The organism is Flavobacterium sp. B330r (assembly GCF_056824325.1).
The window spans coordinates 2,249,189-2,306,859 of the sequence record NZ_CP124860.1 but is presented as its reverse complement, the minus strand read 5'-3'; the positions used below and the strand labels follow the sequence as shown (position 1 = coordinate 2,306,859).

Annotated in this window: 53 protein-coding genes and 1 tRNA gene (1 of these 54 cut by a window edge); 36 read left to right on the top strand and 18 right to left on the bottom strand. The window is 33.7% G+C overall.

The features are described 5' to 3' along the window. Positions 1 to 1,907: the 5' portion of a S9 family peptidase gene (locus QLQ95_RS10470; RefSeq protein ID WP_482503731.1), read on the bottom strand. The gene continues 265 nt to the left of window position 1, outside the view; the window shows 1,907 of its 2,172 coding nt (coding positions 1-1,907); its start codon is at positions 1,905 to 1,907; the stop codon falls past the left edge of the window. A 180-nt stretch (positions 1,908 to 2,087) separates the two neighbouring features. On the opposite strand from QLQ95_RS10470, the gene QLQ95_RS10465 reads away from it, so the two are divergent. Then, complete coding sequence (locus QLQ95_RS10465; protein ID WP_482504059.1) at positions 2,088 to 3,401, top strand: hydroxymethylglutaryl-CoA reductase, degradative; 1,314 nt, start codon at positions 2,088 to 2,090, stop codon at positions 3,399 to 3,401. A gap of 102 nt (positions 3,402 to 3,503) precedes the next feature. After that, positions 3,504 to 4,412: a GYDIA family GHMP kinase gene (locus tag QLQ95_RS10460; protein WP_320493444.1), complete on the top strand. Its 909-nt coding sequence runs from the start codon at positions 3,504 to 3,506 to the stop codon at positions 4,410 to 4,412. 22 nt (positions 4,413 to 4,434) lie between these two features. Here QLQ95_RS10460 and QLQ95_RS10455 read toward each other — a convergent pair whose 3' ends face one another. From QLQ95_RS10455 to QLQ95_RS10425, 7 genes are all read right to left on the bottom strand, one after another. Next, positions 4,435 to 4,878, bottom strand: coding sequence for a hypothetical protein (locus tag QLQ95_RS10455; protein ID WP_095928139.1), 444 nt, complete (start codon positions 4,876 to 4,878; stop codon positions 4,435 to 4,437). 347 nt (positions 4,879 to 5,225) lie between these two features. Further along, positions 5,226 to 7,325: a peptidylprolyl isomerase gene (locus QLQ95_RS10450; RefSeq protein ID WP_482503729.1), complete on the bottom strand. Its 2,100-nt coding sequence runs from the start codon at positions 7,323 to 7,325 to the stop codon at positions 5,226 to 5,228. Positions 7,326 to 7,432: 107 nt separating this feature from the next. Further along, positions 7,433 to 8,689, bottom strand: coding sequence for a hemolysin family protein (locus QLQ95_RS10445; RefSeq protein ID WP_320493446.1), 1,257 nt, complete (start codon positions 8,687 to 8,689; stop codon positions 7,433 to 7,435). Positions 8,690 to 8,691: 2 nt separating this feature from the next. Then, positions 8,692 to 8,886, bottom strand: a complete 195-nt coding sequence (locus QLQ95_RS10440; protein WP_095928142.1) for a hypothetical protein — start codon at positions 8,884 to 8,886, stop codon at positions 8,692 to 8,694. 4 nt (positions 8,887 to 8,890) lie between these two features. Next, on the bottom strand, positions 8,891 to 9,448 hold the full coding sequence (gene lptC / locus QLQ95_RS10435) for an LPS export ABC transporter periplasmic protein LptC (protein WP_482503727.1): 558 nt from the start codon (positions 9,446 to 9,448) through the stop codon (positions 8,891 to 8,893). A 51-nt stretch (positions 9,449 to 9,499) separates the two neighbouring features. After that, positions 9,500 to 10,729, bottom strand: a complete 1,230-nt coding sequence (gene bamG, locus QLQ95_RS10430) for a BamG family beta-barrel-assembly machinery protein (RefSeq protein ID WP_482503726.1) — start codon at positions 10,727 to 10,729, stop codon at positions 9,500 to 9,502. After that, on the bottom strand, positions 10,722 to 11,456 hold the full coding sequence (locus QLQ95_RS10425; RefSeq protein ID WP_482503724.1) for a type III pantothenate kinase: 735 nt from the start codon (positions 11,454 to 11,456) through the stop codon (positions 10,722 to 10,724). The genes bamG and QLQ95_RS10425 overlap by 8 nt, the downstream gene beginning before the upstream one ends. A gap of 99 nt (positions 11,457 to 11,555) precedes the next feature. Here QLQ95_RS10425 and QLQ95_RS10420 point away from each other — a divergent pair. The 3 genes from QLQ95_RS10420 (at position 11,556) to QLQ95_RS10410 (ending at position 13,738) form a co-directional block, all read left to right on the top strand. Continuing rightward, positions 11,556 to 11,628: transfer RNA gene (locus tag QLQ95_RS10420), tRNA-Phe, on the top strand. A 362-nt stretch (positions 11,629 to 11,990) separates the two neighbouring features. Further along, complete coding sequence (locus QLQ95_RS10415; RefSeq protein ID WP_320493449.1) at positions 11,991 to 13,484, top strand: MFS transporter; 1,494 nt, start codon at positions 11,991 to 11,993, stop codon at positions 13,482 to 13,484. A 14-nt stretch (positions 13,485 to 13,498) separates the two neighbouring features. Then, positions 13,499 to 13,738: a DUF6814 family protein gene (locus QLQ95_RS10410; protein WP_095928146.1), complete on the top strand. Its 240-nt coding sequence runs from the start codon at positions 13,499 to 13,501 to the stop codon at positions 13,736 to 13,738. Between the two features lie 149 nt (positions 13,739 to 13,887). Here QLQ95_RS10410 and QLQ95_RS10405 read toward each other — a convergent pair whose 3' ends face one another. The 4 genes from QLQ95_RS10405 to QLQ95_RS10390 form a co-directional block, all read right to left on the bottom strand. Further along, positions 13,888 to 16,758, bottom strand: coding sequence for an alpha-amylase family glycosyl hydrolase (locus QLQ95_RS10405; RefSeq protein ID WP_482503721.1), 2,871 nt, complete (start codon positions 16,756 to 16,758; stop codon positions 13,888 to 13,890). An 83-nt stretch (positions 16,759 to 16,841) separates the two neighbouring features. After that, complete coding sequence (locus tag QLQ95_RS10400) at positions 16,842 to 17,939, bottom strand: SusE domain-containing protein (protein ID WP_482503719.1); 1,098 nt, start codon at positions 17,937 to 17,939, stop codon at positions 16,842 to 16,844. A gap of 19 nt (positions 17,940 to 17,958) precedes the next feature. Continuing rightward, positions 17,959 to 19,563 carry a RagB/SusD family nutrient uptake outer membrane protein gene (locus QLQ95_RS10395; RefSeq protein WP_320493452.1) on the bottom strand — a complete coding sequence of 535 codons (1,605 nt, stop codon included), beginning with the start codon at positions 19,561 to 19,563 and terminating at the stop codon, positions 17,959 to 17,961. A 36-nt stretch (positions 19,564 to 19,599) separates the two neighbouring features. Further along, positions 19,600 to 22,581, bottom strand: a complete 2,982-nt coding sequence (locus tag QLQ95_RS10390) for a SusC/RagA family TonB-linked outer membrane protein (RefSeq protein WP_320493453.1) — start codon at positions 22,579 to 22,581, stop codon at positions 19,600 to 19,602. Positions 22,582 to 22,817: 236 nt separating this feature from the next. Between QLQ95_RS10390 and QLQ95_RS10385 the strand changes: the two genes are divergently transcribed. From QLQ95_RS10385 to QLQ95_RS10315, 15 genes are all read left to right on the top strand, one after another. After that, the gene (locus QLQ95_RS10385) at positions 22,818 to 23,849 is read left to right on the top strand and encodes a LacI family DNA-binding transcriptional regulator (protein ID WP_482503717.1); all 1,032 of its coding nucleotides are present in this window, start codon (positions 22,818 to 22,820) and stop codon (positions 23,847 to 23,849) included. Between the two features lie 174 nt (positions 23,850 to 24,023). After that, positions 24,024 to 25,541: an MFS transporter gene (locus tag QLQ95_RS10380; protein ID WP_482503715.1), complete on the top strand. Its 1,518-nt coding sequence runs from the start codon at positions 24,024 to 24,026 to the stop codon at positions 25,539 to 25,541. Then, the gene (gene pgmB / locus QLQ95_RS10375) at positions 25,534 to 26,193 is read left to right on the top strand and encodes a beta-phosphoglucomutase (protein WP_482503713.1); all 660 of its coding nucleotides are present in this window, start codon (positions 25,534 to 25,536) and stop codon (positions 26,191 to 26,193) included. Before QLQ95_RS10380 ends, pgmB begins: the two co-directional genes overlap by 8 nt. A 193-nt stretch (positions 26,194 to 26,386) precedes the next feature. Next, positions 26,387 to 28,690, top strand: coding sequence for a glycoside hydrolase family 65 protein (locus QLQ95_RS10370; protein WP_482503711.1), 2,304 nt, complete (start codon positions 26,387 to 26,389; stop codon positions 28,688 to 28,690). Positions 28,691 to 28,718: 28 nt separating this feature from the next. Further along, complete coding sequence (locus QLQ95_RS10365) at positions 28,719 to 30,833, top strand: glycoside hydrolase family 97 protein (RefSeq protein WP_482503709.1); 2,115 nt, start codon at positions 28,719 to 28,721, stop codon at positions 30,831 to 30,833. A gap of 123 nt (positions 30,834 to 30,956) precedes the next feature. Next, positions 30,957 to 31,652: a carboxylesterase family protein gene (locus QLQ95_RS10360; protein ID WP_320493458.1), complete on the top strand. Its 696-nt coding sequence runs from the start codon at positions 30,957 to 30,959 to the stop codon at positions 31,650 to 31,652. 12 nt (positions 31,653 to 31,664) lie between these two features. Continuing rightward, the gene (locus QLQ95_RS10355) at positions 31,665 to 33,527 is read left to right on the top strand and encodes a glycoside hydrolase family 13 protein (protein WP_482503707.1); all 1,863 of its coding nucleotides are present in this window, start codon (positions 31,665 to 31,667) and stop codon (positions 33,525 to 33,527) included. A gap of 215 nt (positions 33,528 to 33,742) precedes the next feature. Next, positions 33,743 to 35,410 (top strand): alpha-amylase family glycosyl hydrolase, encoded by a 1,668-nt coding sequence (locus QLQ95_RS10350; protein ID WP_320493460.1) that lies wholly within the window; start codon positions 33,743 to 33,745, stop codon positions 35,408 to 35,410. A 229-nt stretch (positions 35,411 to 35,639) separates the two neighbouring features. Continuing rightward, positions 35,640 to 36,317 (top strand): glycerophosphodiester phosphodiesterase, encoded by a 678-nt coding sequence (locus tag QLQ95_RS10345; protein WP_482503705.1) that lies wholly within the window; start codon positions 35,640 to 35,642, stop codon positions 36,315 to 36,317. Positions 36,318 to 36,430: 113 nt separating this feature from the next. Further along, a complete protein-coding gene (locus QLQ95_RS10340) occupies positions 36,431 to 37,639 on the top strand; it encodes a BaiN/RdsA family NAD(P)/FAD-dependent oxidoreductase (protein WP_482503703.1) in 1,209 nt (402 codons plus the stop codon). Positions 37,640 to 37,645: 6 nt separating this feature from the next. Further along, positions 37,646 to 38,293 carry an HAD family hydrolase gene (locus tag QLQ95_RS10335; RefSeq protein WP_482503701.1) on the top strand — a complete coding sequence of 216 codons (648 nt, stop codon included), beginning with the start codon at positions 37,646 to 37,648 and terminating at the stop codon, positions 38,291 to 38,293. 3 nt (positions 38,294 to 38,296) lie between these two features. Then, positions 38,297 to 38,869 carry a Crp/Fnr family transcriptional regulator gene (locus QLQ95_RS10330; RefSeq protein ID WP_482503699.1) on the top strand — a complete coding sequence of 191 codons (573 nt, stop codon included), beginning with the start codon at positions 38,297 to 38,299 and terminating at the stop codon, positions 38,867 to 38,869. A 61-nt stretch (positions 38,870 to 38,930) separates the two neighbouring features. After that, positions 38,931 to 39,599, top strand: coding sequence for an MBL fold metallo-hydrolase (locus QLQ95_RS10325; protein ID WP_482503697.1), 669 nt, complete (start codon positions 38,931 to 38,933; stop codon positions 39,597 to 39,599). Between the two features lie 82 nt (positions 39,600 to 39,681). Beyond that, positions 39,682 to 40,437 (top strand): hypothetical protein, encoded by a 756-nt coding sequence (locus QLQ95_RS10320; RefSeq protein WP_482503695.1) that lies wholly within the window; start codon positions 39,682 to 39,684, stop codon positions 40,435 to 40,437. An 11-nt stretch (positions 40,438 to 40,448) separates the two neighbouring features. Continuing rightward, positions 40,449 to 41,171, top strand: coding sequence for a hypothetical protein (locus QLQ95_RS10315; protein ID WP_482503693.1), 723 nt, complete (start codon positions 40,449 to 40,451; stop codon positions 41,169 to 41,171). Here the strand turns inward: QLQ95_RS10315 and QLQ95_RS10310 are convergent. Both QLQ95_RS10310 and QLQ95_RS10305 read right to left on the bottom strand, forming a co-directional pair. After that, entirely contained in the window at positions 41,155 to 42,135 is a 981-nt protein-coding gene (locus QLQ95_RS10310) for a tetratricopeptide repeat protein (protein WP_482503692.1), read from the bottom strand. The two genes, QLQ95_RS10315 and QLQ95_RS10310, sit on opposite strands and share 17 nt — an antisense overlap. A 53-nt stretch (positions 42,136 to 42,188) precedes the next feature. Then, positions 42,189 to 42,665 (bottom strand): TspO/MBR family protein, encoded by a 477-nt coding sequence (locus tag QLQ95_RS10305; protein ID WP_482503690.1) that lies wholly within the window; start codon positions 42,663 to 42,665, stop codon positions 42,189 to 42,191. 109 nt (positions 42,666 to 42,774) lie between these two features. Here QLQ95_RS10305 and QLQ95_RS10300 point away from each other — a divergent pair, with 109 nt between their 5' ends. From QLQ95_RS10300 to QLQ95_RS10270, 7 genes are all read left to right on the top strand, one after another. Next, a complete protein-coding gene (locus QLQ95_RS10300; protein ID WP_482503688.1) occupies positions 42,775 to 43,875 on the top strand; it encodes a diphosphomevalonate decarboxylase in 1,101 nt (366 codons plus the stop codon). Between the two features lie 30 nt (positions 43,876 to 43,905). Then, a complete protein-coding gene (locus QLQ95_RS10295) occupies positions 43,906 to 44,124 on the top strand; it encodes a hypothetical protein (protein ID WP_320493471.1) in 219 nt (72 codons plus the stop codon). Positions 44,125 to 44,127: 3 nt separating this feature from the next. Then, positions 44,128 to 44,433 (top strand): type II toxin-antitoxin system RelE/ParE family toxin, encoded by a 306-nt coding sequence (locus QLQ95_RS10290; RefSeq protein WP_341850033.1) that lies wholly within the window; start codon positions 44,128 to 44,130, stop codon positions 44,431 to 44,433. A 3-nt stretch (positions 44,434 to 44,436) separates the two neighbouring features. Then, positions 44,437 to 45,375 carry a mevalonate kinase family protein gene (locus QLQ95_RS10285; RefSeq protein ID WP_250834341.1) on the top strand — a complete coding sequence of 313 codons (939 nt, stop codon included), beginning with the start codon at positions 44,437 to 44,439 and terminating at the stop codon, positions 45,373 to 45,375. Positions 45,376 to 45,452: 77 nt separating this feature from the next. Further along, on the top strand, positions 45,453 to 46,043 hold the full coding sequence (locus QLQ95_RS10280; protein WP_482503685.1) for a DUF502 domain-containing protein: 591 nt from the start codon (positions 45,453 to 45,455) through the stop codon (positions 46,041 to 46,043). Between the two features lie 62 nt (positions 46,044 to 46,105). Beyond that, entirely contained in the window at positions 46,106 to 47,062 is a 957-nt protein-coding gene (locus QLQ95_RS10275) for a geranylgeranylglycerol-phosphate geranylgeranyltransferase (RefSeq protein ID WP_320493472.1), read from the top strand. 323 nt (positions 47,063 to 47,385) lie between these two features. Next, the gene (locus QLQ95_RS10270; RefSeq protein ID WP_095928172.1) at positions 47,386 to 48,294 is read left to right on the top strand and encodes a pseudouridine synthase; all 909 of its coding nucleotides are present in this window, start codon (positions 47,386 to 47,388) and stop codon (positions 48,292 to 48,294) included. A 64-nt stretch (positions 48,295 to 48,358) separates the two neighbouring features. Here QLQ95_RS10270 and QLQ95_RS10265 read toward each other — a convergent pair whose 3' ends face one another. Then, a complete protein-coding gene (locus QLQ95_RS10265; protein WP_095928173.1) occupies positions 48,359 to 48,961 on the bottom strand; it encodes a DUF937 domain-containing protein in 603 nt (200 codons plus the stop codon). Positions 48,962 to 49,235: 274 nt separating this feature from the next. Next, positions 49,236 to 49,736: a DUF456 domain-containing protein gene (locus QLQ95_RS10260; RefSeq protein WP_482503682.1), complete on the bottom strand. Its 501-nt coding sequence runs from the start codon at positions 49,734 to 49,736 to the stop codon at positions 49,236 to 49,238. A 45-nt stretch (positions 49,737 to 49,781) separates the two neighbouring features. On the opposite strand from QLQ95_RS10260, the gene QLQ95_RS10255 reads away from it, so the two are divergent. Both QLQ95_RS10255 and QLQ95_RS10250 read left to right on the top strand, forming a co-directional pair. Then, on the top strand, positions 49,782 to 50,165 hold the full coding sequence (locus tag QLQ95_RS10255) for a hypothetical protein (protein WP_095928175.1): 384 nt from the start codon (positions 49,782 to 49,784) through the stop codon (positions 50,163 to 50,165). Positions 50,166 to 50,199: 34 nt separating this feature from the next. Then, complete coding sequence (locus QLQ95_RS10250) at positions 50,200 to 50,685, top strand: hypothetical protein (RefSeq protein ID WP_095928176.1); 486 nt, start codon at positions 50,200 to 50,202, stop codon at positions 50,683 to 50,685. Positions 50,686 to 50,793: 108 nt separating this feature from the next. On the opposite strand, the gene QLQ95_RS10245 is transcribed toward QLQ95_RS10250, so the two are convergent. Next, complete coding sequence (locus QLQ95_RS10245; RefSeq protein WP_482503680.1) at positions 50,794 to 51,897, bottom strand: glycosyltransferase family 2 protein; 1,104 nt, start codon at positions 51,895 to 51,897, stop codon at positions 50,794 to 50,796. Then, positions 51,894 to 52,838, bottom strand: a complete 945-nt coding sequence (locus QLQ95_RS10240) for a hypothetical protein (RefSeq protein WP_428237297.1) — start codon at positions 52,836 to 52,838, stop codon at positions 51,894 to 51,896. Before QLQ95_RS10240 ends, QLQ95_RS10245 begins: the two co-directional genes overlap by 4 nt. A 102-nt stretch (positions 52,839 to 52,940) precedes the next feature. Here QLQ95_RS10240 and ruvC point away from each other — a divergent pair, with 102 nt between their 5' ends. From ruvC to QLQ95_RS10205, 7 genes are all read left to right on the top strand, one after another. Next, positions 52,941 to 53,495 carry a crossover junction endodeoxyribonuclease RuvC gene (ruvC, locus tag QLQ95_RS10235; protein ID WP_095928179.1) on the top strand — a complete coding sequence of 185 codons (555 nt, stop codon included), beginning with the start codon at positions 52,941 to 52,943 and terminating at the stop codon, positions 53,493 to 53,495. 88 nt (positions 53,496 to 53,583) lie between these two features. Further along, entirely contained in the window at positions 53,584 to 54,738 is a 1,155-nt protein-coding gene (hemW, locus tag QLQ95_RS10230) for a radical SAM family heme chaperone HemW (RefSeq protein ID WP_482503677.1), read from the top strand. A gap of 79 nt (positions 54,739 to 54,817) precedes the next feature. Then, positions 54,818 to 55,618, top strand: coding sequence for a cyclase family protein (locus QLQ95_RS10225; RefSeq protein WP_095928181.1), 801 nt, complete (start codon positions 54,818 to 54,820; stop codon positions 55,616 to 55,618). A 57-nt stretch (positions 55,619 to 55,675) separates the two neighbouring features. After that, entirely contained in the window at positions 55,676 to 56,074 is a 399-nt protein-coding gene (locus QLQ95_RS10220; RefSeq protein WP_482503675.1) for a GNAT family N-acetyltransferase, read from the top strand. Then, a complete protein-coding gene (locus tag QLQ95_RS10215; RefSeq protein ID WP_320493479.1) occupies positions 56,074 to 56,424 on the top strand; it encodes a DUF4260 domain-containing protein in 351 nt (116 codons plus the stop codon). The genes QLQ95_RS10220 and QLQ95_RS10215 overlap by 1 nt, the downstream gene beginning before the upstream one ends. A gap of 6 nt (positions 56,425 to 56,430) precedes the next feature. Continuing rightward, positions 56,431 to 56,802, top strand: a complete 372-nt coding sequence (locus tag QLQ95_RS10210; RefSeq protein WP_482503673.1) for an MmcQ/YjbR family DNA-binding protein — start codon at positions 56,431 to 56,433, stop codon at positions 56,800 to 56,802. Between the two features lie 71 nt (positions 56,803 to 56,873). Next, complete coding sequence (locus QLQ95_RS10205; RefSeq protein ID WP_095928185.1) at positions 56,874 to 57,578, top strand: PH domain-containing protein; 705 nt, start codon at positions 56,874 to 56,876, stop codon at positions 57,576 to 57,578. Positions 57,579 to 57,671 lie beyond the last annotated feature (93 nt).

The window sequence follows — 57,671 nt, the reverse complement described above, 5'->3', positions numbered from 1 at the left end:
GTCTGCATGTATCTTTCTGTATAAACGCTGTCGTAAAATCTCCAGTTGGTAACTGGCGCAACAGCAATTGCCATTTTAAACACATCGTTTCCTTGGAAAATACAGTTAGAAGCCATAAAACCACCGTAGCTCCATCCGAAGATTCCAATTCTTGAAGCATCAACGTAAGAATAAGCACCAATTACTTTTGCAGCATCTATTTGGTCTTCAACCTCATATTTTCCTAATTCTTTTTGAGTCACTTTTTTGAAATCAGCCCCTTTATAACCTGTACCTCTTCCGTCAACACAAGCTACAATATAACCTTGCTGCGTTAATGAAAGAAACCAGTAATCATTAGAATTATTCCATTGATTTGCTACCTGCTGAGATCCTGGACCAGAATATTGGAACATGAAAACAGGATATTTTTTTGAAGGATCAAAATCTTTTGGTTTTAAAATCCAAGCATTCAATTCATTTCCTTTTGCTGTTTTTAGAACAATAAATTCTTTTGAAGGAAGGTCATACGCTTTCAATTTATCAGCAAGAGCCTGATTATTTTCGATAACCTGAATTTCTTTTCCAGCTTTTGCATCATTTAAAGTATAAACCGTTGGCTGTGTAGCGCTAGAATACGTATTGATAAAGTATTGGAAATTTGGACTGAATGTGGCTTTATTTGTTCCAGTTTTTGAAGATAAACGAACTTTATTTTTTCCATCTAAACTAATTCTGTAAAGATCTCTATTGATAGAACCATTTTCTGTAGATTGGTAGAAAATAGTTTTTGTTTTTTCGTCGAAACCGTAGTATGAAACTACTTCCCAGTTTCCTTTTGTAACTTGATTTTTAAGTTTTCCGTTTTTATCATATACATAAATATGATTGAAACCGTCTTTTTCGCTTGTCCAGATAAAACTGTTATCTTTTAAGAACGTCAAATTATCATTGATATCTACATATGCTTTATCTTTTTCATTCAAAACTACTTTTGCAGCAGCTGTGTTTCCATCAACAAACAACAAGTCTAAATTATCTTGGTGACGGTTCAAAACCTGTGCACAAAGTACATTTGCATCATTTGTCCATTGCATTCTTGCAATATAGAAATCATTATATTTTCCTAAATCTACTTTTTTAGTTGCTGCAGCAGCTACATCATAGATATGTAATGAAACTTCTGAATTTTTTTCTCCAGCTTTAGGATATTTAAAAGTCTCAATTTTTGGATATAAATCTTTATGGAAGATTGACATTGAAAACTCAGGAACTTGGCTTTCGTCAAAACGAATATAAGCTACTTTTTTACTGTCTTTACTCCAGTCGAAAGCGCGAACAAATGCAAACTCTTCTTCATAAACCCAGTCCGTAATACCATTTATAATAGCATTTTTCTTTCCGTCTGTTGTAATAGCCGTAGATTTTTTTGATGCTACGTCGTATACATATAAGTTATTTTCTTTTGCGTAAGCGATTTTTGTTCCGTCAGGTGAGAATGTTGGCTCTTGAATTTGAAAATCAACAAGTTTGATCAGAGATTTTGCTGCGATATCATAAAGGTAGTAATCGGCAGTAAAAGAGTGACGGAAGATTTTAGAAGAATGACAAGCAATTAAGATCTTTTTTTCAGAAGCATCAAAAGTATAGCTGTTAATTCCGTCGGCAAGTTCTTTATGGTTCTTAGTATCAATAAGATTCGATACTTTTTTCAGGGTAGCAAAATCGTATAAATCAATCTGCATACTTCTACTCGCCTGATCCACATTTAAAACAGTGTATTGATTTGTATTTTTCAGCGATTGTAGTTCATCCATTCCTTTTGCCCGGAAAGTACCGCCAAAAACATTTTCGACAGTTATTTTTTGCTGTCCAAAAACAACCGCAGTTAAGAATAAAAGTACTGCAGTAAATTTGCTTGTATTCATTAGAATTATTTTAAATATAAAAAGAGCCCAATTTTAGTAAAAAAAATAAACATAATACACATTTTAAGTGTTAAATGTTAAAAAAAATAACGATTGCGTACTTTCATGTCTGAAATAGATTGCAATCAAAACTCTTAAAATAGTATCTTTGTGCACACAATATTATTTAATACATTGAGAATGAACAACGCTGTTGCCGGATTTTCTAAATTATCCAAAAAAGAAAAAATTAACTGGATTGCAAATGAATATTTTTCAAATCCTGAAGAGGCACAAAATATTATAAGAAATTACTGGAATTCAGACGAAAAGCTTCAGCAGCTTCATGACGAATTTATAGAAAACACCATTACAAACCTTTATATACCACTTGGAGTTGCTCCTAACTTTTTGATTAACGGAAAATACAAAACAATTCCGATGGCAATTGAAGAAAGTTCTGTAGTTGCAGCAGCTTCAAAAGCCGCAAAATACTGGTCTACAAGAGGCGGATTTAAAGCTACTATTATCAATACTGAAAAAATTGGTCAGGTGCATTTTACTTATAGCGGAGATGCAGAAAAACTAACTCAGTTTTTTGACCAATTAAAACCAAAATTCTTTTCAGAAACGCAAAGCATTACCAAAAATATGCAGCAGCGTGGTGGAGGAATTTTAGATATTAAACTAAAAGACAAAAGAAGTTTACTTGAAAACTACTATCAGCTTCATGCTACTTTTGAAACAAAAGACAGCATGGGAGCCAATTTCATCAATTCTTGCTTAGAGCAATTTGCTACAACTTTAAAAGAAGAAGCTCAAAATTCTGACTTGTGCAAAAATGGTGAAAACCTAGAGGTCATAATGAGTATTCTCTCTAACTACGTGCCGCACTGCCTTGTTAGAGCTGAAGTTTCTTGCCCAATCGAAGAATTAGCAGAAAAACACATCACCAATCCTCAAGAATTTGCAGAACGTTTTGTTCAAGCCGTTCAAATCGCAGAAGTTGAACCTTTTAGAGCAGTTACCCATAACAAAGGCATCATGAATGGTGTCGATGCTGTAATTCTGGCAACAGGAAACGATTTTAGAGCCGTAGAAGCTGGCGTTCATGCTTATGCAGCTCGAAATGGTCAATACGCAAGTTTATCTCACGCCAAAATCGAAAACGGAATCTTTACTTTTTGGCTTGAAATTCCGCTTGCAGTTGGCACAGTTGGCGGCTTAACCTCTTTACATCCTTTAGTAAAATTGTGCTTAGAAATTTTAGAGAAACCATCCGCACAAGAATTAATGCAAATTGTAGCAGTTGCAGGTTTAGCACAAAATTTTGCTGCATTGCGCTCGCTAACCACCACTGGAATTCAGGAAGGACATATGAAAATGCACCTTAACAACATTATCAATCAATTTGAAGCTACCGATGAAGAGCGTCATTTAATTAAAACACACTTCAAAAAAACAGCTGTTTCTCATAGCGCTGTGGTAGAATTTATTGAAAACTTAAGAAAATAAAAAAGTCAAAAATTCCAATATTTTAAGTTCCAAATTTCCTACTTGGAATTTCACATTTGGAATTTGAAATTTAAGATTTAGAATTTATATAATAAAACAAGTATGTCAACAACCTTTTATAGTAACGGAAAACTTTTTATTGCTGGAGAATATCTGGTTTTGGATGGAGCAGATGCTTTTGCGTTGCCTACAAAATTTGGTCAGGATTTAGTGATTGAAGATTCAGAAGACAAACAAATTGAATGGAAAAGTTATGATTACGACAAACACTTATGGTTTGAAGAGACTATTTCATTTGACGAAGTTATAAAAGGTTTAAACTCTCAAATTGACACGGTAAAATCGACTTTAGTCAACATACTGCATGAAGCTTATATTTTAAATCCAAAGTTTATTGATAACGCTACTGGCTATAAAGTAAGCACGCATTTGAGTTTTCCAAAAAACTGGGGATTAGGAACCTCCTCGACTCTTATAAATAATATTGCACAGTGGACTGAAATTAATGCTTTTACGCTATTAAATAATAGTTTTGGCGGAAGCGGTTATGATATTGCGTGCGCACAAAACAACACCCCTGTTTTATACAGAATAAAAGATAATTTTGTACAGCAAGTTGAATTTAACCCAGACTTTAAGGAGCACATTTATTTTGTTTATTTGAATAAAAAACAAAATAGCAAATCTGCAATTTTCTCTTACAACAATCACAAAAACAATCATTTAGCAGACAGAGTTACAGAAAACAATAAAATCACAAATGCGATTCTTCATGCTCAAACATTAAAAGATTTTGCTTCTGCAGTTCAGAAACATGAAATTCATTTGAGCAAAGTCTTAGAAATGCAAACTATAAAAGAAGCTATTTTTCCTGATTTTAATGGTGTCATTAAAAGTCTAGGAGCTTGGGGCGGCGATTTTGTTATGGTAGTTTCTAAAGAAAATCCGAAAGACTATTTCTTTAATAAAGGATATGAGACGATTTTAACTTATGAAGAAATGATTTTATAAAATCAATTTTGAAAAAAAGACATTAATTAGCCTTTTTAGTGCTTTTAACGTGCTTTGTCTCCAAACGACGCACAGCTTTGCTTTCTTGCTCATTAGACTCTATAAGCCTATTGTGCAAGCGTTCAGCCATTTTTTCGATGCTGTTTGTAATAGAATCGTAAACCACTTCCATTCGGCGATGTTTCTCCTCTTTTACTGCTCTTAAAACATCTTCTACAAAAACTTTATCATATTTTTCGGCAACAGAATCATGTGTATTTGTCAATCTGATCACATAGTCGTTACTCAAAATAGTAACTTTAAAATGCTGCTCTTCATTACTCAAATAATACTTTCCACCCAATTCATCAACATTGATGTCGGTGCTGCCCACTTTTAAAAGCTCGATAATAATCCCATAAATATGACTTTCTATTTTGGTATATACTCTCGGCTTCTTTCTAAAAAAATTAAAAGTAAAAAACATTAAATGATTAATTATTAAGGATATTGCTTTTGGTTTTGGTTTGTTTCTTATTTTTTTTCAGCAAAAGCCAAAAATATGTTAAAATAAAAAATCGAGCAAATAAACTGTAATATTTTGAAAATCACAAGTTTTTCAAATTAAATTTCGATAATCCCTATATACTTTAGGAAAATTAATACAAAGTAAAATTATTTACTTCTGAAAAATAAATAAACTCTATTTAGATTTACAAAATTAAAACCGCTAATTACCAATAAACCATTTTTTTAGCAAAGTCACTAAAAACAAAAAAGCCCAAAACTAAATGTTTTGGGCTTTTATATATTAACCTTTTTAACTTAATAAAACTAGTAGTTAAATTGTAATCTGTTATCTTCAATTTTAGCATTGTTTTTCAATGCTGGTAATACTCTACTTGCATCATTAGCACTTTGAGCTTTTACTTTCTCTACATAAGCAGCGTGATTACCAATTGCAGGAGCTTTTACAGTTTTAATGTTTTTAACAACATAAACACCAGTATTTCCTTCAATTGGAGCAGAGATTTTGTTTGCTGTTAATGCAAATGCATTACCTACTACTCTTGGCTCTTGTCCAACTCCACCTGGCAATACAGGATTGTCTAGAGTTACATCTGTAGCTTGTTGAACTGCAACACCTGCAGCTTTAGCAATAGCTTCAATGCTAGAACCTTGCATTTTAGCTTTTAACAATTCAGCTTTTTTCTTGTTTTTCAAGATTGGCTCAACATAAGGTCTTGCCATATCAACAGAAACTAAACCTGATTTGTTTTCCCCTTTATATTGTGCGATAACGTGTCCGATGTTTGCGATTTCAAAACGCTTTACATCTCCTTTGTCAGTTTCTTTATCAAAAGCCCATCTTACAATGTTACGTTGGTTTCCTAATGGCCCAAACGCTTCATCCATAGCTTTTGCATTAACTGGCTGAGCCACTTTTAAACCTAATTCTTTCGCTGCAGCGTTGAAATCTTTATCAGCAGCATCCATTTCGAATTTAGTAGCTAATGTAAATACTTTATCAGAAGTAGCTTCAGAAGGCTCGATTTTTTGAGCTATTGTAGCTAAACGAATTCCGTCTTGTTTGTCTGTAACTTTGATAATGTGAAATCCGAAAGGAGTTTCTACTAAACCAACTTTACCAATTCCGTTGCTGAATACAAAATCATTGAAAGCTTTTACCATTTGGTTTGGCCCAAAATATCCTAAATCACCACCTTGCTGTGCAGATGAATCATCAGAACTTGTAAAAGCCAACATCATAAAACTATCTGGATTAGCTTGAACTTGAGCTAAAATTTCTTCCGCTTTAGCTTTAGCTTCTTCTTTAGTTCTTTTCTCTTTTGGATTTGGAGTTTGAGATCCTTCATAACCAATTAAGATATGACTTGCTTTTGCGTTAACACCCGCTTTAAACCCTAAAGATTTAGAGATCGCATAGTATCTTCCGTAAACGTATGGTCCGTAGATTGCTCCAGCTGGTAAGCTAAATAATTTATCAGCATCAACTGCTGGTAATGCATTTTTAGGAACATAAGTAGAATCGTAAGGCACATCAGAATTTGCATTTACAAATTCAGCAATGTTTGTTGCGCTTTTAAATCCTGGCAATGTATCGTTTTTACCTGTTTTTGCATTGTAAACAACACTTCCTGATAATAAAGCAGTTAATTTAGCTTTAATTTCAGCCTCATCTTCTTTAGAAGCTTTATCTTCAACTAAAACGTACTGAATTTCACGAGTTGCATCAGCTTTGAATTTTTTCTCGTTTTTCTTCATGTAAGCTACGATCTCATCATCAGAGATTTTTACTTCACTATCTTTAATAGAAGAATAAGGAGCTGCTGCATAAGCAAAACTCACTTTATTAGCTTCCATTTCGTACTTTAATTTTCCTTCACTAGCAGTTGTGTAAAGTCCTGATTTAATTAAAGTATTATAGATTTGAAACTTAGCGTTCAATTCAGCATCTTTCTCTTTCTCAGCGATGTATTGTGCAGCTTCTGGATTTGTTTTAAAATAATCTTTAAACTTAACAACATCAAAAATTCCTGCTGCGTTTAAGAACATTGGGTTTTTACCAATATTTGGATCTGATTTCAAAACCTCTAAAATGTGTTTTTCACCAACTCTCAATCCTAATTTATCAAATTGAGATGACAATAAAGCGATTGAAACTTCTTGATCCCAAACTCTGTTTGCAGCTTCAGTGGAAGTTATACCTTGCCCACTTTTTTCAACATTACTAACTTTAACTCTAAAGTCTTCAAATGAAATATCTTTTCCATCGATGCTTCCTACATCTTTTGAACTTTGACCAAATGTTCCTCTTGTAAATAGATCTTGTATTATAAATGCAAATAATGCAAGTGCAATAACTCCTATCAATAAAGCGGAACGCTGTCTAATTTTTGCTAAAACTGCCATTTTATTATCGTTAATTTTATATTCAGTTTGCGAAAATACAATTATCTAGTTAATAACAATACAACTAGCGTTTTATTTTCAACATTTTTTTTCATTAATTTAAAAAATCAGTCTTTAATTGTCATTTTGACTAGTTCTATTTTCTTATTTGATGCCTCTTCAATATAAAAATGAAACTTATCTATTACAATTTTATCTCCTTTTTGTGGGATTTCTTTTGTATGATTGACAATAAAACCTCCTAATGTGCCATAAGAATCTTCTTCTGGAATCATTAATTTATAGGTCTCATTCAAATACTCAACATCTAATCTGGTTGAAAACAAATACTTGCCTTCTCCAATTTGCTCTTCGATCAATTCTTCATCTAAATCGTGCTCGTCTTCAATTTCCCCAAAAAGCTCTTCTACAATATCTTCAATTGTGATAATTCCTGAAGTCCCTCCATATTCATCTAAAACTACTGCAACATTTTTTCGCTTTTTGATCAATAAATTCAGAACATCTTTAATTAAAATGGTTTCTGGAACAAATTCAACGGTCATTAGAACCGATTTTATTGTAGCTGGTTTTTTAAACAAATCGAAGGAATGAACATAACCTACAATATCATCTAATGAATTCTGGCTTATGATAATTTTAGAATATCCTGTTTCGATAAATAAGGCTCTAAGATCGTCTACAGTATCAAACAAATCTATGTCGACAATTTCTGTTCGAGGCGTCATAATATCTCGTGCCTTTACTCCGGAAAATTCTAATGCATTTTGAAAAATCTGAATTTCAGAATCTACCTCTTCATCTTCTTCAACCGTGCTCATTTGCTCTGTTATGTAATTTCCTAGCTCAATTCGACTAAATAAATGAATTTGGCTTCCTTCTGTTTTAAAAAATTTACTCAACACAAAATCTGCAATCCAAATAAAGAAAGTCGAGATATAATAAAACAATCGGTAAAATAAATAAGCCGGAAGTGCCAAAATCTTAATTAAAGAATTGGCATAAATTTGGAAAAATACCTTCGGGAAAAATTCTGAAGTCAACAGCACTACAAATGTAGCTAGAAGTGTCTGAATAAGGATATTCCACCAATCAGAAAAAACTAAACCAAAATAGGCCATCCAATCTAAAATTAGATCGCCCATAAAAAAACCGTAAATCACCAAAGCTACATTGTTGCCTATAAGCATGGCAGCGATAAACTTAGAAGGATTTTCGGTTAATTTTGTTAAGATTCGAGACAAGAAATCGTCTTGTTTCTTTTCTATTTCGAGATAAATTTTATTGGCGGATGTAAAAGCGATTTCCATCCCAGAAAAAAAGGCAGCTAGTATTAAACAGATTACTATAATACTAATTTCCATTTTTATTGTTTTTTGTTTCGATCATTATGCCTATTAAGAAATCTTCTCCTAAAGAAAAACATAAAAACAGCCATCCCTGCAATTACAAAATAGAAAGGATAACTTTCATCACCTTCATTCAGTTTTACAATACCATCATAAGTAAAGAAAACCGCAAAAAGGATGTAAACGTATTGTGTATATTTTAAATAACCCATAATATTATATTTCTTCGTCTGATTCTATTTCACCGCTTATTCGCTGCGAATTAATCACTTTAAAATCTTTACTAAAATCTATTCCCTGACCATAGGAAACCCCTTTTTTATCAGTCAATTTGAACTTTCGTTCTGTATAAAACCACTCGTTTTTCTGATCGAAATACAATTGTTCTGTTTCTAAAACCTGTCCTTCTTCAGAAGTAATCTTTACTTTACCGATCAAATCAATAATTCCCGTGTTTTTATAGGAAACCGCATAATTACCTCTAATAAAGGTACGTTTTTGCTTTTTATCATATAAAGTAACATCGATTCCTTTAGGGAATTCTGTAAAAGGAAAATCAAGATTGGAATAATCTAGCATTTTCGGACTGATCAAAACCCCTGTAATGCGTCCAGAATCTGTGTATTTAATATTTACAGTATCAGCATCACTGGCAGGAACAAATTCTGAGAAGTTAATTTTCTGAACTTCTTTAAAATTACTTTCGCATCCAAAAAACATTGTCACAGCAATAACTGTGACAACTAATAGACTATATCTTTTTGGTAAATTCATTTGCCAAATGTAGTAAATTGTAATGAGCTTCTAAAAGATAAAATATTTTGTTTATTGGAATTTGCTCTTCACAAACCATTTGTCGTTGAAAGAGAAACTCACACTAAAATTAACATAATTCTCTTGCACTAAATCTGATGCCGTTGTACCACGTTTACCAAATTCAATTCCGAAATTTAGATTTGAAAAAGATCCTGGAATAGGAACTCCAGCTCCTAAACTCATTCCGATATCTTTAATAGATTCATTATTTACAATAAGACCGATTTTTTCATATTTCAAACCAGCTCTATAGGTAATTCTGCTCAAATAACTAGTAAAAGAAGTATAATTTGGAAGGTAATATCCACCAAGAGCATATTTAGAATAGCTCTCATATCTTACATTACTTGCCTCATTATAATAATTTGCTAGCTGTCCGTCTCCTTGAAAAGTCATGTTAGCTCCCACAAGCCATTTTCTAGATTCACCAATACCAAAACCAACGCTCAATTTGTTCGGAAGTTTTAATTTTGTTGTTTCTGTTGGAGAAATATACGGGTCAGAATCTCCTTGAACCGAAATAACTCTTTTGTTATCTGAATTCAGATTGCTAGCGAAAGTATAGCTTAAACTAGAAAAAATGCTCGTTTTTTTATCGATTTTTTTCTGATACATTGTACCGAAACTAAATGCCATACCTGAAAGTTCAGACGTATTCACTTCTGCCGTTCCGCTTTCAACTCCAGTAATACCTTCAATAGTTGTAGTTGTAATTTTTCCGAAATTATATTGTGCATCTGCTCCAATATTCCAGTTTTTCATGATTTTATATGATAAACCAAAATATACTTTATTCACACCACCTTTTCCATCAAGCTGAGAATTTAATGCGCCTTCTGTAGCTGAATTGTCATTACGTATTTTGTATCCTACTGAACTTACAGGAATCAAACCAAATGAAGCACCAAATTTTCCCATCGGAATACCTAATGCTAAATAATCAAAAGTAGTTCTTTGTGCTTTTTCTGATTGAGAAGTCGTCTTTAAATTAGAAGTAGCAAATGTTCCTCCAACTGTAAAAGTTGTCTGAATTAAGCTGGCATAACTTGCCGGGTTTTCTATATTTAAGTGAATCGTATCTTGCTCTACTGCAACTCCTGCCATAGATCTGTTTTCAAGTGTTCCCTTGAATCTCACATCTCCTATTCCGAAAAAAGAATAAGGTGAAGCAGTACCTTGTTGAGCGAATGAAACGAACGATATAAGCAAACAAGCGCTTAGTATTACTTTTTTAATCATTGTCGATTTTATATTGATATGTTTGGCTCAAACTCTCCAGAAGGAAATTTGAATTGGCAAATATGGTATTTTTTAATCGTTTAGCCAAAAAATCTGCATCGCCTCCCGTTAAAATTATGATAAAATTTGAAAACTCTTTCCGATATTCATCGATAAAACCGTCAATCTCATAGACGAAACCGTTGACAACACCAGAATGTATAGCCTGTGCCGTTGAGTTTCCTATATAAGAGTCGGGCTCTTCTAAGGTTAGTAACGGCAGTCTGGCCGTAAAATTATGCAGCGATTCATATCTTAAACGAAGCCCTGGAGAAATGGCTCCTCCTAAATAATTATCATTTTCGTCGATGAAATCGTAGGTTATGCAAGTTCCGGCATCGATAACCAAACGGTTTTGTTTTGGAAATTGAAGTGTTGCTCCTGCAGCCAAAATCATTCGATCTATTCCTAAAGTTTTTGGAGTTGCATACTTATTTTGAAAAGGAAAAACATCTTCGTGGGTAAAAAAGTGAACTTTTAGTCTGTTTTCAAAAATCAAAAAGGACTGTTTTTCGATATTTCCTACCGAAGCAACAACCAAATCGGAGCATTTTGGATATTTTTCTAAAATTTTTTCAATTTTTTTTTCGATTTCATTTTTATCAAAAACAAAATTTTCTAGAGAAGTATTATCCTCAAATACAGACGCTTTAATTCTGGTATTGCCAACATCGATCGTTAAAATCATATTTCCATTTTTGCTTTTGCGAAGATACGAATAGATTTTTTCTAAAAAATGTTTTGCACAAACCAAAAATGATTATATATTTGCACCCGCAACAAGCACGGTACCTTAGCTCAGATGGTAGAGCAATGGACTGAAAATCCATGTGTCCCTGGTTCGATCCCTGGAGGTACCACGAAACCCGAATAGAAATATTCGGGTTTTTTGTTTTTATACTTTTCTGTTTTTTTAAACCGCAAGGAACGCTAGGGTTTACGCAAAGGTTCGCAAAGTTTTTAAAATTAAACTTTGCGAACCTTTGCGTTTTTTCTTTGCGCTCTTTGCGGTTAAACCCTCTTCAAATTTTCTTTTGTGAGCCAATTCAAAAAAACGTTGCGAACCTTTGCGCTTTTTCTTTGCGCCTTAGCGGTTAAATCCAAATGTCAACAAATAAATAGTTTTTGTTAAAAAAGTATTAAGTGAATAACGAAATATCTTCTATATTCGTAAAACTGTATTTTTAGAATTCATTCATTAACAAGATCTCAAAGCAGTTTTATGAGCAAAACTTCTACTAAGGGCATTTGGAAAGTAATTTCAGCCTCTTCTATGGGCACCATGATCGAATGGTACGATTTTTACATTTTTGGCAGTCTGGCTGTCGTTATTTCAACTAAATTTTTTCCAAACGACAATCCAACCGCAGCGTTTTTATCTACTTTGGCCACATTTGCCGCAGGATTTGTAGTTCGACCTTTTGGAGCTTTATTCTTTGGGAGACTTGGCGATATTATTGGGCGTAAATACACTTTCATGGCTACCTTACTATTAATGGGTGGTTCTACTTTTCTAATTGGCTGTATTCCGAGTTACGAAACGATTGGTTTTCTCGCTCCTTTATTAGTTCTGATTTTACGCCTACTGCAAGGGCTTGCTCTTGGAGGTGAATATGGCGGAGCCGCTACGTATGTAGCCGAACACGCACCTGCTGGAGAAAAAGGATATTGGACTTCTTGGATTCAGACTACAGCTACTGTTGGTTTATTTATTTCTCTAATGGTTATTCTAGCAACTAAAAGCGTGCTTTCTGCCGAAGCTTTTGATTTATGGGGATGGCGCGTTCCGTTTTGGGTTTCGATTGCGATGGTTGGAGTTTCGTATTTAATTCGAAAAAACATGGACGAATCTCCAGTTTTTGCGAAAGCTAAAAAAGAAGGAACCACAAGCACAAATCCGTTAAAGGAGAGTTTTGGAAACCGATATAATTTAAAATTTGTTCTTTTGGCTTTGTTCGGAGCGACAATGGGACAAGGTGTTGTTTGGTATACAGGTCAATTCTATGCAATGAGCTTTATGAAAACGGTAATGAATGTTGATTCTTCTCAAGTTGATGAATTATTAGGAATTGCTCTTTTAATTGGAACTCCATTTTTTATTGTTTTTGGATGGCTGAGCGACAAAATTGGACGCAAATACATTATGATGTTCGGGATGCTATTGGCAATTTTATCCTATAGACCTATTTATAAGGCAATGTACAACACAACAGACATTAGCAAAAAAATAGAAATCGTAGAAAATCCTAGAGAAACAACCGAAAAGAAAGCTGATGGAAGTTCTGTTACAACCATTCAAAAAAAATATACAGATGGTACAACCGTAATGGAGAAAAAAACGTACATGGAGAAAAAAGATGTGCAAACAAGTGTCTCCATTCAAATAACTCCAAATGATAAATGGGCTTTAATTTTTCTGGTTTTTATTCAAGTACTATTTGTGACCATGGTTTACGGTCCAATTGCGGCATTTTTGGTGGAGATGTTTCCAACTAAAATTAGATATACTTCTATGTCATTGCCTTATCATGTTGGAAATGGAATTTTTGGAGGATTGCTCCCTGCTATCTCTACTTACTTTGTATCACACGCCAAAACAGCAGGCAAAGCCGATTTTTATCTGGATGGATTATGGTATCCTATAATTATTGCTGGAATCTGCTTTGTTATTGGGATGATTTATATTGACAACAAAAACAAAATTACTCACCTTTAAAATTTACAAAAAAAATGAATGCGATTAAACAAGTTTTAGGGGCGTTATGGATTGCTTTGGCCGCAGCTGCTGCTTATTTTTGCGTGTTTGAATTTGGTTTGCCCAAACTTCTTTCAGACCAACAAGACGATTTAGTATTTGGTGTAATAATTTTATTTATACTTACTCCGCTAATCGTTATGGGATTAGGAACATTTGGATATTATTCTTTAATTGGAGAATATAACGACCCTAAAAGAAAAACAAATAAATAATTATAGCTAACACAAAAAATAATATCTGCTTATTCAATTACTTCAAAAGATATAAAAAACATTAAAATAAAACATTTGCATTAAAAAACTACTTAACAAAAAAAAAGGCTGTCCATTTCTAGACAGCCCTTTTTCATTACTAACCAAACCTAATTTTTAATAAACTTCACAACGCGAACCTTATTATATTCGTCAAACGTTTTTACTAGATATAATCCAGATGCTAAACTGCTTACAGAGAATTGATAATCTGTATTTCCGTTTGTATTAAATGTTTTTACTAATTGTCCTGTAACAGAATAGATCTCTACTTTTGAAGTTTTGAATCCTAAAGTAAAATAATCGGCAACAGGATTTGGATATAAATTAACTTGGCTTCCTTTTTCGAAATCTTCAATTGCCAAGTTTGCTGTTTTATTACCATAAATTCTATACTCTCCAGCTGGTAAATTAATTGGGGCGTTTACATCGATAACATTTATTGTCGTGTTATCCATCAAATTATACCAAATTCCTGTATATGGAAAACCAGTTGAAATATTTTGTGCCGAAGTATCGAAATTAGCTAGAATCAAGACATCTTTTAACTGTGCTGAAGTAAGATTTGCATTCGTAATCTTTACATTTAAAGTTAATGTATTGGCGTCTGGAATTATGGCTGTACCTAAAAAAACGGGCTCCGTTTTTTTAAGTGTAATCATTTTTGCCCAATCGTTATAAATCTTATTACGATTAGAATTTCCAAGCCAATTGTTTACCCATTGAGGCTGTGGCTTTGTATCTAATTTACAATCTCCGCCTACAGCATCAAAATCTGAATTTACAGAATCATCATTGCAGGTAAAAATAGACTTCTCCCAGCCTAGTTCACCAAAATGCCAAATCATTTTTGGTCCTGGAATTAATAAAGAAACGGCACCAATTGCCGACATTCTTGACAAAGCTGTATTTAATGTTTTTACATTATAACTTCCGTTTGAAGCTCCGTATTGTACATTTTTATACATTAAACGTTCTTCGTCATGGCTTTCTGCATACCCCATTAAACGGTTGGCAGCAAATCCGCGGTTTGCACTATTCATTCTAAAAATATTACTTTCAGAAGCATATCCCATTGACAATTGATTGTACTCTTTTGTCATTTTCCCCCACATCATCACTCCTTTACTTGGCGTTTCAGAAATTTTATAATCTGCCCATTGTTTTTCTTCGGCGTCACTTCCTAAATGCTCAAAAATGGTATAATGAGTTGGATCTAAACTCCAAGAATAATCGGCATATTTTTTTAAAACATCTACTCTATCTTGCTGATAACCATCAGTACATGCATTATCTGAAGCCGTACAAGCTTGAGTAAATCCTTTGGTTAAATCCCATCGAAATCCATCAATTTTATACTCTTCAATCCATTGTTTAATTACTCTTTCTACATAATATTGCGTTTTATCCGACTGATGATTAAAGTCCTCTCCTACACTATAAGTATGTTTTGCCACGGTATTAAAATATGGATTTTCTGCTGTTGGCGATCCAAAACCGTCTCCATCAGGATCATTCATCCACATTCTAACCATCGGATTTCTTCCAAAAGCATGATTTAAGGCAACATCCAAAATTACTGCGATCTCATTTTGATGACACAAATCGATAAACTCTTTTAGTTTATCCGAAGTTCCATAAAACTTATCTAAAGCCATATGAAATGAAGTATTGTAACCCCAGCTTTCATTGCCTTCAAACTCCATTACCGGCATTAGCTGAATAGCATTTATTTTAAGGTTTTTAAAATAATCTATCTTATCTATTAAACTTTGAAAATTGCGAGAAGCATCAAAATCACGAACCAAAACTTCGTAAACCACCAGTTTTTCTTTTTCTGATTTTACAAAGTTTGTAACCTGCCAGTTGTATGGAGTCTGTCCTGTTTTAAGAACGGTAACTTCAAATTGTTGGCCTGTTGGGTAAACTGGTAAATTTGGATAGGAAGATGCTGGAATCCAAGGATCATCATAAGGAGATAAAACCAAAGTTGAGTAAGGATCTGCTGTTTTTACTAAAGATGGAGAATTAGCCAGCGGCGAAGCATCTACAACCCAATATTGAAAAGTATTATTTACACCTGAAACCAATCCAGTCAATTCTAACCAAAACTTTCCCGAAGCAGGGTCTTTTTTCATGGCATACGCCGATGTAGGCTGCCAGTTATTGAAACTTCCGGCAACGTAAACAAAATCTTTTGATGGAGCATCAAGCACTAATGTTGCTTTTGAAACATCACTAGAATAATTAATTCCATCAACCAATCCTGTTGGCATTGCTTCAGAAACGGTATTCGGATTTACAACAACCGAAAACTTCTTTATAAGGGTAACTCCTGCTTGAGTGACACTCAATTCATACATCTGATTGCTTGTAACATTTGTATGAGAATAGGAATAGCTTGCTGTACTTGCATTCGCATTTATAACTACTCCATTTGCTTTTAAAGAATAACTTGCCGCTCCATTTGTATTTGTTGCAACGATATTAAAATTTGATCCAGAAGCTATAATTAAAGCACTATTCTCAACTGGCGAAGTGAGATTTACCTGAAAAGCTCCTACTTCAGCAACGGCATCTTGAGATTGTCTTGATCCAGATCCGTCTTTTGCTTTAACCAAAAAACCTATTCTGCCTATTCCGTTTCTGCCAAAATATACAGAGGGTATAAATGTTTTGGTATACGTATCGGCTCCTGCATTGTATGTAAATCTGCTGGCTTCGTTTGAAGCGGTCCAAGATCCGTTTGAAGGAGAATCTGCTTGATTTGTATCATTTATATCATAAGACCACGACCAAAGATATAAGGCATTGTCTGTAATTCCCCAAGTGCCTTCATTAACACTTGTTCCTGCAATTGAAATAGTTATGGAAGTGGTATCTTCAAAAGTGGGCGGATTTATTGAAAAACTAACCGTTTGCTGTTGGGCAAAAGCAGTTAGTCCCATCAATAAAAATATTGATAGTAAAGTTTTTTTCATAATCAGTGTGGTTATTTGATTAGTAAGTTTGATTAAAAAAGGGCTATCTGAGATAGCCCTTTTTCAGTTATTAACTGAAGTTTTTATTGATTTGGAATCATCAAATAACTTCCGTCTAAATCATTGAAATAAATTACATATTTAGATTTTGCAACCGGTATATTATCCCCAGTTCCTCCACCAGAAAAAGCAGTAGTTCCACCCCATGAAACATCCCATGCATTATTCGCTCTGAATTTTGCTTCTCCATCATTTAAGCTTGTTGATCCTAATGACCACGCATGTTTGTCAAAAGTCGATTTATCTAATGCAGTAGAAGCATCCCAGCCACCAGGAGTACTGCTTCCTATAACACCAACAGTATCATATAATTTTGCTATTGATGCAGCATCTGTGTAAGGTGTCAAAGTATATTTTAAAGTTTTGGTATTAAACTGGAAATTATAATATCCATCTGCTGGAATTGTAAATTCACCTGCATTATTTTTAATTTCAATCGAACTGTCATCTGCTTTCCCCAATTGAGAATCCCAGCTTCCTTTTACAGATATTAGTTTAAAGTTACCTGCTTTGAAATAACCAACAAATTTATATTTTGTATCATCTTTACCATCTCTGAACATTGGCTGATGTTTCGTATCAACATTATTATCCCATCCGCCAGCAACAGCCGCTCCTATTAGATACCAATCTGTGAAATCATAAGTAACTCTTCCTAAATAAGGAGTAACACTAATTGTAATTAAGTTTTTTCCAACTTGAACAAAACCTCCAGAAACATTAGCAGTAATTTTTACATCATACTGAGCCGCTTCTTCTGGTTTTCCTCCTAAATCAATTGCTGCTTGATTTAATTCTTTACCTAGTACAGAAACCTCAGTAATACTGTTTGTAGTACTTTGCAATGTTTTTGCAGCAGTAAAATCTCCGCCTTTCTTATCAATAAGCAAAGTATACTTTATTGCTACAGTTGAAGAATATTGCGCAGCCGACCAAGTAAATTTAGCTACTTCGTCTGATGCTTTATCAACATCAAGAACATAATTCTGACCTGTTGTTGGCGCTGTAATTTCTGGAGCTGCAACAACATTAAGCACTGGTCTTTCGTCTACAGAGTCCGCATTACACGACACCAATAGCACACCAATAAATGCGATTAAAATTTTATATATATTTTTCATTTTACAGTTCTATTAGATATTAGTACCCAGGATTTTGTTTCAATGTAGGGTTCGCCTGAATTGTCTTAGAAGGAATAGGCATTAAGTCTCTATATGAATCTGTTGCCATACCATTCATTACGCCACCTTTCCATTGCCAGATCTTGCTTCCTCCTGTAAATTTTCCAAAACGAATCAAATCTGTTCTTCTGTGGCACTCCCAGAATAACTCTCTACCTCTTTCTGCCAAAAGAAAATCAAGAGTTAAATTTGCACTTGATATTGTAGTTGCTCCTGCTCTTGTTCTAATTTGGTTTACATAATCTACAGCAGTTGCCAAATTACCTGTAGTTGCACCACGTACAACAGCTTCAGCATACATTAAATAAGCATCAGAAACTCTGAAAACTGGAAAATCAGTATCTGGAATATCAGTTCTTTGAGCTGGTGAACCATCCGATTTTTTATTAATATATTTAGTCACAGCATAACCATCTGTAAATGTTGAAATATTAGTAATATCTAAAGCTTGTCCATCAGTATGGAATGTTCCTCTTTTATCTCCAGTAGCAGTTGCATCAGGAAAAAGAGCCACGAATTCTTTACGAGTTCTAGTACCGAACCAACCTCCGTCCATTCCTCTTGAAGCAGCATCTATACTTCCTCCAATAGCAGCGTGAATAATAAAACTCATTCCTCCACCAGTTGCTCTAATTGCATTTCCATCACTTATGATCGGGAAAATAAATTCGTTTTGAGCACCATTTGTATTGTTATCTGCAGAGAATAAGTAAGAATAAGGAACGTTTGCAAATGTATATCCTGAATTAATGATTTCAGTACATAAAGTTGCTACGTCATTGTTTCTTTCTGTTCCTGTATATACTTTAGAGTTCAAATAAATTTGAGCTAATAAAAATTTAGCCGCTACCTTATCCACTCTACCGTATTCATTTGATTTTGCATTTGCTAAACTATTATCTAAATCTTTTAATTCAGACTCTACAAAAGCAAAAACTTCTGCTCTAGATTTTTGTACTGGATAAAAGAATCCAACAGGATCAGCTTCTGTTGTAATTGGCACATTACCAAATAAATCCATTAAATTTACATAAGAATAAGCTCTTAAGAAACGAGCTTCTGCTCTAAAAGTTGCAATTTCAGCTTTTAGACTTGCATCAACACCTCTTGCTTCTAATTTCTCATCTGTAGTTTGTCTTAAAAATTCATTTGCCAAACTGATATGGTAAGATGCTCTAGAATACGTTCCGTATAAAAACTCATTTACAGGAGACCATGTTTGTGTGTTTAATGTTGGCAAAGCACCATCGGCCCAAGCAATAACAGCCTCATCTGTAGGTAATTCTTGCGTTACAAAAAGCAAACGCAAGTAACTACTAAAATCCCCGCTAAGACCAGCAATATCTGCTTGTCCGTCACCATCATTTCCTCCTACATAAAGTCCAGCATATAATTTTGCTAAAACCTGCTTGTAAGATGCTGGATCTTCAAAAAAAGTTTCCGATAAAAATTCATCATCATCTTTTGGTGTCACGTTTAAATCGTCAGTACACGAAGTAAGCGTCATACTTATTCCTAAAATAAATAGGAAGAAATAAGATATATATTTAAATGATATTTTCATTTTGTATGTTTTAAAATTTTGTTTTTCAATGTACTATTAGAAACTTGCATTTACTCCAAACAAGAATGTTCTTGCTCTTGGATAAACGTTACCATCGATTCCGTTGAATTTCTCCGGATCTAATCCATCATATTTTGTAAGTACAAAAACATTTTGAACACCTGCTGAGAATCTTAAAGAAGCAGCTTTCAATAAAGCTTTATCCAAAGTATAACCAACTGTTACGTTATCTAATTTGATGAAAGAAGCATCTTTTACATAGTAATTAGATAAATAACGCTGAGTTCCATTATCTTCATAAGTAAATCCAGTATTTAAATAATCTGAACTTACGTTTGATAAGTCTGTTTGTCTTCTTAAACCTGCATCTGAATATCCTAAGTTAGAATTTACGTTATCAAAAATGTAATTTCCTAAACTTGCTCTCCAGTTCATTGTAAAATCAAACTTTTTGTAGTTTAAAGTTGAGAATAAACCGAAAGTATAATCTGCTGTTGGTTTTTTGTATCTGTAACGATCATTTCCATCAATTTTACCATCTCCATTTCTGTCAACATAAGCTCCAGCAATAGGTTTTTTGTTTGCATCATACAATTGCTCGTATACAAAGAATGAATTTGGAGCAGATCCAACTGTATTAATTAAAACTTTATTTCCGTTTCCACCTTTAATATTATCTCCTACTTCATAACCTTGGAAACCTTCAACAGTCTGACCTAAACTCTCAATTTTTTGGTCTAAATAAGTAGCATTAACCGCTACGTTCCAAGTTAAATTATCTTTTTTGATGATATCTGACTGAAGGCTGAATTCAACCCCTTTAGTTCTTAAATCACCAATATTATTAAATCCTTGGTTTCTCAAGTTAGCACCATCTGGCACTAATACATCAGCTAATAAGTCAGATGATTTTTTATCAAAATAGTTAACAGATCCAGTAATTCTATCTTTTAAGAATCCAAAATCAACTCCGATATTCATCTCAGCCAATTCTTCCCATTTGATATTTTGGTTATATCCTTCTGGTCTAGCTGTTCTGTAAACAACACCATTAAATACATATTGAGTATTAACCGTACCAAGTGTAACTCTTCTTAAATAGTCATACTGAGCAGAAATATCTTGCTGACCTGTAGTACCGTAACCAACTCTTAATTTCAAACTAGAAAGTGTTTCGTTATCTTTTAAGAAAGACTCTTCAGCAATATTCCATGCAAAAGCACCTCCCATAAAGTTACCCCATCTGTTTTCTTCAGAGAAACGAGAAGTTCCGTCTCTTCTGTAGTTTAAAGTCAATAAATATTTACTGTCCCAACCTAAATTCACACGTCCAAAATAAGATTGTAAATTAATATCTGGATCAGTAATAACATCTTCATTTCTACTAGCTGCAGGCTGTGTAAGCTCTCCAGATTGGTATTTTTCTTTTTGGAACAACTGATAGTTGTAACCAGCTGTAGCATCCAATTTAAGTTTTCCAAAAGTTTTGCTATACACAAAATACGCATTCAAGTTTTTGTTTTGAAGATCATCTGTGTACGTATTATCGTTTCCTAAATTTACCCAGTTTCCAGAACTGAATGGGTTTGGCTGATATCCTAAAGCACTTTCTGTACTTTGTCTGTTGTATCCGCTACTGTCGAATCTATCGATACCAGCTTCTGCAACAAATCTTAAATCTTCGAAGAAATGGAATTTATAATCAAGGCTGATGTTACCCCATTTTCTAGTAGATTTAGATCTTTTGTCTTCTTGATTTAATCTTGCAACTGGGTTTTTAGCAGGTAATAATGCTAAGTTTCCGTTTGGCTCCAACCATTCAAAATATCCTCCGTAACGAGAACCCGCTTCGTAAGGAGATTGTGTTGGATCAAAACTAATTGCAGAACCAATAACCGCATCTTCGTCTTGAAATTGATTTTTGCTGAAAGATAAGTTTCCGCTAATATCAATTTTTAAGTGATTATCAAACAATACTGGATTTAACGATATCGATGTCGTTGTTCTTTCAAAAGAAGTGTTTCTTAAGATTCCTGGATTATCAACATTACCAACAGATAAACGTACTGGTAATTTATTGAATAAAGCACCGCTTACAGAGATATTATTGTTTGTTGTTAAAGCTGTATGGAAAATTTCATCTTGCCAGTTTGTATTTGCAGTACCCATTAATGCTTTTTGAGCATCAGATCCTTTTGAGTTTACAAAACTTCTAAATTGATCTGCATTTAAAACATCAACTGTATTAGCCACTGTATTGATACCAACTTGAGAGCTGAAGTTCACTTTTACACCACCTTTAGTTCCTTTTTTAGTTGTAATTACGATTACACCATTTGCTGCACGTGAACCGTAAATAGCCGCTGCAGAAGCATCTTTAAGAACTGTAAATGACTCAATATCATTTGGGTCAATTGTCGACAATATACTTGTAGCACCACTTGGAACAGCGTTGCTTAAAGGAAGTCCATCTAAAATAATCAATGGGTCGTTTGAAGCACTTAATGAAGATCCTCCACGAATTCTAATATCTGCTTTTGCTCCTGGAGCACCTCCTCCAACAACATTTACACCAGCAATACGTCCACCAATCAAAGATTCTGGAGTAACGTTGATACCTTTATTAAATTCTTTGGCAGAAATTTGAGAAACAGATCCTGTTGCGTCTTTTTTCTTAACAGTTCCGTAACCAACCTGCACTACAACTTCTTGCAATTGATTGGTATCTTCTTCTAAAGATACTGGCAAGTTTTTCTGACCATTAAAGACAATAGTCGCTGTTTTGTATCCAATAAATGAAACTAAAATCTTGTCTCCATTTTTTAAATTTGGCAATTGGAATTTACCATCAAAATCTGTAGAGGTACCAGTTGCGGAACCTTGTACATTTACATTTACCCCTGGTATTGGCTGACCTGTGGCATGATCAGTTACTACTCCACTTAAAGTACTCTGAGCTAGTACTGTAAACGGAAGCAGAAGGAATAAAAATAACAACTTTTTGTAAATTGTTTTCATACTTTTTGTTTAAATTAGTTTTGAGTTTTTGACTGTTAGTTAAGTTTTTAATTTTACTTCGAATTCCAAAATTATGAATTTATTAACATGCTCAACCAGAGACAATTTTTATTGCTTTACGAAAACGTGGTAGTGTTGAAAACTTTCTATTTTTTGTAATCTTTTAGCGTTAAAATTGCAAATACCAAAAATATTGCACACCTTTATTATTAATTAGATTTTTTTCAATTAACTCCATGAAACGTAAAATAACCCTCAAACAGATTGCAAAGGAGCTTGACGTGTCTATCTCAACTGTCTCAAAATCACTTAGAAACAGTCTAGAAATTGGCGAAGAAACACGACTAAAAGTGCAGGCTTTTGCGAAGTTTTACAACTACAAGCCCAACAATATTGCCCTTAGTTTAAAGAACCGAAAAACCAAGAGTATCGGGATTATTATTCCAGAAATCGTACACTACTTTTTCTCTACTGTCATCAACGGAGTAGAGCAAGTGGCAAACGAATACGGATACAGCGTAGTTATCTGTGTATCAGACGATTCTTTTGATAAAGAAGTTCTAAATATGGAGATGTTAGCCAACGGAAGTATTGATGGTTTTATCATGTCTCTTTCTAAAGAAACACAATTTAAAGGCGACTTTCACCACATTACCGAAGTCATCAATCAAGGAATGCCTGTAGTAATGTTTGATCGCGTTACAAACGATATATTATGCGATAAAGTAATTATTGATGATAAATCTGCAGCCTATGAAGCAGTTCAAAGTTTAATTGACAATGGCCGCAAGAAGATCGCTCTTGTGACCACGGTCGATTATGTAAGTGTTGGAAAACTGAGAACCGACGGTTACGAAAAAGCATTATTAGACAATGGATTGCCTTTTAATGAAGATTTAATCATAAAAATTGAAGATGTAGAAACTTGCGAAATAACCATTAGTCAGCTTTTGCATGAAAGAGCTTTTGATGCCGTTTTTGCTGTAAATGAGCTTTTTGCTGTAACAATTATCAAAACAGCAAATAAAATGGGATTAAAAGTTCCTGAAGATTTAGCTGTAATTGCATTTACTGACGGAATCATTTCAAAATACTCAACTCCAACAATTACAACCGTTAGCCAAAGTGGAGAAAAAATGGGCAATAAAGCGGCAAAAATGCTTATTGAAAGACTTGAAACAGAAGAAGATGACGACGAAGAACATACTGAAAATTACACCACAGAAGTTATCGAAACTCATTTAATAAAAAGAGAATCTACTGACTAAAAAACTTAAAATCAACACTTTCTAAAGCCATAAAAAATATTTATGGCTTTTTTATTAGCATAAATAAAAAAATAATTTATAATTTTACGCCCGTCAAGGCTTTTAGTTTTACTTCGAAAAGAACAAAGTTTTGATAAGCAAGGCGCTTATCGTATAATTTTTCAAATTACGATAATGGAAAAGCGTAAATTAAGTTTCTGGGAAATTTGGAACATGAGTTTCGGTTTCTTAGGAATACAATTTGGTTTTGCACTGCAAAACGCAAATACTTCAAGAATTTTTGAAACCCTTGGTGCTAAAATAGATGAAATCCCAATTTTGTGGATTGCTGCGCCTGTTTCAGGTTTAATTATTCAGCCCGTTATTGGTTATTTCAGTGATAGAACTTGGACTCGTTTAGGGAGACGACGCCCCTATTTTTTAATTGGCGCTATTTTGTCATCGATGGCTTTGTTCGTAATGCCCAACTCTCCAACTTTATGGATTGCTGCAGGAACTTTATGGATAATGGATGCTTCGATCAACGTTTCAATGGAACCTTTCCGTGCTTTCGTAGGCGATAATTTACCCGACCATCAGCGTGCCTTGGGCTTTGTTATGCAGAGTTTCTTTATTGGTACCGGTGCCGTTGTTGGTTCTGTTCTGCCCTATCTTTTCACAAATGTTTTTGATGTCAGCAATGTTGCGCCAAAAGGAATTATTCCGGATGCCGTAAAATGGTCATTTTATATTGGCGGAATCGTTTTTCTGCTTTCCGTTTTATGGACCGTTTTTAAATCAACCGAATATACGCCTGAAGAACTTCATGCTTTTGAAGCTAACAGCAAAAAAGACTCCGAAGGCATATCAAATTCTGAAACAGAATCTGGCGTTTCTACAAAAAAACAATTGCTTTTAGGATTATTGTTTGCTGGTATCGGAGCATTAATTTCATTTTTAATTTTCGAAAACAGCCTGGCAAAAGAACTTTATATTCTATTTATTGGTCTAATTTTCATGGGTATTTTATTTGTAATTGCATCGCAACTACGAACAAAAAAAGTTCAGAATGGTTTTACCATAATCATGACCGATTTATTGAATATGCCAAAAACAATGCAAAAATTAGCTTGGGTTCAATTTTTCTCTTGGTTTGCGCTTTTCTCAATGTGGATTTATACAACTCAAGCAGTCACACAGCATATTTTTGGAACTACAGACACAACTTCGAAAACCTACAATGATGCCGCCGACTGGGTTTCGGTATTGTTTACAGTTTACAACGGAATTGCCGCTGCAGTTGCCTTTTTACTGCCAATTATTGCAAAAAAAGTAGGCGTTAGAGCAACACACTTATTGGCCTTATGCGCTGGAGGTGTTGGTTTAATTTCAATTTATTTTATTGGTGACAAACAAATGCTTATCCTTCCAATGCTAGGCGTTGGTATTGCATGGGCAAGTATTTTATCAATGCCTTATGCTATGTTGTCTGGTGCTTTGCCAGCTGCAAAAATGGGTTATTATATGGGAGTTTTTAACTTTTTCGTAGTAATTCCGCAAATCGTAGCCGCTACGATATTAGGATTCGTAATCAAACAATTCTTCCATAATGAACCTATTTACGCTCTAATAATTGGAGGTGTATCAATGATTTTCGCAGGATTATTGACTCTTAGAGTAAATAGTAAAACTAAAATTGAAATCCATGAATAATAAAAAAGCATTCATCTTCGATCTTGACGGCGTGATCGTTGATACCGCTAAATACCACTTTTTGGCTTGGCAAAAAATTGCTCAGTCGTTAAATATAAATTTTACACATGAAGACAACGAACTTCTTAAGGGCGTAAGCCGAGTTCGTTCGTTGGATATAATACTTGGATTAGGAAATGTTGAGGCTTCTCAGGAAGACAAAGACAAATGGCTAATTCAGAAAAACGAAGATTATTTATCTTATTTAGTTGACATGGACGAAAGTGAGGTTCTTCCAGGAGTTATTACAATTCTAAAACTATTAAAAGATAAAAATCAAGGAATTGCATTGGGCTCTGCCAGCAAAAATGCAAGACCCATTTTAGAAAAAACAGAGATTCTGTCTTACTTCGATGTTATTGTTGACGGAAACGATGTCAGCAATGCAAAACCAGATCCTGAAGTTTTCTTAAAAGCGGCTCACTTATTAAACATTGATCCAAAAAATTCAATTGTATTTGAAGACTCTGTTGCTGGAATTCAGGCAGCAAACATCGCAGAAATGGTAAGTGTTGGAATTGGTGAGGAAACAATTTTACATGAAGCTGATCATATTTTTAAAGATTTTACCCAAATGGAAACAAGCTTTATTAACGATTTAATTAGTCAATAAGAAAATTTGATAATTAGATAATTTCTAAAATGAGAATTATTTAATGATCAGATCGACAAATTATTTCACTTAAAAAAAACGTAGAACAACCAAGCAGTTCAAAAGGTAAAAAAAGCGTCAAAAAAATAATTATCTAATTATCAAATTGACACATTTTCTAATTCCTCAAATTGCCACATTATCTAATTTAAAAATGAATCAAGATTATATAAAACCAGACAATTGGTCCATAATAGAAGAAGGATTTGATGTCGAAAGAGTAAAATCGTCCGAAAGTCTTTTTAGTATCGGAAACGGTGCTATGGGGCAGCGTGCGAATTTTGAAGAAGCATATTCTGGCGAAACATTCCAAGGAAGTTATATCGCAGGGATTTATTATCCAGATAAAACAAAAGTGGGCTGGTGGAAAAACGGTTATCCGAAATATTTCGCCAAAGTACTAAATGCACCAAACTGGATTGGAATTGATATTGAAATCAACGAAGAAAACCTTGATTTACACAATTGTACCGAAGTTAAAAATTTCCGTAGAGAATTGAATATGAAAGAAGGATGGTACAATCGTTCTTTTGAAGCTGTTCTTAAAAACGGAACTGAGATTGCGGTAAACATTCGTCGTTTTCTTTCCTTAGATTTAGACGAAGCTGGAGTGATCAAATACGATATTACACCTTTAAATAAAGATGCAAAAATCGTTTATAAACCCTATATCGACGCTGGTGTAACCAATGAAGATGCCAACTGGGAAGAAAAATTCTGGGAACCTTTGGAAGTTAAAAAAGGTACAAATGAAGCTTTTGTAACGGCTCAAACTTTCAAAACGCATTTTAAAGTAACGACTTTTATGCACAATACGATTTTGGCAAATGGAGAAAACATCAATGTTTCGCCATCAACAATCGATTCAACTGTAGATAAAGTTCAATATACGTACGGTACTATTATCGCAAAAGGACAAACCTCAACAATCCAAAAAATTGGAGGTTATACGGTTTCTTTAAACCACGAAAATACTTTGGCTGGAGCCGAAAAAGTAATCAAATCTGCGGTTGCCTTAGGATATGATACTTTGCTTCAAAATCAAATTGAGGCTTGGGCAAAAGTTTGGGAAATGTCAGATATTACCATTGAAGGAGATGTAAAAGCACAACAGGGAATTCGTTTCAACATTTTCCAATTAAACCAAACGTATTCAGGAAAAGATTCTCGTTTAAATATTGGTCCAAAAGGATTTACAGGAGAAAAATACGGCGGATCTACTTATTGGGACACTGAGGCTTATTGTATTCCGTTTTATATGGCAACAAAAGACCAGCAGGTTGCAAGAAACTTATTGACGTATCGTTACAATCAATTAGACAAAGCGATTGAAAATGCTAAGGATAATTTAGGTTTCAAAAACGGCGCAGCGTTGTATCCAATGGTTACCATGAATGGTGAAGAATGCCACAACGAATGGGAAATCACACACGAAGAAATCCATAGAAATGGTGCGATTGCTTTTGCAATTTACAACTATAACCGTTACACGGGCGATTACTCTTATATTCCAGAAAAAGGTTTAGAAGTTTTAATTGGTATTGCACGTTTCTGGCACCAAAGAGCTTCTTTCTCAAAAGATAAAAATCAGTACGTAATTCTTGGAGTTACTGGTCCAAACGAATACGAAAACAACATCAACAATAATTTCTATACCAATTATATTGCCAAATGGTGTATTGATTTTGCTTCAGAACAAATCGAAAAAGTAGCTTCAGAATATCCAGCAGATCACAAAAGAGTGATGGAGAAAGTTAATCTTTCATCTGAAGAAATCAAAGAATGGAAAAAAGTGGCAGACGATATGTACTTCCCTATTTCTGAAGAACTTGGAATCTACTTACAGCAAGATGGTTTCTTAGACAAAGATTTAGTTCCGGTAAAAGATTTAGATCGTTCACAACGCCCGATTAACCAAAAATGGTCTTGGGATCGTGTGTTGCGTTCGCCATACATCAAACAGGCAGACGTTTTACAAGGTTTTTATTTCTTCGAAGATCATTTCTCAAAAGAAGAATTAAAACGCAATTTCGAATTTTATGAATCATTTACCGTACACGAAAGTTCGCTTTCGCCTTGCGTGCACTCGATTCAAGCTGCAGCTTTAGATAAAATGGACATGGCATATACATTTTATTTAAGAACTTCTCGTCTGGATTTGGATGATTATAATAAAGAAGTGGAAGAAGGTTGTCATATCACGTCAATGGCCGGTACATGGATGAGTATCGTGGAAGGCTTTGGAGGAATGCGTGTTAAAAATGACCAGCTTCATTTCTCACCAAAAATTCCAAAAGAATGGAAAGGGTATTCTTTTAAAATTAATTTCAGAAATCAAATTTTAAAAGTAGCTGTAAATCACAATGAAACAACATTTACTATAGATGGCGATAAAGATTTAACAATTATCGTTAACGGAAAACCTGAAATTGCAAGTAAATTTGTACAAATAAATTAAATTACAATACACTAAAAATCTAAAAAACATGAAAAACTTATTTTTCGCAAGTTTAATTTTGTTTGCGTTCAGCACTGTTGCAAAAGCGCAGCAATTAAAATCACCCGAAGGCAAGTTCGTAATGGAATTTTCTCTTCAAAACGACGGAACTCCAACTTACAATTTAAAATACAAAAACAAAGAAGTTGTAAAAACCAGTAAATTGGGTCTTGAACTTAAAGATGACAAAAAATCTTTATTAAACGACTTTACAATTGCTGATACTAAAACTTCCACTTTTGACGAAACTTGGAAACCGGTTTGGGGAGAAGTAGATCACATTAGAAATCATTATAATGAGTTAGCGGTTACTTTAAATCAAAAAGGAACAGACAGACAAATTATTATCCGTTTCCGTTTATTCGAAGATGGACTTGGATTTAGATATGAATTCCCAGCACAAAAGAATCTTACTTATTTTGTAATTAAAGAAGAAAGATCTCAATTTGCTATGACTGGAGATCATACTGCTTTCTGGATTCCAGGAGATTATGATACTCAAGAATATGATTACACAAAATCGAAATTATCTGAAATTAGAGGATTATCTGAAAAAGCATATACAGCAAACGTTTCACAAAAATCTTTTTCGCCAACAGGAGTTCAGACTTCTTTGATGTTAAAAACAAACGACGGAATCTATATCAACTTACACGAAGCGGCTTTAATTGACTATTCTTGTATGCACTTGAATTTAGATGATAAAAACATGACTTTCACCTCTTGGTTAACTCCAGATGCAAAAGGAGATAAAGGTCATATGCAAGCACCAAATCATTCACCTTGGAGAACGATTATTGTAAGCGATGATGCTAGAGAAATCTTAGCTTCAAAAATGACTTATAACTTAAATGATCCATCAAAAATTGAAAATACTTCTTGGATTAAACCAGTAAAATACGTTGGTGTTTGGTGGGAAATGATTACAGGAAAAAGCTCTTGGTCATACACTAATGATTACCCAACAGTACAATTGGGAGTTACTGATTTCGCGAAAGCAAAACCAAACGGAACACACGGAGCAAACAATGCTAATGTGAAAAAATACATTGATTTTGCTGCACAGCACGGTTTTGATGCTGTTTTGGTTGAAGGCTGGAACGAAGGCTGGGAAGACTGGTTTGGACATTCTAAAGATTATGTTTTTGATTTCTTGACTCCATACCCAGATTTCGATGTAAAAGGTCTGCATGAATATGCAAAATCTAAAGGTGTAAAAATCATCATGCACCACGAAACTTCAGGATCTGTTCGTAACTACGAGCGCCACATGGATGCTGCTTACAAATTCATGAATGATAATGGATATGATGCTGTAAAAAGCGGTTACGTAGGTGATATTTTGCCAAGAGGCGAAAACCACTACAGCCAATGGATTGTAAACCATTATCAATACGCTATCGAAAAAGCAGCTGATTATAAAATTATGGTGAACGCTCACGAAGCAGTTCGTCCAACAGGAATTGCTAGAACGTATCCTAACTTAATTGGAAACGAAGCTGCAAGAGGAACAGAATACCAAGCTTTTGGAGGTTCTAAACCAAATCACGTTACCGTTTTACCATTTACACGTTTAATTGGTGGTCCAATGGATTATACTCCTGGGATTTTCGAAATGGATATTAGCAAAATGAATCCTGATAACAAATCGCATGTAAACAGTACAATTGCAAACCAATTGGCATTATACGTTACTATGTACAGCCCGTTGCAAATGGCTGCTGATACTCCAGAAAACTACAACCGTTTTCTAGATGCATTCCAATTCATTAAAGATGTGGCTGTAGACTGGTCAGAAAGTAAATATATTGAAGCTGAGCCAGGAGATTTTATCACTGTTGCTCGTAAAGCAAAGGGAACAAATAACTGGTTTGTTGGAAACGTAAACGGAGAAACGCCACGTACTTCAAACATCGATTTCGGTTTCCTTGAAAAAGGTAAAAAATATACCGCAACAATTTATGCTGATGCAAAAGATGCGCATTACAAAACTAATCCGCAGGCTTATACTATCAAAAAAATTGCTGTAACAAACAAATCAAAATTATCTCAGTTTTCTGCTCCAGGTGGAGGTTATGCGATAAGCATTATTGAAAACAAATAATTTTTAAAGACAAGTAATTAACCCCAAGATTACTTGTCTTTTTTTTAAATTGCAAAAAGCTTATCCTAACAGGTTTCAAAATCTGTTAGGCATAAATCATAATCCTACTTAAATCCGATTTAAATGAATTACAAATCAAGCTTTTTAATTATTTTAATAACACTTTTGACTCTTAACAGCTACTCTCAACAGAAAGTTGCAGCGAAATATGATTATTTATTATACGTGCCAAAAGACTATTCAAAAGAAAATAAAAAATATCCACTTGTAATTTATCTTCATGGCGGAGGGCAGAAAGGAAATGATTTAAATAAGCTCAAAACATACGGTTTACCTTATTTAGTTGAAAAAGGACAAAATTTTGATTTTATAATTGCTTCGCCTCAATGTCCAGATAATAAATACTGGTCGACAGAAAATTGGTTTGAAACATTATTTGCCGATTTAGAAGCAAAATATAGAATTGATAAAAGCAGAATTTACATTACCGGAATTAGCATGGGCGGTTACGGAGCTTACATTACAGCTCTAGACTTTCCTGACCAATTTGCTGCAGTTGTTGCGCTTTGCGGCGGAATTAACGACAGCGATTTAACGAGAGTTTGCAATCTTAGTAAAATTCCAATTTGGGCTTTTCATGGCACAGCCGATGATAAAATCCCATTTAGTGAAACGGAAAGAATTGCAAAAGGTCTTGAATCGTGTGAAACTAAGAATAAATTCAAGTTTACTCGTTTAGAAAATGAAGGACATGAGATTCAATATCTCTATGAAACAAATCCTGAAATTTATAAATGGATGCTTGAACAAAAGAAATAAAAATTACAAACTATGAAAAATCAAAAAACATCTATTATCTATAAATTAGCCTTATTGGTATTGTTGTTTTCCGCTTCCGCGAAAGCGCAAATTCAAAAAGTAGAACCGCCTTTCTGGTACGCTGGAATGAAAAATTCAGAACTGCAGATTATGTTCTACGGAAAAAACATTGCACAGTATGAAGCTTCGGTTTCAAACAATGTTGTAATTAAAAATGTAGAAAAAACAGAAAACCCGAACTATCTTTTCGTGACAATCGATACAAAAGACGTAAAAACTTCTGAATTGGTTTTCTCTTTCAAAAACAATAATAAAGTTGCCTTTAAACAAAAATATACTCTAAAAGAAAGAAGAGCAAATTCGGCAGACAGAAAAAGTTACGACGCATCTGATTTGATGTACTTAATCATGCCAGATCGTTTTGCTAACGGAAATCCTAAAAATGACAGCGACGCTTCTTTAACTGAAAAAGGAAACCGTCAAGATCCAAGCGGACGTCACGGCGGAGATATTGAAGGAATTATCAAAAACTTAGATTATATTTCTTCTCTTGGCGCGACTACAATCTGGAGCACGCCTTTATGTGAAGACAACGACAAACAGCATTCGTATCATACGTACGGACAATCGGATGTTTACAAAATTGATCCGCGTTACGGAACAAACGATGATTACGCTCGTTTATCGGCAGAAATGCACAAAAAGAACATGAAACTGGTTATGGATTATGTTACCAATCACTGGGGAATTACGCATTGGATGATGAAAGATATTCCAACCAAAACATGGTTCAATCAATTTGAAACTTTTACACAAACGCATCACAGACGTGAAGTAATTACAGATATTCACGCTTCTAAAATAGATCAGAAAGTTTGTGTTGACGGCTGGTTTGTGCCTTCAATGCCAGACTTAAATCTTAGAAATCCTTTGGTTGCAAAATATTTAACTCAAAATGCAATCTGGTGGATTGAATTTGCAAATCTTGATGGTTTCAGAGTAGATACTTATAACTACTCAGATAAAACTGCTATGGCAAATTGGGCAAAATCTATTACAGATGAATACCCTAATTTTAACATTGTAGGTGAAATCTGGATGCACAATCAAGCAAATTTAGCTTTTTGGCAGAAAGACAGTAAAATTGGTGCTATTGAAAACTACAATTCGAATCTTCCAAGTGTAATGGATTTTACGCTTCAAAGTCAGATTACTTCTGCCTTTAGTGAAGATGAGCCAAACTGGGATAGCGGATTGATTAAATTCTACAACAATTTTGCTATGGATTTTCTATATCCAAATACCAATAACATTTTGGTTTTTGCCGAAAATCATGACACGGATCGTATGAATGAAAAATTCAAATATGATTTACCAAAATACAAACTGGCAATGACTTTATTGGCAACAGTTCGTGGAATTCCGCAAATCTATTACGGTTCAGAGATCGGAATGGGTGGAGATAAAGGCAAAGGCGGAGATGCCGATATTCGTCAGGATTTTCCAGGCGGATGGGCTGGGGACAAAAACAATGCTTTCACCAAAGAAGGAAGAACTCCAGAACAAGCGGCTTACTTTGATTTCAGTGCAAAATTATTCAACTGGAGAAAAACAAACGAAGCGGTTCATTTCGGAAAAATGAAGCATTATATTCCAGAAAATAATACGTATGTGTATTTCAGATATACTGATAATAAAACGGTTATGGTGGTTTTCAATAACAATGCAAAAGAGCAGGTTGTAAAAACAAACCGCTTTAAAGAAAGCATCAAAAACTACAAATCAGGAAAAGATGTTATTTCAGGAAAAACATTCGATTTAGCTTCTGAAATTACTTTAGAACCAAAATCAGCTTTGGTTTTAGAATTGGAATAACAATGTTTTTTCTCTCGCAGATTTAGGAGATTGATTCGCCTGTTCGCTTACGCTCGAGTGAGCAGATAATTTTAAAAAAAAAATCTGCCAAATCTGCGAGAAACTATTTTTCCGCCACGAATTCACGAATTTTTATTCTCACAGATTTTAAAAAATAATTCGTGAATTCGTGGCTATTTTTTTCAACACAATCCATCCTAAAATATTCTAAAATAATGAAAAAATACACTTTCCTTTTTTTATCTTTAGTATACTTAACAATGAGTTGTTCTGGCTCAAAATCAGTTACAATGAATAACGAAAATACTTCGAAAACACCTTTCGTTTGGGAAGGGGCAAATGTTTATTTTTTACTTACAGACCGTTTTTACAATGGAGACACTTCCAACGACGTCAATTTCAATCGAACCAAAACTCCCGGAAAACTACGTGGATTTGAAGGTGGTGACATCATCGGAATTACCAAAAAAATAGAATCGGGATATTTTGAAAAATTAGGAATCAATGCCATTTGGCTTACGCCGATTGTCGAACAGATTCATGATGGCGTTGACGAAGGAACTGGATTGAGTTATGGCTTTCACGGTTATTGGGCAAAAGATTGGACAGCTCTCGATCCGAACTTTGGAACAAAAGAAGATTTAGCCAATCTGGTAAAAAAAGCACACGAAAAAGGCATCAGAATAATTCTGGATGGCGTAATTAATCATACAGGACCAGTAACTCCAGAAGATCCCGTTTGGCCTTCTGACTGGGTAAGAACTGGCGTAGTATGCGATTATAAATCTTTTGAAAATACTACGATGTGTACTTTGGTTGACAATCTTCCAGATATTAGAACTGAAAGTGTACAAGAAGTCGAACTCCCTCCTTTTTTAATAGAAAAATGGAAAAAAGAAGGCCGTTATGAAAAAGAAATTGCTTCGTTGAATGATTTCTTTAAAAGAACAGGATATCCAAGAACACCAAAATATTACATTATAAAATGGTTGACCGATTATATTCTGGAATTCGGAATTGACGGCTATCGCGCCGATACTGTAAAACATACCGAAGAAGGAGTTTGGGCAGACTTTAAAAAAGAATGTGATTATGCATTTGAGACTTGGAAAAAACATCATCCTTTGCAGGTTTTAGATCAGAATCCGTTTTATACTATTGCCGAAGTTTACGGTTACGGAATCAGCGGTGGGCAGGATTATGATTTTGGAGATCGAAAAGTAAATTATTTCCAAAATGGTTTCAATAGCATGATCAATTTTGAATTCAAATGGAATGCTGCTCAAAACGATTATGAAGGTTTATTTTCGAAATATTCTAACGCTTTAAACAATGACTTAAAAGGCTATTCTGTCCTTAATTATATGTCTTCTCACGACGACGGACAACCTTTTGATGCGAACCGAACAAAAAACATCGAAACAGCCAACAAACTATTGCTTTCGCCTGGAATGTCTCAGGTTTATTATGGTGATGAATCAAATCGTTCTTTAGTTGTTGAAGGGACTCAAGGCGATGCAACTCTACGTTCTAACATGAATTGGGAGGAGATTCAGAACAATCCTGAAACACAAAAAACACTTTTACACTGGCAGAAATTAGGTCAGTTTAGACGAAATCATCCTGCGGTTGGAGCTGGAGTTCATAAACTCATTAATCCGTATCCTTATACTTTTTCCAGAACGTTTATTAAAGGTTCCTTTACAGATAAAGTCGTGATGGGAGTAGATTTACCAAAAGGCAGAAAAGAGCTTCCTGTTGGCGATGTCTTCCCAAACGGAACAAAATTAAAAGATACTTATTCAAATCAGGAAGTCGAAGTAATTGATGGAAAAGTAATTATAGACAACGATTTTGATATTGTTTTACTAGAAGAGATTTAAACCAATAAATATTTTTTCTCTCGCAGATTTTGCAGATTCGGCGGATTTCTTTTTTAATTATCTGCTCCATCTCCTAAATCTGCGAGAGACATATAATTTACTACAGATTTTAAAATTCTTTTAATCCTAATAATCTGTGGCTAACATTTTTTTATAATATTTGCTCCCGATAGCTATCGGGATTGCGTAAAACTTTGCGACCTTTGCGGTTAGAAAAAAACATTGCAAAATGCTCAAAATTGCACATCGAGGCGCCAAAGCCTACGAACCTGAAAATACTTTACAAGCTTTTCAAAAGGCCTTAGACTTAAATTCTGACGGAATTGAACTAGATGTTCATCTAAGCGCTGACGGACATGTTATCGTAATTCATGACGAAACCATAGACAGAACCACCGATGGAAAAGGTCTTGTAAATGATTTTACTTTAGCTGAATTGAAATCTTTTTTAATTGATGGTAAATACCAAATTTCAACTCTAAACGAGGTTTTTGATTTGGTTGACAAAAAATGCTTCATCAATATCGAATTAAAAGGTTTAGGAACTGCCTCTAGAGTTGTTCCATTAATTGAAGAATATATCTTAGAAAAAGACTGGAAATACGAGCATTTTATCATTTCAAGTTTTGATTGGAATATGCTGGAGGAAACTTCAACTTTAAATTCAAATATCCCAATTGGTGTTTTAACTGAAGAAGATATAAATACTGCTTTGGCTTTCGCCGAAAAAATAAAAGCAAAAGCCATAAATCCTGATTTTAATTTATTGAATGAAGAAAATGTTCGACAAATTCAGGAAAAAGGATTCTTAGTTTTACCATGGACAGTAAACTCAGAAGAAGACATTCAAAAAGTAAAAAATTATAAAGTAAACGGAATTATCTCTGATAATCCAGATAAAATATAAAGTTTAAAATAGCCACGACTCGAGCGATAGCGAATAGGTGAAACAATTCACGAATTTTTATTGTCAAAGATTATCAAAAAATAATTCGTGAATTCTTGGCTAACAAAAAAAGCATGATCAAAAATTTCGACATAATCATCGTTGGCGGAGGCGCTGCAGGTTTTTTTACCGCGATTAATATTGCAGAGAAAAATCCGAAACTAAAAATTGCTATTTTAGAAAGAGGAAAAGAAGTACTTTCTAAAGTCCGCGTTTCTGGTGGCGGACGATGTAACGTTACGCACGCCTGTTTTGAACCCAACGAATTGGTAAAATTTTATCCCCGAGGCGAAAAAGAACTTCGCGGGCCTTTTCATCAATTTTGTTCTGGAGATACCATTGAATGGTTTGAAAAACACGGCGTAGAATTAAAAATTGAAGAAGATGGCAGAATGTTTCCTGTTTCTAATTCGTCACAAACCATTATTGATTGTTTCCTAAAAGCAACCGAAAAACTAGGTATAAAAGTTTTGACAGGACAAAGCGTTCAATCTATTTTCAAAAAAGAAAACCATTGGAAAATAGACACACAAAGCGACAATTATGCTGCCGAAAAATTAGTAATGGCAACCGGAAGCAACCCAAAAATTTGGGAAATGCTTCAGGAACACGGACACGCTGTTGTAAGTCCCGTTCCTTCCCTATTTACTTTCAACATCAAAGATTCTAGAATTAAAGAACTGCCAGGCGTTGCGGCACAAGTTACCGTAAATGTAAAAGATACTAAATTAGAATCTACAGGACCTTTGTTAATCACACATTGGGGAATGAGCGGCCCCGCAATTCTTAAACTTTCGGCTTGGGGCGCTCGTATTTTACACGATAAAAATTATCAGTTTACCATTTTCGTTAATTGGCTAAATGATGTTGATTTTGAAGATGCCGAAAAAATCCTAAAAGACTTAAAACAGGAACACGCTAAAAAAGCAGTTTCAAAAAAATCTCCATTTGACTTTCCGAATCGTTTATGGGAAAGTTTAGTTTTGGCTTCGGGAATTGAAGTTGAAACCAAATGGGCCGATTTATCTAAAATTCAATTGCAGAATCTAACTTCACAATTAACAAAAGCCGAATTTAAAGTAAACGGAAAAAGCACTTTTAAAGAAGAATTTGTAACGGCAGGCGGTATTGATTTAAAAGAAATCAATTTCAAAACCATGGAAAGTAAAATTCACGAAAATCTTTATTTTGCTGGCGAAATTGTAAATATCGACGCCATAACGGGAGGATTTAATTTTCAGAATGCCTGGACAAGCGGGTTTATTCTGGCTCAAAATATTTAATACAAAATGAAATTTAAAGGAATTATTTTCGATTTAGACGGCACATTAGTCAATTCTTTAGAAGACATCTCAGATGCGATGAACAAAGTGCTTACCGCTTTAAATTATCCTACACATACTTACGGAACATATCAATATTTTATTGGGAGCGGTTTACGAAATCTAGTAAGTAAAGCTTTACCTGCTACAAACAATTCTGATGATGAAATCGAAAGTTGTTTTGAATGTATGGTCGATGAATACACTAAAATCTGTACGCTGAAAACAAAACCTTATGAAGGCATTGTAGAATTGTTAGAAAATCTGACTTCTCAAAACATCAAAATGGCAGTTTTCTCTAACAAAGCAGATGAATTGACAAAGAAAATAGCTTATGAATTATTTCCAAAACAATTCGACACAGCTATTGGTTTAAGCACAGAAGAACTAAAAAAACCAAATCCGTTTGAAGCGATTGAAATCAGTAAAAAATGGAATTTAAAACCCGAAGAAATTCTTTTTGTCGGAGATTCTGATATTGACATGAAAACGGCTATAAATGCTAATATGTTTCCTGTGGGAGTAACTTGGGGCTACAGAACAGCAGATGAATTGAAATCTAGCGGTGCAAAAGCGGTTATTAATAATGCTTCGGAGTTAATCGAAATATTGTAAATCGTGAATGCTGAATTACAAAAACAAATACTATCAATCGCTTCGTTTTCTGAAAAAGAAATCGAAAAGATAGATTCTTGTTTTGAATATGAAAGGTTTACCGCTAAAGAATCTCTTTCTTCAATGGGAAAAATCAGCAATAAAATCTTTTTTGTTGTCGAAGGTCTAGCGCGGGTTTATTATTTAAAAGACGGAAAAGAAATTACGACTTATTTAAGTTGTGATGAGGGTTTTATCGCTTCATATTCCAGTTTTATAAATCAATCCGTTTCTTTTGAAAATATTCAGTGTATTGAAGATTGCGAAGTTCTTTCGATTACTTTCGAAAAAATGCAGTTTCTGTATAACGAAATTCCGAATTGGGAACGTGTTGGAAGAATTCTCGCCGAGCAGAATTACCTTTGTATGGCTGATCGCGTTTTAAAACTGCAAATGATTCCGGCAAAAGAAAAATACCAGACTTTTTTGGCATCGGCTCCAGCCAAAATAATTCAGCGAACGCCTTTAATTTATATCGCTTCCTTTCTCGGAATTACTCCAGAATCTTTGAGCAGAATCCGTCAGGACATTTCTTAACATTTATCAAGTGGATTAAGAATCTGAATTCGAATCTTTGTCAAAATAAAATTTGAAAAAGATGAAGAATATTGCCAAAGAAGTTTACCAGATTCCTTTATTTCCGCGCAACGCCATTAATTGTTACGTAATTGAAGATGTTTTAATCGATGCCGGAATTCGAACTTCTTCCAGTAAAATAGTAAAAGCAATTAAAGATAAATCCATTACAAAACACGCCTTGACGCACGCTCACGCCGATCATCAGGGAAGCAGTAAAATAATCTGCGAAACCTTTAATATTCCCCTTTTATGCAGTGAACCTGAAAAAGCATTTGCTGAAAACGGAAATGTAATTACAGAATACCCAAATCCGAATCATATCATTTCTAAATTTCAGAAAAACTTTTGGGCAGGAAAAGGACATCCCGTTTCTGAAACTTTAAAAGAAGGAGATCAGATCGGCGGATTCACGGTTATTGAAACTCCTGGACATTCAAGCGGACATATCTCTTTTTTCAGAGAAAAGGATGGCGTTTTAATTGTAGGCGATGTGATGACCAATATGAATCTTCTCACTACAAAAGTCGGTTTGCATGAACCTCCCCATTTATTTACTGCTAATAAAGAAACCAATAGAAAATCGATTCTCAAATTGGCATCATTACAACCTAAAATATTGTGTTTTGGTCACGGACCAGTTTTATTTAATAATGGAGAACTGGAAAAATTTATTCAAAACATGCGATAATTTTATTAACAAGAATTTACATATTCCGTAAGTTTTCATTAAGACAATTCTAATAATTTTACTCTCAACTAATTAATCCTATATGAGAGTAAAATTACTTACTACAATTTCTATTTTCACTTATCAGCTCAGCGTTTCTCAAACGGAAAAAGTATTAAACGGAAAAGTTTTTTCGCAAAACATTCCGCTTAATAAAGTAGAGGTGATTAACAAAACAGCTCGAATTAGTACCAGAACAAATGAGCTAGGCGAGTTTTCAATTTTAGTCCGTCCACAAGACAGCCTTCTTTTTTACTCCAAAGACTATTTCTTTAAAAGATTTAAAATTTCTCAGGAAAACATAGATCAAAATAACCTGGCTGTCAATATGATTTTGAAACCTGAAGAACTCGATGAAGTCTTAATTACAACTATAAAATTTCCTCATGTTGGTCCTACTCAAGAAGTTTCGGATTCGATTGCATTAATGAGATCTTCGCAAGATTTACGAAAATATACTGGCGTTTATGACGGTACTATTGCAAACGGAATGAATTTTGGCGCTATGGGAGCAGGCCTTTTTAGTTTGTTTAAAAAAGAAGATAGTGGCAACAAAAAACCTAAAAAGAAAACTCCTGAATTGGATTTCAAAACATTCGCCGAAGCAACTTGTCCTTTAGATTTTTTTACAAAAGATCTAAAATTAAATCCTGATGAAAAAGCTCTTTTCCTAGAATTTTGCGCAGCCGATCCGCAATCTGAAATTATTCTAAAACAGAAAAATTTACTTTATACAATGGATTTTTTATATGCTAAAAATGAAGAGTTTAAAAAATTGAATACTGGAATTAAAAACTAAAAAATCCGTAAATGAAAGTTGAATTACTCACTACAATTTCTTTTCTTACTTATCAGCTTAGTATTTCGCAGACAGAAAAACTACTTCACGGAAAGGTTATTTCTCGGGAAAATGCGCTTCAAAATGTAGAAGTCATTAATAAAACAGCCAAAACCAGCACGAGAACAAATGAATTTGGAGAATTTTCAATTTTAGTGAAAGAGCAAGACAGTATATTGTTTTTTTCCAATAATTACTTATTTACAAGATTGAAACTAACCGCAAAAGATCTAGAAAAAAACTATCTCATTGTCGAAATGACTCCAAAAGCTGAAGAATTGGAGAATGTTACAGTTTCTAGATCCGTTTTTAATAAAGCTGAAATTAAAAAAATCGCAAATGATAAAGAAGAAATAAATAAGATTATAATTCGAAAGAAATTTGACGAAGTCACTTCAAAAGTGACAGTTTATGACGGGAGGATCAAAAATGGATTAGATTTCAGTTACCCTATTTTTGATAAACCGAAGAAAAAAATTGAGCCACGTGATGACCGTTTTAAGAAACTCGTCATCGCTACTTGTCCTCCGGATTTTTTTATGAAGAATTTGAAAATAAAACCCGAAGAAAAAGAAATTTTCTTAAACTTTTGTAATGCCGATTCGAAATCTAAAACACTTTTAGAAAAATCAAATGATTTGGAATTGTTAGACTTTCTATATGCTAAAAATGAGGAATTTAAGAAGCTGAAATAGGCTTTTTCAGCTTCTTCCATTTTATAAAAAATGCAACAAAAGCAATTAATAAAATTAGTATTATTCCCGAAAGGATAACAATAATTATTTCAATTTGAGATATATAACCTGAATATATGTTCCCTTTGCTTTCTCTTAAAGCCCGAAGTTGAGAACCATAAATTTGAGCTCTTTCACTATAATAGTTAATTTCGTTCTGGGAACTATTAATCATTCTTTCTACAATTAAATCTCCCTCATAACCATATTTTCTGGCAGTCCTGTAAGTCTCAAGCGCACTGCTATTTTTTCCTAATAATTCTGCAAGATTTCCAAGTTCAAAGAGTAGAATTGAAATGATTTTATCTTTTGGCTCTATAAATGACATTCTTTCATTTACCTGAAAATAAATCGATTGTGCCAATTCATCAATCTCTTTTTGAGACAATTTTGTTTTAGGCTCATGTGACGTTCCAAAATTTGTATTAATTAGAAACTGACCAGAAACATCTTTTAGGTTCTTGATTTTTGCTTCTAATATTTTCAAGTGAAGCCATTCTGATCCTTTATGGGATTTGGGATTTATAGCAATAGACTTTTTAATCCAATTATAGGCTTTTTGGTTTTCGCCCATTAATTCATAAAGTGTCCCTAAATTAGATGCTGTCGAATATCTATTGGGTTTAATTTTTTCAATGTTCAGATATAATTTTAAAGCTTCATCATATTTCCTCAAAACAATTAAAAGATATCCTTTATCAGACAAATAATCTAGATCTTTGGTCTTCTTATATAAGCTGTCAAGTTCAATTATCAATCTTGGAAAATCTCCTTCGAAAAAATTGTGCCCTTGAGGATTAATTCCATCATAATCTTCATAAGCATAAGCTCCATTTTTTAGAATTTTCGTTTCACCATTCAAACAAGCGAACGCTTTAAAGGAAATTAAAACTAAAGCAATAACAAAAACCTTGAATCTATTCATAAAGCAATACGTCTTGATTAAACCGGAAACAAAGAAAAACTTGAAACAAAAAACTACTTATTCAGCCACCAAATACTAGCATTCAAAACTGTAGCAAATCCAACCCAAGCTAAATAGGGAATCAATAAATAACCTGAAGTTTTATTGATTTTGATAAATTTCAAATACGTTTCATAAATCATCAGCCATAAAAGCACGATTTCGACTAAAGCCAACATCGGGTTTTTTAATCCGAAGAATAAATAAGACCAAATGGCATTTAAAATCAATTGAATGATGAAGAAAAGCAGTGCTTTTTTAACTTCCTCAGTGTTTTCTTTTATTTGGTTCCAAACCAATGCTGCTGCAATTGCCATAAATATGTAAAGAACTGTCCAAACTGGCATAAAAATCCAATTCGGCGGATTAAAAACTGGTTTTTCCAACGTTACATACCAAGTCTCAATACTTGGTCTTGTTACTAAACTGGCAGAATATCCAACCGTTAAACAAATTACTAAAGCTATAGCGATTTTTACAAACTTATTCATGACATCAAATTTTGAATTCAAAAATAGTCAAAAGAAAAGTTTAAACCATATAGATAAAAAATTATCCCTTTAGGGCGAAAAAACTATCTTTGCCAAAATTTTACAATTCATGTTAACAGCAGCCGATTTTATACCAAATTCATATACTTCAGCAATCGAAAACGGAAACTTTGAATGGAGCGCTCCAAGCAACATTGCATTAGTGAAATACTGGGGGAAAAAAGACAACCAGATTCCAGCAAATCCTTCTGTTAGTTTTACTTTAAATAACTGTAAAACAATTACAAAATTAGGTTTTGAAAAAAGAGACGCTTCTACTTCGCTCAGCGAAACAAATGGTTTTTCTTTTGATTTACTTTTTGAAGGAAAACCAAAAGAAGACTTTAAACCAAAAATTCAGAAGTTTTTAGAAAGAGTTGAAGTTTATCTGCCGTTTTTGAAAGAATATCATTTTACAATTGACACTCAAAATACTTTCCCTCATAGTTCAGGAATTGCTTCTTCGGCTTCTGGAATGGCGGCTTTGGCAATGAATTTTATGAGTTTGGAGAGAAAATTGAATCCCGAAATGACCGATGATTATTTCTATCAAAAAGCTTCATTTCTAGCTCGATTAGGTTCTGGAAGCGCTTGCAGAAGTGTGAAAGGAAATGTGGTAGTTTGGGGAAATCAGGAAAATATTGAAGGAAGTACAGATTTATTTGGTGTTGAATTTCCATATGCTATTCATGAAAATTTCAAGAATTATCAAGATACTATTTTATTGGTTGACAAAGGCGAGAAACAAGTTTCGAGCACAGTTGGGCACGATTTAATGCACAACCATCCGTATGCTGAAAGACGTTTTGCGCAAGCACATGAAAATCTGGATAAATTAATTTCCATTTTTGAAAGTGGAAACTTAGACGAATTCATTAAAGTGGTAGAAAGTGAAGCATTGACATTACACGCCATGATGATGACCTCTATGCCGTACTTTATTTTGATGAAACCAAACACGCTACAGATCATAAATGCAATCTGGAAATTTAGAAATGAAACACAAATTCCAGTTTGTTTTACGCTAGATGCTGGAGCAAATGTGCACGTACTTTATCCCGAAAACGTTAGCGAAAAAGTACTTCAATTTATTCAGGACGAATTAGTTGTATTTTGTCAGAATAGTCAATACATTTGCGACAAAATTGGAAGTGGCGCGATTGCATTATAATTTTGCGTATCTTTAGTTAAATTTTTGATTATGGACATTCAATTAGAAAAACGCGAAGCGATTGATATGCTGAAAGAGACAAATGATCCAGAAATCATTATGGCTGTTGCTAAATTGCTTAGAACGAATAAAAAAGATTGGTGGGACGATTTGACAGATCAGCAAAAAGAAGACATCGCTCAAAGTGAATTAGAATTTGAGAGAGGTGAATTTACAAGTTTTGAAGAGGTCATGAAAAAATATAAATAAGTAGTGGATGTTAGAATAAACATTTCTAAAACTGCTGAAAAAAATTTAGCTTCACTTTTAGATTTTATTGAAGCAAGATGGTCTAAGAAATCGAGAGAGATATTTACTATAAAATTGCAGAAAGCAGTTTCAATAATAATTATGAATCCTGAGATTTTTCCAAAATCAGCTGTGAATAAAAAATATCGAAAATGTGTTATAACAAAGCAATCGAGCCTATTATATAGTTTTAGTGCAAACGAAATCAGGATTCACAACATTTTCGACACTAGACAAAACCCAAATAAAATAAAGAAAGACATAAAATAAATCATGAAAGGACCACTATTTTACTCAAAAATATTACTCTTTGGAGAATACGGAATTATCCGCGACTCTAAAGGACTTTCTATTCCTTATAACTTTTACAACGGCGCTTTAAAAAAATCTGAAGAGCCTACAGAAGAAGCCATTTCATCAAACAAAAGCTTAAGAAGTTTTGCTTCTTATCTTGAAGTGCTACATACGCAACAGCCTGAATTGGTTACTTTTGATTTAGAAGCTTTAAAAAATGATGTTGAAACTGGAATGTATTTCGATTCTAGTATTCCGCAGGGATATGGCGTTGGGAGCAGCGGTGCACTTGTAGCAGCTATTTACGATAAATATGCTACCAACAAAATCACTGTTCTGGAAAATCTGACTCGCGAAAAATTATTACACTTAAAAAATATATTTTCTCAAATGGAAAGCTTTTTCCACGGAAAAAGTTCTGGTTTAGATCCTTTAAATAGCTATTTGAGCATCCCAATCCTGATCAATTCGAAAGACAATATTGAAGCAACTGGAATTCCGACTCAAAGTTTTGACGGAAAAGGTGCTGTATTTTTGTTAGACTCAGGAATTGTTGGAGAAACTGCTCCAATGGTAAGTATTTTTATGGAAAACCTAAAAGATAAAGGTTTCCGTGCTATGCTTAAAAATCAGTTTGTGAAATATACAGATGCCTGCGTAGAAAACTTCCTGCATGGCGATATGACATCTTTGTTTACCAATACTAAAAAACTTTCTAAAGTTGTCTTAAATCATTTTAAACCAATGATTCCTGAACAATTTCACGGAATCTGGCAACACGGAATTGATTCTAACGATTATTACCTAAAACTTTGCGGTTCTGGAGGAGGCGGTTATATCCTTGGTTTTACCGAAGATCTAGAAAGAGCCAAAGCATCCTTAAAAGACTATAAATTAGAAGTAGTTTATCAATTTTAAAGTTAAACCTCTTAAAAATATTGTTGTGATTTATTGAATACCCTTTCCTAACATTTAATCTTAAAAAATTATTGCCTATGAAAAGTATTTTAAAGATTATCAAAGCAACTTTTTTAGGAGGAATTCTTTTTTTAGTGCCTTTAGTTGTACTATTAATTGTTTTGGAAAAAGGATATGGTATTGTACAAAAAACAACACTTCCGTTAGTAAGTGCTTTACCAAAAGTAAGCGTTTTAGGACTTGCAATTCAAGAACTTGTTGGATTATTAATCATAATTCTAATCTGTCTGGTTGCTGGATTATTGGCAAGAACTGCAGCGGCAGAAAAATTGGTTCAGAAATTAGAAGAAGGAATTTTAAGTTTTGTTCCCGGTTATTCATTTATGAAAAGCATAAATGAAAACATATTGGGTTTAGAATCTAAAGACGATTTAAAAGTAATATTAGTTCCTACTGATGCTGGTTTACAATTTGCTTTTTTAATAGAACAAATCAGTGATGAGAAATCTACAGTTTTTATACCAGATGCTCCAAACCCTTGGAGCGGGTCGGTGGTTTTTGTAGATAAAAAAGATATTACAGAAATCGATATTACGCAAAAACAAGCTTTGGCCTGCATTCGAAAATTAGGTTACGGATCTGAAGAATTGTTAAAAAACAAGCTCTAGTTTTCAGAATCAAAAAATATACTTTAACTTCCCTACATCAAATCAACTCCACTATATCATCTATGTTAAGCAGACAACAAAAACTTTTAGTAATGAAAATTGTTAGTCTGTTCTCTGTAGTTCGAGGTTACAATATTCCAATCATCGTTTTAGCCCAGTATTTATCAGCAATTTTTATATTGGCGCCAGAAATTAGAGCATTGGATATTTTGCTTGATTTTCACTTGTTTTTAATTGTTTTTGCTTCGGCTATTACAATCGCTTCAGGATATATCATCAATAATTTTTACGACAGTCAGAAGGATTTGATTAATCGTCCGAATAAATCGATGCTGGATCGTTTGGTTAGTCAGAAAACTAAATTGAACGTTTATTTCAGTTTGAATTTTCTTGCCGTTCTAATGGCTTTTATTGTTTCCTGGAGAGCTTTTTTGTTCTTTTCAGGTTATATTTTTATGATTTGGTTTTATTCTCATAAAATTAAAAAATATCCCATTATTGGAAATTTAATGTCTGCTTTGCTTGCTGTAACACCTTTTTTTGCCATTCTTTTATATTTCTATAATAAGATTTCGTTTGAAGAAATTGAGAATCATATGAGTCATTTTGTGGTGATTTCGGCACATGCGGTTTTCTTGTTTCTGCTTTTATTGATTCGCGAAATGATAAAAGATTTAGAAAACCTGAAAGGCGATTTAGTAAGCGACTATAGAACAATTCCAGTTTTATATGGAGAAAAAATTTCTAAGCAAATTATCACGGTTTTGACTTTGTCTACCATTTTACCTGTTTACGTTTTGGTTAACATTTATGATGTAGGCTATATGGACATTTATTTTTATGTGTGTTTTGGAGTTCTTCTTTTCTTCTTGATTTATTTATGGAAATCGGACTCTAAAGAACAATATTTAAGACTCCATAATGTTCTTAAGTTCCTGATTGTATCTGGCGTTTGCTGTATTGTTCTGATTAACCCGAGCGTCTTATGGCATGGTCGTGAATTGATTTCTAATTACTAAAGCTTTTTAATATCCCGCAGATCTGGCAGATTTAGCAGATTTTTTTCTTTGTGTGGCTCTGTGCAAACTTTGCGAATCTCTGTGAAATAACACTCTTTAAAAGAAGCCAATTGATTGTTTTTTAGCCCCGATTATAGTGGAAATCTTTTTATTTTTTTCTTTAAAAAATAAAAAATTGAAACGGAAAGCGGGAAACCATGCCTCAAAAAAAAGCCAATTGTATTGCTCCTAAACCTCTTAAAATAAAGCGCTATTAATCTAAGAACATTGAACTTAAGATTTATTAGCAGGAAAAAACTATCTTTGCACAAATTAATGATTCTATGAACAACAAGGAAGGCAACAATAAAAGAGGCGGATCGAGACCAAATAGCTCACGACCAAACTCTAACAAGCCAAAACCTCCTATGGCTAAGCGCGCGCAAGGGCCTAAAAAAGTAAAACCTGAAGTTAAAGCTGCTCAGGAAGCTGCTGCTGAAAAATTGAGAAAACAAAATCAGCCAGCAAAGAGACAAAAGGCTTCAGATGAAATTCGTCTAAACAAATACATCTCTAATTCTGGTGTTTGCTCTCGTCGTGACGCCGACATTTATATTCAGTCTGGAAACGTTAAAGTTAACGGTACTGTAGTTACTGAAATGGGTTATTTGGTAAAACTAAATGATGTTGTAAACTTTGACGGTGTTACATTGACTCCTGAAAAGAAAGAATATATTTTATTAAATAAGCCTAAAAACTTTACGACTGCTTTTGACGAAGGTCAAGAATATCGTAACGTTCTAGAACTTGTTCGTGGCGCTACAAATGCAAAAATTGCTGCTGTAGGAAGAATGGACAAGAATACAACTGGTTTATTATTGTTTACAAACGATACTGATATGATTCGTAAGTTTACATTGCCAAACCAGAAATCGTCTAAAATCTATCAGGTTTCTTTAGACAAAAACTTAAAATTTGAAGATTTAGAAAAAATCAGCAAAGGTTTAGTTCTTGACGGACACCGCGTTTTTGTTGAAGAAGTAAGCTATATTGATAATGAACCAAAAAGCGAAGTTGGTCTTAAACTGCGTACTGCTAACGTAAAAGTGGTGCGTTCAATTTTTGAATCTTTCGAATACAATGTATTGCGTATTGACCGTGTTTCGTTTGCTGGATTAACCAAAAAGAATCTTCCTCGTGGAAACTGGCGCTTTTTGACCGATCAAGAAGTTATCAATTTGAAAAACACATAAGCATTTTTCAAATTTAAGTCATAAATGAATCCTGTTTTCTTCTAGAAAATGGGATTTTTTATTTTTAAAAACTAAAGAAATTATGTCCGAAAAGGGTAAAAATAGATCTTCCGATAGATTGGTTTTTATCTTCTACAGTTTCGTAAGATGAAAAACCTAGGATGATTTTAATTCCGGGAGGAATGCTGTTTAAAATATCTCTTTTTTGGTCTTCTAAAAGGAGTTTTAAACTTTCTATTAATTGAAGATTGTATCTTAAATAAGACATTACAAGTAATGCTGAAAAGTTAAGTATTTCTCTGGCTGTTTCGCTTTTGATACCAACTTCGTTTGAAACCATTTCTGAAATTCTGCCTTTTTTGTTGGAGAATAATTCTTTCAGTAAAGCATTTCCTTCTATGCGGTAACAGTCGTCGACTGATAAAATTCTGCCTGCATTAAAGTCTATTTCTTGGTAAAAAGTAGAATCTTCTTGGATTAATGAAACGATTTCAGAATAAAAATCAGATTCTTCGGCTTTGTTGTAGAGTCCCATTAAAATTGTACCGATCGAGACGTCTATTCCCTTTATTAAAAGTGCATCATTCTCAAAATAAAACTTGTTTAACTTGGAGACAACATTAGAAGAAATAAAGCGTCTAAGTTCAATTTGTAGGTTTGGGGTCATACTCATAACTTAAAAAATAATTATTTATACTGATTTAAAATAATCGATAAAATGAGGCTTTTTATCGTTTATCGAGATAAAAATATAAAAAATTTTAACATTTCCAAAAATTAAGTTAAAAATTTACCTTCTTAATAACCAGTTCTTAACACTAAAAACGTCTTAACACTAGCAAACACAACCCTTTCGTTGTCAAATACAAAAGAAAAAAAGTTAAGAAAAGTTTGATGTTTATTTTTGCTAGCAACGCTAAAAAGCTGAAATTGTTATAGAATTAAAATAAAATGTTTCGATATTCCCACACAATACTCAAAAATATGCCCAAATAAACCACCGCAAACAGAAAGTTAACAAAACTTGAAGCAATGAATCCTAATAGCGATCCGGCGGCTGCTTTTAGAGCTCGATTATGATTTTGAGAATCATACATTAATTCCCCAATTAAAGCGCCCAAAAATGGTCCAATTATAATTCCAAAAGGAATTGGAGCAAAGATTCCCACAATCAAACCAATGTTGGTTCCCCATACTCCATAAGAGCTTCCTCCGAACTTTTTAGTGCCTTTTGACGGAATAATATAATCTAATACAGTAATGATGACCATTAGAACAAAAGTAATCCCTAAAACCCAGTAATTATTTTCGACAGCTTTAGTAAGATAAAGCAAAAGCAATCCGACCCAAGAGCTCGATAATCCGGGAAGAACAGGAATAAAGCTTCCAAAAATACCAACGATTACACATATAAATCCTAGCAGCACTAAAAGTAAATCCATAATATTTTTATAAGTTTGTACTTATTATTTTAAACATTTAATAGTATGAGAACTCTTGTAAAAATAGTTTTTTTTCTATTCTTTGTATTCTCCATTAGCGAAAATACGATAGCTCAATCTAAGAAACTTTCTACAGATGACAAAGCAATACAGGACAGTCTTTACACCAGCAATAAGAAAAAAGTAATAAATTTTTCTATGAGAGACTTTGATAATCTGTTTTTCGATTTTTTTAATAAAAAAAACAATCCTAATATCCTTCTGAGTAAAATTGAATTTTACACCTATACGGTTCAAATAGCAGCTTTTTCAGACAGACTTATCAAATTATACCCTGATCAAAAGGAAGTTGCAGAAAAAAACAAAGAAAATTGGCTTTCGGAAAACTATGAAGATTATTTAGAATACAAAGCTTCTCAAAAAAAATAATCGTATTTTTGTTATATCATCCAATTTTAAAACTTTGAGGCAGTTTTTCCCTTTTTTTATTTGTATCCTTTTTAATTCTTGTCAATACTTTGAGAAGCAGGTTCCGTCTGAAAAAGAATTACTTCAAAAAGAGTTGAAATCTATTAACTGGAAAGAAGTTGATGAATATCCTTCTTTGCCTGATTGCGATAAAATTGGTGATAAAAAGCTTCGCCAGCAATGTTTTTTTGAAGTGATGTCGAATCTTATTCAAGAAAAACTCAACGTTGATACTTTATCTATTTTATATCCAGAATTGGACACCATCGAAGTCAAAGTAACCGTTTTTCCTAACTCAACTATGAAGTTTGAACCTCAGTTTCCTAAAGATTCTGTAGTTTACGATACCATAAAAATTGACAGCATTCTGCACGCACGACTAGTCGATTTTCCGAAAGTAAATCCAGCCATAAAACGCGGTATTCCGGTAAAAACACAGTTTATTCTGCCTGTTATTATAAAAGCAAAAGACGAGAAGTAATTTTATAAGGAGCTAATTCCTGCTGTTCGCTATATCTTTTGCTTTTTAAAGAAAAAAGCAAAAGGATGCCGCTCCCATCAGGGCTAGGGCATTCAATTTCAAAATGAGTTATTTTCTAAATTGACGTCCTTTCCATTTATAAGAACCAAATAAACTGTACAAAGCAACAGTCGAACTAAAAAACGGATACCATAAACTACTTAACAAAAGACTTTTAATTCTGGTTTTTGTCAAAAATCTATTAGTTATTGAAAGCAAAATAAAGTCAATTGAAATTTTAGAAAAAGCAAAAATTACAAAAATTGGATAAGAGCAAATCCCTAAAAGAAGAGAGAAAAATCCGATTACAAAACTCAGATTTCCGAAGAAAACAATCAATCCAAGAAACTTTCCAAAAGTGCTGTTATACGAACTTGTTTTAGCCGCCCAACGTACTCTTTGATAAAATAAAGATTTCCAGTTTTCGGTTGGTTTTGTTGTTACAATCGCTTCTTCTGCTTTTAAATAATATACTTTTTCAGGAAACTTTTGAATCGCTTTTTGCAGTAAAAAAACATCATCTCCGCTGGCAATTTTATCGTTCCCTTCAAAACCATTTAAACTTTCGAAGAATGCTTTTGTATAAGCAAAATTAGCTCCGTTGCACATAAAACCCTTATTTAAACCAAAACTTCCAATTGTAGCGCCTTGCAGACTCGTTAAATCCAATTGCTGAAAATGATCTAGAAATGAGTTTTCACACTGATACGTTACAGCTCCAGCAAGCATGGAAACTTTGTTCTGCTGAATGTAATTATCAAAAGTCAACAGCCAATTTTCGGGAACAATACAATCGGCATCGGTTGTAATAACCCAATCGGTTTTTACGTGCTGCATTGCCGTTGTAATGGCATCTTTTTTAGGAGAATTGGAAACCCGAATATTGTTTATTTGCGAAATGTGAAATGTGAAATGTGAGAATTGAAATTTTTCATCTGAAGCATCATCAACTAAAATTACATCAAATAAATCTGTTGGATAATTTAGCTTTGAAAAACTTTCCAAAAGTAGGGGCAGATTTTCTTTTTCATTTCTAAAAGGAACAATTATCGTAAAACTTGTTTTTGGCTTTAAATTACTTTTCTGGTATTGTTTCACCTTGAAAAAACCATAAATCAGCAAAGAAATGCTAACGATATAAATGGCTAATATGGCAAACAATCCGAAAATCATTCTGGAGTTTTCGTTTTAAAATTCAGCACAAAAAAGCTTCCTAAAACTACTGGAAGAACTACGTTTAAAAACCACATTAAAGTGCTTATAAATACAACAATCCATTCGTTTACGCCCAATATTCCAAAGAAGTAAATCGCAACACTTCCTTTTACTGCAAAGTCTAAAAACTGAAAAGTTGGCAATGAAGAAGCTAAAAAGTAAACTGATGTTATCGCTGCCATCAAAGTTAAATAAGGCAAATCGACATCAAAACCTAAAAACAAAAAGTAATACTGATGCGAGAAAACCAAATAACGACAGATACCTAAAAAGATATTTTTCTGATGAACCGATTTCGGAATTTCATTGATTTTATGAATCAGTTTTTCTATCGAATATCCTTTGACTTTTATCTTTTTAATCGAGAATAATAAAATCAAAATCAGAACAAATCCGCCAAAAAGAATCAAGACTGTTTTGGCTGTAATTACATTAAATTGCGCATTGAAATAGAGTAATCCGAAGATCCCAAAAATGATCGTTAAAATCATTTGGATTCCGTTGCAGATTAAGTTTAAGAAAACCACTCTTTTGGCTTCTGATTTCGGATAATAGAGCGCTTTTCCTGCATACTCTCCTACTCCATTCGGTGTAAAAATTCCTGCTGTCAAAGCAGCCAAAACCTGTTTTGTCGCTTCATAAACCGATATTTTATGAATAACCTGCGCTAGATTCTGCCATTTCAAAATTTCGAAATAACGGTTTAAAACACTCAAAAGCAAGATAAATGAAACCCCTAAAACCGACTGATTTTTTTGGAACAAAGCAATAAACTTCTGCCAGTCTAATTTATCGTTGTTAGCCAACTGATTATAAATAAAATAAAATGCGCCGCCAACAATTAAAAGTTTGACTACGAGAACTAGGAATTGCTTAGCTTTGTGAGGAATTGAAATCATGCCGCAAAAGTAATCAATTTGAAAATGTGGCAATGAAAATGTGACAATTAGAAAATGAGTCAATTTTCTAACTTGAAACTTTAAACTTGAAACAAAAATCTCTTGACACAAGAACGCATCATATTAGGTATTGACCCCGGAACCACAATTATGGGTTTTGGATTGATTAAAGTAATCAATAAAAAAATGGAATTTCTGCAATTAAACGAATTGCAGCTTTCCAAATACGACAATCATTACCAAAAACTAAGAATCATTTTCGAGCGAACGATTGAACTAATCGAAACGCATTGTCCTGACGAAATTGCAATTGAAGCACCATTCTTTGGCAAAAATGTACAGTCGATGTTAAAGCTCGGACGAGCGCAAGGTGTTGCAATGGCAGCAGGACTTTCAAGAGGCATTCCGATTACTGAATACGAACCTAAAAAGATAAAAATGGCGATTACCGGAAACGGAAATGCCAGTAAAGAACAAGTTGCCAAAATGTTGCAACAGCTTTTAGGCTTAAAAGAATTACCAAAAAATCTCGATTCTACAGACGGTTTAGCGGCAGCGGTTTGTCATTTCTTTAATTCGGGAAAAGTTGTGGCTGGAAAAAGTTATTCTGGTTGGGATGCTTTTGTGAAACAGAATGAGGATCGAGTTAAGAAATGAGCCAATGTGCCAATTTGATAATTAGATATTTTCTATAGACAACAAATAAATTATCTAATTGACACACTCTCTAATTATCTAATTAAAAATGAGCGGTATCTACATCCACATACCTTTTTGCAAGCAGGCTTGTCATTACTGCGACTTTCATTTTTCGACTTCGATGAAAAAGAAAGACGAGATGGTTTTGGCATTAGCCAAAGAAATTGGCATGCGCAAAAATGAGCTTCTCGACTCCGCTCGAAGTGACAATGAGATTATAGAAACCATTTATTTTGGCGGAGGAACTCCTTCTGTTTTAACCAATGACGAAATAAACTTTTTAATTTCTGAAGTTTATAAAAACTATAAAGTTGTAGAAAACCCTGAAATTACACTTGAAGCTAATCCGGATGATTTGTCTGCTGAACGAATTCTGGAATTATCTAAAAGCCCAATAAATAGATTAAGTATCGGAATTCAGTCTTTTTATGAAGAAGATTTAAAGATGATGAATCGCGCCCATAATTCGGCGGAAGCCAAAAAATGTTTAGAAGAAGCGACAAAGTATTTCGATAATATTTCATTGGATTTAATTTACGGAATTCCAGGAATGAGTGACGAAATGTGGAGACAGAATATCCAAACGGCTTTAGATTTCGGCATTCCGCATATATCGAGTTATGCTTTGACGGTTGAACCCAAAACGGCTTTAAGCAAATTAATTCAAACCGGAAAAGTTGCTGAACCACAAGACGAAGTGGCTTCAAATCATTTTATGATTTTGGTTGAAATGCTTCAACAGAATGGTTTTATTCATTACGAATTATCCAATTTTGGAAAAGAAGAGTATTTCTCCAAAAACAATTCGGCTTACTGGCTGGGCAAAAAATACATCGGAATCGGACCTTCGGCACATAGTTATGACGGCGTAAAAAGAGGCTGGAATATTGCTAATAATTCATTGTATTTAAAAGCTATTCAGAGCAACGAACTTCCAATCGAAACCGAAATCTTAACTGTTTCTGATCGTTACAATGAATATATCATGACGGGATTGCGAACCATTTGGGGCGTTTCTTTAGAAAGAATTGAAAAGGAATTCGGATCAGAATATTTGAATTATTTACTGGAACAAGCTCAAAAGTTCTTAAACGACGATTTGCTATCGATCGAAAACAACATTTTAAAACCAACTCCAAAAGGAAAATTTTTAACAGATGGAATTGCTTCAGATTTATTTTATCTAAATTTGGATGAATAAAAATTAGCCACGAAGGCATAAAGGCTCAAATTTATTAAACTTTGTGACTTAGCGTCTTTGCGGCATAAAATCCAAATTTGTGTTAGCAAAAATCAACAACTTCGAAATCGACTTATCAAAACCCATTGATATTTCTATTCCATTAACCAATACAGATGAAAATCCGATTGCGTGGTACATCGAAAAACCTATTATTGAGCCTGTAGTTTTTGGCGATTGGATTGGAAAAGTTTCTGAAGGAAAATCATCTACGAATTTCAACAATATTTTCTTCAATCCACATGGGCATGGAACGCATACGGAATGCTTGGGGCATATTACCAATGATTTTTACAGTATTAACCAATCTCTAAAACAATTTTTCTTTTTTGCTAAACTGATTACGGTTGAACCTGAAAAGATTGGAGATGATTTTGTGATTACGAAAGAAAACATTTCGACTTCGCTCAATGTGACAGCAGTGGATAGCGCTTCGACTCCGCTCAGCGTGACAAACGAAGCCTTAGTTATTCGCACTCTTCCCAATCAAAAAGATAAAAAATCAAGAAAATATTCGAATACCAATCCACCGTATTTGTCTGAAGATGCTGCAATTTTCATCCGCGAGAGCGAAATTCAGCATTTACTGATTGATCTCCCAAGTGTGGACAAAGAACATGACGAAGGAAAATTATTAGCGCATAAAGCATTTTGGAATGTAAAAGACACAGTAAATCTAAATTCTGATGCAAGATTAAATGCTACAATTACTGAGATGATTTATGTTCCAGACGAAATTGAAGATGGAAATTATATACTAAATCTTCAAATCGCTTCATTTGAAAATGATGCCAGTCCATCAAAACCGATTCTATATAAAATTGCAGATTTTAGATTGTAGATTTTAGATTATTCTACTGCAAAATCTAAAATCTACAATCTAAAATCTAAAATAAAAATGATAACCGTTTGTACAGATAAAACCAAACTCGACGTTCCGTTTATACAGAATTTTTTAAAAGACATTTATTGGGCTGCGGGACGAACGATTGATGAAGTGCAAAGAACGATTGATGCTTCGGTTTGTTTTGGAATTTATTTAGAGGACAAACAAATTGGCTTTGCACGTGTGATAACCGATTATGTCGTTTTTGCCTATTTAATGGATGTTTTTATTGATGAAGAACATCGTGGAAAAGGCTACTCATCAATTTTAATTCAAGCGATGATGAATGAGCCTCAACTGCAAGAAGTTAAAATCTGGCGATTGGCAACAACTGATGCTCACTTTTTATACGAGAAATTCGGATTTACAAAACTAAATCATCCTGAAAAGATGATGGAAAAAATAGTCTAATGAAAACAGTTTTAAAACTTGAGGAAATCGCTTTATTCCTTCTTGGAATCTTTTTGTTCAACCGCTTAAATTATGAATGGTGGTGGTTTCTTACTTTAATTTTAGCTCCCGATTTATCAATGATGGGCTATGTTTTTGGAAACAAAGCTGGAGCATTTCTTTATAACATCTTTCATCACAAAGGAATTGCGCTTTTAATTTATGCCATCGGATTTTATTTTAGTATTGAAATGGTGCAATTAGCGGGAATTATTTTATTTTCACATTCGGCAATGGATCGAATTTTTGGTTATGGTCTTAAATATGAAAAAGGCTTTAAATACACGCATTTAGGTGAAATTGGTAAATAAACAGTTATGAATTTAGAAACGTTTTACGAATATTGTCTTTCAAAAAAAGGAGTCAGTGAACATTTTCCTTTTGATGAAGACACTTTGGTCTTTAAAGTGGGCGGAAAAATGTTTGCTTTGTCTTCGCTTTCTCAATGGGAAAAAAATGAGCAATCAGCAAATTTAAAATGCGACCCAGACCGCGCACAGGAACTTCGAGCAGAGTATGACGAAATACAACCTGGATTTCATATGAGTAAAGTACACTGGAATACCGTGGCTTTGAACGGAAATTTACCTGATAAATTCGTGAAGGAACTTATAGACGATTCATACGAATTGGTTTTCAAAAGTTTGACAAAGAAAATTCAAAATGAAATTATCGAATTAGAAAATTAGGCATTACATTTGCATCGTAAGAAAAAAAATTTAGCAGCTTAGCCGCTTTGAAACTTAGCAACTAATAAACAATGAAAGAACAATTTAAAAAATTTCTAAACGAAGAACAAGATCCAAAAGCGATTGAAAAAATAACTTCGAAACTTACTGATTTATTAATGAAAGGTGAAGAAGTTGGTTATATCGCCGTGCAAAAAAAGCCTGCAATTACTGTTTTTCCTGATAGTATAATCTTAACCAATAAACGTATTATTATTTGCACGCCTAAAAACTTAGGCCTTTCAATGAATTTTACAGATTATACTTGGGATGATATTACAAGCTCATTTGTAAAAGAAAATATTTTAGGTTCTGAATTTTCATTTAGCACTAATACAGACCTGATTATTTCTATAGATTACATTCCGAAAATTCAGGCTAGAAAAATGTATACCTATGCTAAAGAGCAATTAGATTTATTAAAAAATCCTGTTCAGACAGCAGCTCCAGTTCAAGAAATTGTGGAAGAAGCAGAAGTTGAAGACGAAATCGAAGAGGTAGAAACAGAAGAAGTAACAAGCTTTGCAGAAATTTTACCTGCAGCTCCAGCTGTGACAGAAACTTTTGAACCGCTTCCGACGCAACCAACTCAACCTGCTGGAGAACGTAGATTAAGTGATTTATCTAAAGAAGAACTTTTTGATAAATTACAGAATTACAAAAAACTTCTTGATAATGGTTTGATCATGCAAGGAGAATATGATGCTTACAAAAAAGAGATTTTAAGTTATATGTAATTTTAAAGTACAAAGTTCTGAGTACAAAGTACAAAGATTATTGACTTTGTCTAAAATAAAAAAGCCCGAAATAGAGATTCTATTTCGGGCTTT

Excerpts from the sequence above, each read along its gene's own strand:
- QLQ95_RS10465 (WP_482504059.1), top strand. The coding sequence starts at position 2,088 with ATGAACAACGCTGTTGCCGGATTTTCTAAATTATCCAAAAAAGAAAAA.
- QLQ95_RS10460 (WP_320493444.1), top strand. The coding sequence starts at position 3,504 with ATGTCAACAACCTTTTATAGTAACGGAAAACTTTTTATTGCTGGAGAA.
- QLQ95_RS10455 (WP_095928139.1), bottom strand. The coding sequence starts at position 4,878 with ATGTTTTTTACTTTTAATTTTTTTAGAAAGAAGCCGAGAGTATATACC.
- QLQ95_RS10450 (WP_482503729.1), bottom strand. The coding sequence starts at position 7,325 with ATGGCAGTTTTAGCAAAAATTAGACAGCGTTCCGCTTTATTGATAGGA.
- QLQ95_RS10445 (WP_320493446.1), bottom strand. The coding sequence starts at position 8,689 with ATGGAAATTAGTATTATAGTAATCTGTTTAATACTAGCTGCCTTTTTT.
- QLQ95_RS10440 (WP_095928142.1), bottom strand. The coding sequence starts at position 8,886 with ATGGGTTATTTAAAATATACACAATACGTTTACATCCTTTTTGCGGTT.
- lptC (WP_482503727.1), bottom strand. The coding sequence starts at position 9,448 with ATGAATTTACCAAAAAGATATAGTCTATTAGTTGTCACAGTTATTGCT.
- bamG (WP_482503726.1), bottom strand. The coding sequence starts at position 10,729 with ATGATTAAAAAAGTAATACTAAGCGCTTGTTTGCTTATATCGTTCGTT.
- QLQ95_RS10425 (WP_482503724.1), bottom strand. The coding sequence starts at position 11,456 with ATGATTTTAACGATCGATGTTGGCAATACCAGAATTAAAGCGTCTGTA.
- QLQ95_RS10415 (WP_320493449.1), top strand. The coding sequence starts at position 11,991 with ATGAGCAAAACTTCTACTAAGGGCATTTGGAAAGTAATTTCAGCCTCT.
- QLQ95_RS10410 (WP_095928146.1), top strand. The coding sequence starts at position 13,499 with ATGAATGCGATTAAACAAGTTTTAGGGGCGTTATGGATTGCTTTGGCC.
- QLQ95_RS10405 (WP_482503721.1), bottom strand. The coding sequence starts at position 16,758 with ATGAAAAAAACTTTACTATCAATATTTTTATTGATGGGACTAACTGCT.
- QLQ95_RS10400 (WP_482503719.1), bottom strand. The coding sequence starts at position 17,939 with ATGAAAAATATATATAAAATTTTAATCGCATTTATTGGTGTGCTATTG.
- QLQ95_RS10395 (WP_320493452.1), bottom strand. The coding sequence starts at position 19,563 with ATGAAAATATCATTTAAATATATATCTTATTTCTTCCTATTTATTTTA.
- QLQ95_RS10390 (WP_320493453.1), bottom strand. The coding sequence starts at position 22,581 with ATGAAAACAATTTACAAAAAGTTGTTATTTTTATTCCTTCTGCTTCCG.
- QLQ95_RS10385 (WP_482503717.1), top strand. The coding sequence starts at position 22,818 with ATGAAACGTAAAATAACCCTCAAACAGATTGCAAAGGAGCTTGACGTG.
- QLQ95_RS10380 (WP_482503715.1), top strand. The coding sequence starts at position 24,024 with ATGGAAAAGCGTAAATTAAGTTTCTGGGAAATTTGGAACATGAGTTTC.
- pgmB (WP_482503713.1), top strand. The coding sequence starts at position 25,534 with ATGAATAATAAAAAAGCATTCATCTTCGATCTTGACGGCGTGATCGTT.
- QLQ95_RS10370 (WP_482503711.1), top strand. The coding sequence starts at position 26,387 with ATGAATCAAGATTATATAAAACCAGACAATTGGTCCATAATAGAAGAA.
- QLQ95_RS10365 (WP_482503709.1), top strand. The coding sequence starts at position 28,719 with ATGAAAAACTTATTTTTCGCAAGTTTAATTTTGTTTGCGTTCAGCACT.
- QLQ95_RS10360 (WP_320493458.1), top strand. The coding sequence starts at position 30,957 with ATGAATTACAAATCAAGCTTTTTAATTATTTTAATAACACTTTTGACT.
- QLQ95_RS10355 (WP_482503707.1), top strand. The coding sequence starts at position 31,665 with ATGAAAAATCAAAAAACATCTATTATCTATAAATTAGCCTTATTGGTA.
- QLQ95_RS10350 (WP_320493460.1), top strand. The coding sequence starts at position 33,743 with ATGAAAAAATACACTTTCCTTTTTTTATCTTTAGTATACTTAACAATG.
- QLQ95_RS10345 (WP_482503705.1), top strand. The coding sequence starts at position 35,640 with ATGCTCAAAATTGCACATCGAGGCGCCAAAGCCTACGAACCTGAAAAT.
- QLQ95_RS10340 (WP_482503703.1), top strand. The coding sequence starts at position 36,431 with ATGATCAAAAATTTCGACATAATCATCGTTGGCGGAGGCGCTGCAGGT.
- QLQ95_RS10335 (WP_482503701.1), top strand. The coding sequence starts at position 37,646 with ATGAAATTTAAAGGAATTATTTTCGATTTAGACGGCACATTAGTCAAT.
- QLQ95_RS10325 (WP_482503697.1), top strand. The coding sequence starts at position 38,931 with ATGAAGAATATTGCCAAAGAAGTTTACCAGATTCCTTTATTTCCGCGC.
- QLQ95_RS10320 (WP_482503695.1), top strand. The coding sequence starts at position 39,682 with ATGAGAGTAAAATTACTTACTACAATTTCTATTTTCACTTATCAGCTC.
- QLQ95_RS10315 (WP_482503693.1), top strand. The coding sequence starts at position 40,449 with ATGAAAGTTGAATTACTCACTACAATTTCTTTTCTTACTTATCAGCTT.
- QLQ95_RS10310 (WP_482503692.1), bottom strand. The coding sequence starts at position 42,135 with ATGAATAGATTCAAGGTTTTTGTTATTGCTTTAGTTTTAATTTCCTTT.
- QLQ95_RS10305 (WP_482503690.1), bottom strand. The coding sequence starts at position 42,665 with ATGAATAAGTTTGTAAAAATCGCTATAGCTTTAGTAATTTGTTTAACG.
- QLQ95_RS10300 (WP_482503688.1), top strand. The coding sequence starts at position 42,775 with ATGTTAACAGCAGCCGATTTTATACCAAATTCATATACTTCAGCAATC.
- QLQ95_RS10295 (WP_320493471.1), top strand. The coding sequence starts at position 43,906 with ATGGACATTCAATTAGAAAAACGCGAAGCGATTGATATGCTGAAAGAG.
- QLQ95_RS10285 (WP_250834341.1), top strand. The coding sequence starts at position 44,437 with ATGAAAGGACCACTATTTTACTCAAAAATATTACTCTTTGGAGAATAC.
- QLQ95_RS10280 (WP_482503685.1), top strand. The coding sequence starts at position 45,453 with ATGAAAAGTATTTTAAAGATTATCAAAGCAACTTTTTTAGGAGGAATT.
- QLQ95_RS10275 (WP_320493472.1), top strand. The coding sequence starts at position 46,106 with ATGTTAAGCAGACAACAAAAACTTTTAGTAATGAAAATTGTTAGTCTG.
- QLQ95_RS10270 (WP_095928172.1), top strand. The coding sequence starts at position 47,386 with ATGAACAACAAGGAAGGCAACAATAAAAGAGGCGGATCGAGACCAAAT.
- QLQ95_RS10265 (WP_095928173.1), bottom strand. The coding sequence starts at position 48,961 with ATGACCCCAAACCTACAAATTGAACTTAGACGCTTTATTTCTTCTAAT.
- QLQ95_RS10260 (WP_482503682.1), bottom strand. The coding sequence starts at position 49,736 with ATGGATTTACTTTTAGTGCTGCTAGGATTTATATGTGTAATCGTTGGT.
- QLQ95_RS10255 (WP_095928175.1), top strand. The coding sequence starts at position 49,782 with ATGAGAACTCTTGTAAAAATAGTTTTTTTTCTATTCTTTGTATTCTCC.
- QLQ95_RS10245 (WP_482503680.1), bottom strand. The coding sequence starts at position 51,897 with ATGATTTTCGGATTGTTTGCCATATTAGCCATTTATATCGTTAGCATT.
- QLQ95_RS10240 (WP_428237297.1), bottom strand. The coding sequence starts at position 52,838 with ATGATTTCAATTCCTCACAAAGCTAAGCAATTCCTAGTTCTCGTAGTC.
- hemW (WP_482503677.1), top strand. The coding sequence starts at position 53,584 with ATGAGCGGTATCTACATCCACATACCTTTTTGCAAGCAGGCTTGTCAT.
- QLQ95_RS10220 (WP_482503675.1), top strand. The coding sequence starts at position 55,676 with ATGATAACCGTTTGTACAGATAAAACCAAACTCGACGTTCCGTTTATA.
- QLQ95_RS10215 (WP_320493479.1), top strand. The coding sequence starts at position 56,074 with ATGAAAACAGTTTTAAAACTTGAGGAAATCGCTTTATTCCTTCTTGGA.
- QLQ95_RS10210 (WP_482503673.1), top strand. The coding sequence starts at position 56,431 with ATGAATTTAGAAACGTTTTACGAATATTGTCTTTCAAAAAAAGGAGTC.
- QLQ95_RS10205 (WP_095928185.1), top strand. The coding sequence starts at position 56,874 with ATGAAAGAACAATTTAAAAAATTTCTAAACGAAGAACAAGATCCAAAA.